This window comes from Thalassomonas sp. RHCl1 (assembly GCF_947387555.1).
Taxonomy (GTDB): domain Bacteria; phylum Pseudomonadota; class Gammaproteobacteria; order Enterobacterales; family Alteromonadaceae; genus Thalassomonas.
Genome location: NZ_CANDNZ010000010.1, coordinates 1 through 57671, shown reverse-complemented (window position 1 = coordinate 57671; position 57671 = coordinate 1). Strand labels below are relative to the sequence as shown.

Genomic DNA, 57671 nt, shown 5'->3' with positions numbered 1-57671 from the left:
GCAAAGCCGATATAGCGGGAGATAAACTGACGATAGCATTCCCGGGGAGATAAGCTGTCATCATTAAAGATTTGCTCGGCGATTTCCCGCCAGGCAATAAAGCCCTGGGCGGCGACGGCGCACAATAATTCATTTTTATCTTTAAAATGATGGTAGGGAGCGGTACGGGAAACCCCGACGCGCTCCGCCAGCTTTCTTAACGACAGGTTCTCTACGCCGTCGCTGTGGATCATTTCGGTGGCGGCAAAGATCAGGGTGCTTTGCAGGTTACCGTGATGATAGCTGGATTTGGTCTTATCAGATGTTGTTTTCATGCGGGCAATCTAACAGTCAAGCCCGGGCATGTCAAAGTATAGCCGGTGGTGGTTACCGTTTTCTGATTTAAAAAATTGTTTTATTTAAGGAAGGTTAGCGCCACTTTCTCAGAGCGGTAATCTTAAGGTTGTTATAGGTTTTTTTTCGATGGCAGGGCGACATTGGAAAAAATCAATCCGGCGACCAGCGACATAAAGATCAAAAAGGTTTGTGAGCCGATTTTGTGAGGTGTTGGTGTGGCGTTTAGCATCACCTGGCCTGGCGCCAGGTGATGAGCAACTATTTTTTATGTTTACAAGGTCTTTTTCGATGGCAGGGCGACATTGGAAAAAATCAATCCGGCGACCAGCGACATAAAGATCAAAAAGGTTTGTGAGCCGATTTTGTGAGGTGTTGGTGTGGCGTTTAGCATCACCTGGCCTGGCGCCAGGTGATGAGCAACTATTTTTTATGTTTACAAGGTCTTTTTCGATGGCAGGGCGACATTGGAAAAAATCAATCCGGCGACCAGCGACATAAAGATCAAAAAGGTTTGTGAGCCGATATCGGTGGCGTTTAGCATCACCTGGCCGGAGACCAGACTGTTCAAGCCGATATAAACCTTGCTGCCGGGTACCAGTACTACCAGGCCGAGAATTTTGACTATGCTCGACGGTAAATGGGTGATGCGGGAAAACAGGTTACTGTAGATGCCCAGAATAAAGGCGCCGGCAAAAGCCCCCAGGGCGCCGCCTAAATAGAGACCGCCCCAGATACTGGCGCCGAAAGCGACATAACCGGAAATAATGCCCCAGGGCGCATCTTTTTTGCGTGACTTAAACAGGATCACTAAGCTGGCGGATAAGATAGTGACCGCCAGCCAGGCAGTCCATACCGGGGTGGTTTCCGGGCGGACGAACTCTGCCGTGCCCCAGAACAAGTTCCCCAGGGCCATGCCCAATACCGCACCAAAATAAAGCTTAAACAGCGACATGATGGCATCCATGATACGTGCGGTGCCGGAGATCAAATGCCGCGCCGCCAGTTCTGACAGGCCCAGGGTCAGCGCCAGTCCGGGAATAAACACGATAATGCTGGAGAGGATCACCAGCGGCATATTGATACCGGGATCGACCAGGGTGATGGCGGAGGCGAACATAGCGGTAACGATGGCGGAAAGCGGTTCAAGCATTTCCGTGACCCGGCGTGAGCGCTCCGACCATTTGACAAAACCAAAAACGACAAACCCGAGCCAGGTAGACCAGAAGACATCGTTCCAGCTGGTATGCATTAACATGGCAAACGCCCCGCTGGAGGCGCCAAAAGCCAAAAAGGTCAGGAAAGTACCGTAAGGAGAAGGTTTTTCCGCGATTTCATCCAGGCGTAAAGTGGCTTCGCATAAGCTGCGCTGCCCTGAGCTTAATTCATCGACTAATTCATCGGTGCGCGCCAGTGCCCCCAAGTCGAGCTCGCCGGGTTTTACCCTGACCACATGGTTGTATTCCTGGCTGTCTTCATCACCTGATAAGACAAAAGTCAGGGCGGTGGGGGTAATAATAAAGGAAGCCTGTATTTCTAAAAAACCGGCAACATTTTGCAGATGGGCTTCAAGGCGGTAAGCCGGGGTGCCAAATTTATGGAGCGCCTTGCCCAGGCGGATAAGGAAACGGCGTTTTTCAATAAAATCAGCGGATTGAACCATATAAAGAAAACATTCCAATTAAGGGGTCATTAAAGGTGGCTATGTTACTTTATTTTGCGATAAATGGTAGTGATTAATTATAGGAAAAAGCGATAGTAATAAAAGAAAGAAATTACTGTTATCATAGGCAAAACAGTGAAGCAGCAAACTCAGTTGAGGGTTGGAAAAAGATGACGTTATTGATGATATTGGCGGCGGTGTTTGGCGGGGTTGCCCTGATGGTGATTTTGGGGCAGCGTTTTGGTAAACCCATGGAAGCAGAGCAACAGGCCAAATATGCCAAAATTCTCCCGATACTGATATTTGTGATGCTTATTGCCGGGCTAATCAAAGCCCTGGCTTAATGGGTTTAAGGAGCTGAAAATACCTGAGACAAGTTAAAGCTTTGCTGCTTGCTGCTTTCTCCCCTGGGGTTATAGCTGCAATCGTCAATTAAGATTTCTCCGTGATTATCCTGGGTGATGATAGTGGTCGAGCGGGTGCCGTATTCCGGAGAAACAATAAAAATGGCACTGAGCATTTGTTCTATCGCCAGGGGCATGCCGGTATTGGGCAGTTCATGGTTCTCTGCCTCTTGGGGGTTGGTCATCAGCTGGAACAGTTGCTTGATTAAATCAGGCCTGCTTTGCCCTTGATCTTCCCCGATGGCCTTGGCTAATGCAGTCTGTCCCCGGGCCATCTTCGGCCAGATATCATCTAAAGCGCCGTTGCAGATGCTGTGAAAACCCGGGGTTAACAGATGATATTTGTTATTGATGCTGTCATAGCAAAACAGCTTATCTAACGGACCATACACCAAGTTAAAGCCCTGGTAATCCCGGGCATGGCTGCTCAGGGAGGAAAAAAAGTCATTGTCGTCGCCGGACTGGGGGCTAGCCATTCCCGGAAACTTATCCGCCGGGCTGGTGTTTTTATCCAGTTCTGATAAAGCCGTCAAGACCAGCTCGCCACGGGATTTTTGCTCGTCGCCCTTGCTTTTGCCCCCGGTCAGTCCCTGGCGGTAATTGGTCAGGGCAGAAAAATGCCCCTGCGGGGTTAATCCCAGCCAGCTACCGCCCGCCTGTAAATCCTGGCCTGCCAGGATATCAGGCTGTTGCCAGCGAAACATTTGCCGGGTGGGCCTTTGATGAAACTCATCCCGGTTGGCACAGATGATCACCGGATATTTCGGGTGTTGTTTCAGGGCAAAAAATAATATACACATAGGGCGTAATTAGCTGTTTTAATCAAGAGTGAACTAAGTTAGTTTATTTTGTGCTTTACCGGTACTTTATCTGCAGCGGCAAGCAGGTTAAATTTACTTTATTTTGTCGAGCTTTACACGCTTCGGCATCAAGTTTTTGCAGATAAGCTTCTGTAGATAGTTTTTACTGATCACCTGGCCTGAGATGAATGGCCGGGATCGGTGTTAAAGGAGAGAAAATGTTTGATATTCCCCAGTTGGATTTAAAAGGTAAGGTTTCGGATGCCGAGTGGCAAACCCGGGTGGATTTAGCCGCCTGTTACCGCCTGGTGGCCATGCATGGCTGGGACGATCTGATTTATACCCATATTTCGGCGCGCATTCCCGACAGTGAGCATTTGCTGATCAACGCTTTTGGTTTGGCTTTTGATGAGATCACTGCCTCTAACCTGGTGAAAATAGATCTCCAGGGCAATATCATCGACGAGAATTGCCCGTTTGAAATCAATCCGGCGGGTTTTACTATCCACAGCGCCATTCATGAAGTTCGCCACGACGCCATGTGTGTATTGCACCTGCATACCAACGAAACCATAGCGGTGGCCAGTTTAGAGCAGGGGCTGTTGCCTTTGAGTCAGTACGCCATGTTCGCCCTGGCATCAATGAGCTATCACGACTATGAAGGGCTGGCGGTGAATCCGGCGGAAAAATTACGTTTGCAGCAAGATTTAGGTATGAAGAACTTTATGCTGCTACGCAACCACGGTGGTTTAACGGTAGGGAAAACCATAGGTGATGCCTTTATGCATATGTACGATCTCACCCGTGCCTGCCAGATCCAGTTGCAGATCCAGGGCACCGGCCAGCCGGTGGTTTTGGTTGATCAGGAGATTGTCGACGGCATCCGTGCCCAGGCCAATATTGTCCATACCGGTTTGACCGGCGGGCAAAAATCCTGGCCGGCGATGCTGCGCAAGGTTTACCGCGCCGATCCCCATTTTGCCCGCTAAGGCGACCTAGTTGTTTAATTATTATTGATTGGCCTAAGTGCCGGTTGATAGCTAAGGAATATTATGAAAATCACCCAAGTAGAAGTATTTGATATTGAATGCCCGAAACGCGAAGCCTGGAACCCGGTCTTTATCCGCATCACCACAGATGAAGGTCTAACCGGTGTTGGTGAAGCGGGTCTGGCGTACGACTGGGGCCACAGCGCCGCTGCGGCCATGATCAAGGAAATCAGTGAGGCTATTTTGATCGGTTTCAACCCGTTCCAAACCGAGCTGTTATGGTCCAGAATGCTGCGGGAAAGCTTCTGGGGTTTAGGGGGCGGTCCTGTGATTTACGCCGCGATGAGCGCTATAGATACCGCCCTTTGGGACATTAAAGGCAAGGCGCTGGGCGTGCCGGTTTACCAGTTACTCGGCGGCAAGGTCAACGACAAGTTACGCACCTATGCCAGCCAGTTGCAGTTTGACTGGGACAGCCAGGTGAATCGTCTGGTGCAGCCGGAAGATTACGGCCGTGCGGCAGAAAAAGCCATTGCCCAGGGTTATGATGCGGTAAAAGTCGACCCTATTGTTTATGACAAAGACGGCAATTCCCATTTTGACCGTACCAAGCTCTTTACCAAACCTGAGCTGAGATTATTTAAAGACAGGCTGCAGGCGATCCGCGATGCCGTGGGTGAAGATGTCGATATTATCTTTGAATGTCATTCTTTGCTGGGGGCGGCCACGGCAATACAAATGGGACCGATAGTGGAAGAAATCGGCTGCCTGTATTATGAAGAGCCGGTGAACTATCTGAACTCTGCGGTGCATAAAAAAGTGGCGGATAAGGTTAATGTACCGATTGCTGGCGGCGAGCGTTTGTATAACCGCTGGGGCGTACGCCCTTACTTTGAAGATCAGAGTATTGACGTGTTGCAGCCGGATATCGGTTTGTGCGGCGGTTTTACCGAAGCGAAAAAAGTCTGTGATTACGCCGATGTTTATGATGTCCGTATCCAGGCCCATGTCTGCGGCGGTCCGGTAGCAACGGCAGCCTCGCTGCATTTGGAAACTGCTATCCCGAACTTTTTAATTCATGAGCATCATACCTATGCCATTAAAGATTGGAACCGGGAGTTATGTTTGCAGGATCCGCAGCCTAAAGACGGTTTCTTCCAGGTGACTGAGGTGCCGGGGATAGGCATTGAGCTTAATGATGAAGTGGTAAAACGCTCACCTAATGTTGTGATTAAATAGCCTATCGGCAAAATGACTTAAAGCGCATAGCTTCATTAAAGAAAAAGGCGATAAGAGAATCGCTTTTTTCTTTTTAATTTTTGCTCCTTAAAGTTTGATTCGTGTTAATGCCTCGCTAATTTTTCATTTACCGGATATATGTGCTGATGTACAATCCACCTCCAATTTACCGGATAAATTATAAGCAGTATCGGTAAGTCTGTTTAAAAACGCATTCTTGTTCTGTTTCTTCCGGTAGCCGTTAGTTTAAAGCCGGAATTCTATTTTGAAAAAAACTATTGTTGCCCTTTTTATGTTTGCCAGTCAGCTATTGCCCTTGAATGCTTTTGCCGCCGGTAAAGTCAATTATTTGAATGTGGATGAAGATATTGTTTATTTCTCCACTAACGTGACGAAAGCTGCAACCAGCCCCGCGTGTATGGTTGCGAAAAATGCCGAACGCTGGACCATATCCCTTAATACCAAAAATGGCCGGGCCATGTACTCTCTGCTGGCAACGGCGTTGGCGGGGACTTTGGATATTGAAGTCATCAGTGGCCAGGATTGCAGTGTAATTGATGGCTTTGAACGTGCTCGCAGTATCGCTGTAATGCCGGATTTAAGTGCTGCTACCGGTGTTGATGCTTCTGCGGAAACACCGGTTAGCGGCCTGTATTTATACAGCGGTGATGGTCTGTCTAAACTTGGGTCAGTGGTGCAATCTTCAGGCGCTAACATTTTTTATTATTATTCGCCTGACAGTGAAAATGAGTTGGTAAAATATCACTATCTAACGTCGACTTCTCCGGTTAGTTATAGTGGGCTTGACTGTACTGGAGATACCTATATGAGTGTAAATCACACGGGGTATTACCATAAAGTAGTGAACAGATATATCGATGTTCCAAGTACGAAAAAAGTAACGACCAACGCTATGTCTTATCTTGTTCATAGCGGGGAATGTTCGAATCGCAGTCAGGCAGCAACAAATACAGAATATGCGGTAAATTTTTCTTACCACCATCCGCAATGTGGCCAAAGTCCCTGTATCTTAAAAGATAAATAAGCAGATTTAATTCCTGGCTGTTAACCCTTCTCTCCATTTAAAACTATCAAAAGAAAATTATAATGAAAAATAAATTATTTCCCTGTTTACTCGCTTTGTCTTCAACTTTTGTTATCAATGTGTCTGCCTTTGCCGCCGGTAAAGTGAATTATTTAAATGTTGATGAGGATGTTGTCTATTTCTCTACCAATGCAACTGAAGCTGCCAGCAGTCCAGCCTGTATGGTGGCAGAAAATGCCGGGCGCTGGACCATCTCGCTAAGCACTAAAAATGGCCGGGCCATGTATTCTATGTTAGCAACGGCACTAGCGGGTACCTTAGATATAGAAGTTATTAGTGCACAAGATTGCACTGTGATTGATGGATTTGAACGGGCCCGTAGTGTGGCTGTATTGCCGGATTTATCTGTAGCCGTTGGTGAGGAAAGTGTACGAAAAGATCTTTATTTGTATACCGGGGATGGGCTAACGAATATTGGCCGGATAGTGAATATAGACGGTCTTACTAATATTGATTACGTGGCTCCCGACAATAATCGTATTGTGCAAAGGTATAAAATAGTAGCGACTGCTACTCCGCTTTATTATACCGGCAGTGATTGTACGGGAACAGCTTATGTCGCCTTTGGAAATTATACCGCTTACCATACTGACTTAAATGGCGGCCAATATATGAAAACGGGAGGCTCTTCAGTAAGTAACGTTGTCATCAAATCACAGTTGCTTGGAAGTTGCCGGAATAACAATGCGTATACCTTGTCATATGCCGCTTACGCCGTCGATAACAGTTATATTCATCCATTGTGCGGTAACAATGCCTGTTTGTTTAAAGAAGAATAAACAGGCCGGCTTACCATGACCCAGTATATTATTCCTCGGCTATTGGCTGTTATATTGTTGCTCAGCTTTAGTTTTAGCAGTGCAGCCAATAAAACAGCGGTGCCGTTTTTATTCGATTTTATCTTAGATGACTTAGAGAGCGCCTCGATAACAAGCACTAGCATACCGCCCCTGAGTATCGATGGTGCTTATACTATCAGCTGGTCTGGTGTCGAAGGCATGACAATTTACACCCTGGAAGTGCAAACAAGTGATGGTGGTGAGTGGTTGCAGGTTTATTCCGGTTCAGATACTGCTTTCCAGATTGCAGCTCAGGCAGACGGGCAGTATTTCTATCGGGTACAAGCCTGTAGTTCAAGTGAATGTAGCGCTTACCTTGAATTGGATGCGATCAAGGTTGGTATAGATGCCCCTGAAAATGTGCTTGCAACAAGACAGGATGGCGAATATTCCCTTAATTGGGACCATGTTAACGGTGCTGAATATTACCAGATTGAAATCAACGAAAATAATCTTGGCTGGACCGCTCTTTCGACAACGGCCGCTCTTACTCAAAACAGTTTTAGTCACACACCGGAAAATTCACTTGTTGCTTTTTATCGGGTCAAAGCATGTGCCAATGCCAGCTCGGGTGAGGTTTGTTCTGTGTGGTCGGAAAACTCCAATACCGTAGGGCTTATTGCTCCCGCCAGCATCAGTGCGGTTAAAAACGGTGTCGCTATTGATTTAAGTTGGACTCCGGTCGTGGGGAATAGCCGTTATGAGTTGGAAATGAGGGAAGGCAATTCCAGCTGGCAAAATGTCACAGACTCTCATTACCGTCCCTATATTGGCGGAGATTATGACTACCGTAATACCACTTATCCAAAAACCCGGTTTGACAGCCAGCCTCAAGGCAGCAGGCAATTTAGGGTTGCCGCCTGTAATGATGAAGGCTGTACCGAGTTTTCTCCCGCCAGTGAAGTGATAACATTTGCTGATGGACCTGAACGTCCGCAGGCGCCGGTGGCTCAAAAGATAGAAAATACCATTACCCTGGCCTGGTTACCTGTCAGTGGTGCTACTAATTACCATGTTGAGATCAGCACTAACCTGGCGCAATGGTATAACATTACCGGCGTCATTGAGTTTGATCCGGGTAATCCCACCGAAATCAGTCTGGTTTATAGCGCTGCCACAGGCTTGCGGGTGTTTAGAATCATTGCCTGTAATGAAATTGCGTGTTCACCTGTGTCACCTGATTCTAACTGGATAGATGGTTCTAATATCTTTCGCCGGGTGCCTAAGGTGCCCGGACAGCCCAGGGCTTTAATATATGGAGATACGGTTACCGTAACCTGGGAAGGGAGCCCGGGGGCAGACGCTTATCATATCGAAGCTAAATACGGTGATGCCGACTGGCAGAACATTACAGCAATAGCCGGCTCCGGCGACCAGACCCAGTTCTCTTTGGTTGGCTCATATGCTGAAGACAGTTTTTACCGGGTATCCGCCTGTTATGACGGTAACTGTTCTGATTATTCAGATGTCTCGGCTCGAGCGACCCGGGTACCGGATATCCCGGAAACACCGGCTATTTTAGTTGATGGTTTAAAGGTTACTCTTAACTGGTTAGCCGTTGCAGATGCAGAGTCTTATCTGGTACAAAGAAATCTTAATGATGGCGGCTGGTTGCCGCTGGCACAGAGCAGTGATATTTCGTTTACCGATACGCTAACAGACTCTGCCAGTGTCAGCTATCGGTTAAAGGCCTGTGCCGGAAGCGGTGATGATATGGTGTGCTCGGAGGCATCTTTAGAGACGAAGATAATGGTTACTAAGACCCCGGCTGTACCTGAAACACCGACACTTTTGGTGAATAAGTCAGCTGTCAGCCTTAGCTGGTCACCGGTCACAGATGCAATGTCCTATCAAATTCAAAGGAAAATTGATGCGGCGGATTGGGTTGAGCTACCGCTTATTAGCAATACTTCCTTCTCAGAAACCTTGAGTGGTTTTGGCACCGTCAGTTACCGTTTACTCGCCTGTGTAGGGGTTAATGAAGCCAAGGTCTGTTCCGAGCCGTCAGTACAGGTGTCGGCAGAGTTTGTACAGGATACCGTTATCATCATTAACACTAAATTACTGGGAGTGCCGGTCAGGCAATAAGGTAGAAATGACTTGACGCTGTTCTTAATGTGAGCACTACTTGACCAGAGAAAACCGGTAAATAGATGGAAGGCGGTTATTGCACCGCCTTTTTTATTGCTTGAAAGTATTTAAGAGAAGGGCTTATCCTTACTTCCCCTTGATTAACTGGGCTCCTTCCATAATGTAATACCAGGCCAGTCCCATCAGGTTTTCATAGTTATCTACCACGAAACTTAAGGATTGCTGTTGATCTTTGTTGGTGTTTTGTTCCGGCTTGATCGTCCCGCCTTTAGGAATTGTCCAAAGTTCCTGTGTACTCATGATTTTCTGATTGGCAAAAGTAAAATCATTTGCGGTTTTGTGCTGCAGGGCGTCGCCAAAACTAAAGTAGGAAAAACCTTTCGGAGCGATCAGTTCTATCATGGTGGGCACCATATCTAAATGATTACCGGCAACCTGGGTGTCGATTAACCCCGGGGTGATATTTTTTCCATATAAAATAAAGGGCACGGCGGAGATCTCATATAAGCTCGGCTTGGCATGGAAATAGCGGCGGCCGTAGTGATCACCGGTCAGGGCAAAGAGGGAACTGGGCCAGTTCTCTTCTGCCTGGCGGACAAAGTCTCCCACCGCTTTATCGGCAAACCACAAATGGCCCAGTGTATTGGCGTCTATGGAGCCGTCATCGAGCTTTTTGACTTCATCCGGGTAGTCGCGGTTATCCTGGTAGGGATAACCGCGTGCCAAGACATCCATGGAAAAGGGACCGTGATAGGTGGTGGTCATGATCACGCTAAAACTTTTCTTTTGCCTGCTGATTTTTTCCTGCACTAAGTCAAACAACTGATCATCGTCTATACCCCAGATACCGGCGCTGCTTTTACCGCCGGCATGGGCGGCGGTATAGACATTGTCGACTCCCTGGTTTTTCACATAATTGCCGATGTTTTGCCAGGAAGCCAGGCCGCCATAAAAGAAGTTGGTTTGATAACCCAGGTTTTCCATGGTGGTAAAAACAGAAGAGATGCTGGGACCGCCTACGGCGCCGCGCTGGCTGACATTAACGCCGGTAAAGGGGATGCCGGATAAAATCGACGATAACGAATTCATGGTGCTGCTCGATGCCGGCAGAAAGTGCTTAAAATGCAGGCCTTTGTTGCCTAAGGCCTTTACCTGGTCGGTCAGGTGTAAGGGGGCATATTGTTGCTGCAGCGGCCAGGCATCATAACTTTCCATCACCACTAAAAAGATATGCTCGGGCGTGTCGATAACCGCACCACCAGCCTGTTTTTTCAGGTAGTCGGTTAACTGCCCGGAACCGGCATGATCGCCAAAGGTCTGCTGCGCTACGGTTAAGATGTCTTGTTCGCCGGTGAAAGGGTTGTTGTTCCCCTGCTGCTGCAGGGCCCGGTAGTCCTTGAGTGCATACACCAGTGAGCGAGCCGGGGTAATGATGGTTTTATTTAAGAAGGTATCCGGGGTCACTTCCGCCCATTTTCGCATTGCCGGGCGGGTACTGAGGGAGCCCCGGGTGGCCACAGCCAGCAAAATAAAAGCCAGCAGGGCTAAGCCTATTTTTAAGCCGGGGTTGTGCATCTGTTTGATAAAGTTTGGCGCGCTGATATTTTTGTGGATATAACGCAATAAAAACAACGATATCGTTAGCCAGGCAAAATAAATCAGCAGGCTGATGGAAGGGTTGTATTGTCCTATGATAGTAGAAGCTATCGCCGACTGGTCATCGTACAGGGCTTCGATCACGAAATGGTTAAATTGCTCGTTATATTCCTGAAAATAGGTGATGGTGATCACACATAATAATAAATTAACGACAAAGAACAGGGTTGAAAAACTGCAGCGTATTACCGCTATAGTTTTGAAATATCGTAGGGGTAATAACAAGGCCATAGTTAAAAAAGGCAGCACCAAAAATACACCGCTCATGGCTGAGTCAAATTTAAAGCCGGTCATTAATGCGGTAAAAATATCTGAGAGGCTGGTCGAGCCGCTTAACTGGTTACCAAAATAATCAATAAAGAAGAGTCGAAAAGCCATCAGCATAGTAACGGCAAGCAACCAAGTTACGGCGAGTTTCGTAGTTTCATCACAAAAAACAGCCCATTTACATTTAATTGTGGACAATAGGATAACCTCCGAGAAAAGCTGGGGATTTTACCCGTGTTACATTTTTGTTACTAGTTACATTTGTGTTGTTTTTGTGATGAAAATGTTAGAAATTGTTTTTTGTTGATTTGATTATTGTTTGTTTACGTTGTCCTTCGTATTTGTTGGGTTTAAAAAAGCCCTGATACTTGATCAGGGCTTTATCGTTAACCTTTAACCTTTAACCTTTAACCTTTAACCTTTAACCTTTAACCTTTAACAAACAGGTCTGGCGGTTATCGTAAGTGCTAGGCTTTAGCTTGTCTCTCGCTGATGTAGTTATCTATCATAGTTTCAAGGACGTTAAGCGGCAGCTCTCCCCGGCTTAATACCACGTCATGAAATTCCCGGATATCGAACTTGTTGCCTAAGGCCTGTTTGGCTTTTTCCCTTAGCTCGAGGATTTTTAACATGCCGATCTTATAGGCGGTGGCCTGAGACGGCATGACCACATGGCGTTCCACCATTTTTATCACATCGGATTGGGCGTTGGGGGTGTTGCTGGCGTAATATTCTATGCCCTGGGCCCGGGTCCATTTTTTCTCGTGGATGCCGGTGTCTACCACCAGGCGGCAGGCGCGCCATAATTCCATGGCTAAACGGCCAAAGTCCGAATAGGGATCCTGGTAGAAGCCGATTTCCTTAGGCAGATATTCCGAATACAGGCCCCAGCCTTCGCCATAGGCAGTGTAGTCGCCGAATTTACGAAACATCGGCACATCTTCCTGTTCGAGTTTTAAGGCATTTTGCATATGGTGTCCTGGGATGCCCTCGTGAAAAGCCAGGGCTTCCATCTGATAAACCGGCATTGCCGCCATGTCGTACAGGTTGGCATAATAATAACCCGGGCGGGAGCCGTCCGGTGCCGGTTGCTGATAAAAGGCTTTGCCGGCGGATTTTTCCCTGAAGGCTTCGACCTTTTTCACTACTAAGTCGGCTTTGGGTAACTTGATAAACAACTTATCCAGCTCGGTCTTCATGTTGTCGATAATTTCAGTGGCTTCTTTGAGGTAGCGGCTGCGGCCTGCTTCATCATTGGCATAATAAAATTGCGGGTCGTGGCGCATAAAGTCAAAAAACTCATTGAGTGTGCCTTTAAAGCCGACTTTTTTCATGATCACCGACATTTCCTGGTGAATGCGTTTGACCTCGCTTAAACCTATCTGGTGGATTTCACTGGCACTGAGATCTGTGGTGGTAGTATTTTGCAGGGCGCGGTTATAAAAGGCTTCGCCGTCGGGCAGTTTCCAGGCGCCGTCCCGGGTATCGGCCTTGGATTCGAGCTTGACCAGGTAATCGATCAAGGCCTGGTAGCCTGACTGGTAGCTGGTCAGCAGGGCGTTGTTGGCGTCTTTGATAAGTGCGCTTTTCTCTTGCTCGCTGATATCGAGTTTGTTGACTTTACCGGTAAAATCATTCAGTAAAGTGCTCGGGGCGCTGTTGTCAAACGGTGCGCCGGTTAACAGGTTTTTTGAATCGCGGATAACATGGGCAAAAACAAATTTCGGCGGAATGATGCCTTTATGCTCGCGGATGCGCAGTTGTTCCACTAACTGCTTCAACAGTTTTTCGGTGCCGTGCAGGCGGCTGATATAATCCCGGGCCTGCTGGGTGTTGTCTATGCTGTGCATATTAATCATGATGGCGGGCAGCTGGGCATGGATACCGTGCATCTGGTTCACCGGGTAGTTGTGGTGGCGCCATTTAAAATCACTGATATCGTCTTTTAACTCTTGCTCAAGCAACTGGTAGTTGAGCCTGGTTTGGGCATCGAGTTTGTCGGTATCCAGGGCCCGGATGCGCGCTAAATCCTTCTTGGCAAATTCCAGCTCTTTATAGGCATTTTCTTCGGATAAATCATGCCATTTATCATAATTGGTTTTTAAGCCAATGTAGGTTTGATATAAGGGGTTGCGGTTGACCTCTTCCATAAAGATAGCATCGAATAGCTTGTTGGCTTTTTCCGATTCGCTGAGTTTTTCCGCTATATCTTGTGTGTTTTGGGTGACGCTTGCTGTGGCTTTTGTCTGGCTGGTGCTGTCAACTGAACAGCCGCTGAGTATGCCTGCAGAGAGTGCTAAGGCGAGCAAAGATTTGTTAAAAGACATGATGTTCCCCGGTAAAATTTTTCATTGTTATTTTAGTCTTGATTATCTGACTCAGTGTGCCTTGAATTGGCAGGCTTTTTCAATGTTATCAGGGCTGCAGGAGGGAGATTTTGCAGGAAAAGGTGTTTCTTAATGTTTCAGGAGCTGTGAAGCAGGGAGAACCGTTTGCTGTAATAGTTAATGTGCCGGCCATCAGCTGTACTCAGACTGGGCTAATGGCGGCACATGAATTGTCGGCGCCGGGGAAAACCGATGCTTAACTTTCGCTATGACTAAAAGCTATAACTGACCCGGCCGTAGATAAAGCGGCCGTCGATACCATAAGCAGAGAAGCCCGAATAAGGGAATATCTGGTTAAAGGTAGTGCTGCCGATATTGCTGACGGTATCCTGCGGATACTGGTCAAACAGGTTGTTGGCCCCGACCGCCAGTTGCAAGTCATCGGTGAGCTGATAACTGACATCCAGATCCGTGATCCATTTGGCAGCTAAGACTTCATGGTTGTCCGGATCGCTGGAAGCGTCGGTAACTTCACCGTAACGGGTGGCGCGTAAAGTGGCGGTTAAGTCATCCATTGTCCAGGTGGCGGCCAGGTTATATTTATCCTTTGGTGTGCCTTTTTCAAAGCGGGCGATTTCCCGGTCGGAAAACAGCACATAATCATCCCCCAGCGAGTTCAACTCTTCCGGGTTTGCTTTAAGGTGAGTGACTTCGGTGTCGTTGAAGTTCAAAGCGGCACTTAAGGCCAATGCACCATAGTTATTCAGATCAAGATCATAGGTGGCGACTATATCTATACCTTTAGTGGTGGTGTCTATGGCATTGGTAAAGAAGCGGGCGCGCTGGGTGTTGAGTTCACCGGCGGCGATTAAGATGGCTTCGACGGCATCACCGCTGAGGTTTTCCGATAATACGATGCGGTCATCTATGGTGATGCGGTAGGCATCTACGGTTAAGTTGAAGTTGTCCAGCTGATAGACAAAACCTAGTGTGGCATTGACCGACTCCTCCGCTTCTAACTGCTCGGCGCCCAGCGCCCGGGCTGCATTATGGTCAACCGGGAAAATACCGACTTCATTGGGCACGCCGTTTTCAAAAACCGTGGCGACAGATTTATAGCTGGTCTGGGCTAATGACGGGGCTTTAAAGCCTGTGCTGATCGCACCGCGAAATGCCAGGGCATCACTGACTTCATAACGGGCGGCGAGCTTATGGTTAAAGGATGAACCAAAATCGCTGTAGTCTTCATAGCGGGCGGCGTAGGACGTATTGAAGTTATCGGTGAGATCGGTATCAAACTCGACAAACAGGGCGACATTATGGCGGCTGCGGTCCACTTCACTCTCTGGTGCGAATCCGGCCAGTACCTGGGCGCCGCCCGGGCCAACCGGATCGCCGTTTTCATCTAACACGGTAATATAAGAGGCTTCTTCACCGGCTTTTATCTGGTAGTTTTCATGGCGGTATTCCGCCCCCAGGGCAACAAAAACATCGTTGGGCAGGCCAAAGTCAAAGCTGTTGTTGGCGCTGAAATTGACCAGGGTTTGCTCGTAAACCAGGCTGCCGTTATCAAATTCTGTCGGGCTGTCAACTCCCATGGAGGTATTGAGACTGTTTTCGACACCGAAGCTAAAATCATTTTTGCCGTAATTGCTGCTCAGATCCCAGTCCCAGTCATTGTATTCCCCGCGCACCCCCAGAGCCAGCGAGTGATCTTTAACCTCAGTGGCTATATGGGGCAGGAAACCGTCGGGGTAGATTTCTGCTACGTTGCGGCTGTCGTTGGCGCGACGGTAAAAACCGCCGGAGAGGCCGTCGCGTTTACCGTAAGAACCGAAAGAATAGAGTTCGGTTTGCTCATTGAGGTACCAGCCAAAGTTATAAAACAGTGCCAGGTCGTCAATATCTGCCTTGCCGAATTTGTGGTTGTAACGGTCAAAGGTGAATTCCCGCGGATCCAGCTGGTCATTTTCATCCCGGGCATATTGTTCGCGGGGATCAAAGCCTGAGCGGTCGGTGCCCTGGCGGTTGCGGGTTTCAAAGGCCAGATGAATAAACCCCTCATTGCCTAAGCTAGTACCCCAGTCGCCGGCAATTGTGGTAATGCCGCCGTCACTGCGGCTGCGATCGCCATCTGTGACGGGATCCAGGATGGTTCTGCCGTCTTCATCAAGTGTGGTGCCCATGCCGGTTAACTTCGGCGAACCGGCCATTTCGGTTTCATACTGGCCGTAGGTGGCGCTGATGCTGCCGCCTTCCTGGTCTTTTAAAATAATATTGATCACCCCGGCGATGGCGTCTGAGCCATATTGCGCCGCGGCGCCGTCACGCAGGATTTCTATGCTTTTAATTGCCGAGGTCGGGATGGTGTTTAAATCCACCGCGGTAGAGCCGCGGCCGACGGTGCCGTTTAAATTAAGCAGTGCCGAGCTGTGGCGGCGTTTACCGTTAACCAGCACCAGGGTATGGTCCGGCGCCAGGCCGCGAAGTACGGCGGGGCGGGCATGGTCGGTGCCGTCGGCTACGGCGGCATGGGGGTAGTTAAAGCTGGGGATCAGGGAACTTAATACCTGGCTCACTTCCAGCTGGCCCGTGGTGGCCATGTCTTCAATATTGATGACATCAATCGGCACCGTGCTTTCGGAAATGGTACGGTCATTACGACGGGTACCGGTGACGATAATGCGTTCGACATCTGCTTCTGCCTGCTCCTGGGCGGCCAGGGCCGAAGTACTGGTGAAAGCGCCTGCAGCCAAAACTAAAGCAAGGGAGCCGATGGCGGCGTAGCTGGCACTAGTCGCCTGATTATCGCCGACTATGGCCTGGGCCAGGCTGTTTTTCTTTTTATAAAACATGTTATTTCCCGGGGTGATTTATGAGAGAAAGTTAGAATTATCATAAGTTAACGGAAACTGGCAAGCACGCAGGGGTCATATTTCAGCCAGATGTGGAGCCGCTTCCGGCAAAAACTCGACAGCGGTATAGATATTTGTTGCTTGCCTTTATGTTTGTTGTTGATTTTTATGGTGAAATTTTCGAGTTGTCGACAGCTGGATCGGCTTGCTATTGCCAGGGCTGTTTTTTGTTACGATATGTTTCGTAATGTGTGTTCTATAGTTAATTACGAGCAAATAAGAAGCTTTACTCAGGGAGGTGAAGTTTTATCCGTATTGGTCCATCAGCATGCAGGGCTTGATTTCATTCGTTTTAGCTGAATTTCACCCATGAACTATTTGTTTGGATAACAATTTTTATCTTGTCAATCAACAGCTAATTTGAATATCATGAGTTAACTGGTCGGACGTTTAAGCAGGCAGACGGTATTATGATCCTCAAAGTGGCCCATAAAGTAATACTTGGTTTTACCTTTATTTTAATTTCTTTGTTAGTTTCCAGCATCAGCTCGATTGGCATTCTAACCGAAATCGGTGACTCCACCCACCAGGTGGATGAGGTTGCGATCCCGGTTTTAGGGCACAGCAATGCCATGCAAATCCAGTTATTAAAGCAGGCCAAGTTATCAGCATTAATCGCCACTACCTTAACCACCGAAGAGTTAAGCAAGCTCAAGGCCCGCTTTGAATCAGAGGGCAAGCGCCTGGGGGAGCAGTACAAACCTTTGACCGGGATGTTATCTGAGGCGAAAAACAAAAAATTCTTACAGGGCTTTAACACTTATTATCAAAGTTATACCGATTCCGTTGCCAAGATGTTTTCCGCCCGAGAAGGTGAGCTTAACCTCACCATGGAGCTGATGAACCAGCAAAGGGTTTTAGATAACCATTTAAATGAAGCCAGTGCCTTGCTGGTGGATTTGTCTTACCTGGAAGACGAGGAGAAACAACAGCAGATCGACCGAATTATCGGCGCTGCGGGACAAACGGAAGGTTATACCATCAACCTTACCGAAGCGACTAAGCTTATTATCTCACTGGAAAATGGCGAAGAAGTTACCGAGGCGGAAGAAACCATACAGATTGCGATCGGCAATATCACCCAGCAACTGGTTTTTTTGGTTCGTCTTGGCGAAGAATATGATACCGGCGGCTTAATTGAACAGTTTGTTGAGGAGTTCAACAGTTCGAAAGAAAAACTGACCGGGGATAATAACCTGTTTGAGCTCAAAGTTCGTCAGCTGGAGCAAATCGCCTCGCTTAATCAGGCACTGGTGCAATCGGAGCAGGAAATAGAGCAGGCGGTTCAGGCGATAGATGCCCTGTTAGCCTCGGTGGATAAAAACCTGAGTCAGTTGCAGCTGGCGGTGTTTGATAATGTTGAAACCGGACAAAATATTACCCTGTGGATCCTGGTGTTATTGTTTGTGATCGGGGTGGCAATCGCTTATGCCACGGTGCGCGCTATGATAGGGCCGCTACGGGGGATAAACCGGGTGTTGTCCTATATTGCCCAGGGGGATTTGTCGCGACAACTTAAGGTGCGCTCGGATGATGAATTTGGCGAGTTATCAAAAAATGTCAACCGGGTGGTGGCGGACCTGCGTAAACTTATCGCCGATATCGGAGACAATACCCGGGTATTAAATAGCGCCGCCGAGCAAAGCAGCAAAGAAGTGGAAGACGTTACCCGGACCTTGCTCAGACAAAAAGAGACCGTGGTAGAGGTTACTTCGGTGACCGATGAGCTGGGATTAAGCGCCGACGATATTCTGGCAAAAGCCAATAACGCCGAGCAGAAAATGGATAGCGCCCTGCAGCAAAGTGATGAACTTAAAGGCATCGCCAATACCACCAACGAGCATATGGGCACTTTGGTCAATACCCTGGATCTGACCTCAGAAGTGATGCTGGTGCTGCAGCAGGAGTCCACCAACATCAGCAGCATACTGGAGACTATTCGCAGTATTTCCGATCAAACCAATTTACTGGCATTAAATGCCGCGATAGAAGCGGCGCGCGCCGGAGAAGCCGGACGGGGTTTTGCCGTGGTTGCCGATGAAGTGCGTATGCTGGCCAGCCGCACCCAGGAATCGGCGGGAGAAATCGATACCATGATCCAGTCGCTGCAAAAGAAAACCGCCAGCGCGGTGGCAGATATTGCCAATGGTAAGGATGAAGCCAACAAATGCCAGCAGCATACCGACCAGTTACTTAATACTTTGGTGATGATCACCGAAGCCATTGCTGAAATGCATAGCATGAGCAGCGAAATTGCCCAGTCGGCGACCCTGCAAAATGATCTCAGCAACAATATCAACAGCAGCATAGGTGATGTGGTGGAATATAGCCAGCAAAGCAGCGATAAGTCTTCCTCTACCCAGGATTATATCAAGCAAGTGGCAGATTTGGCCGAGAAACTCGATGCTTCGGTGGATGCCTTTAAAGTGTAATAACTTTGCTATTCGCCGGTTGCCCCTTTATACTAGCCGCCGCAAAAATAATGAGGTTTTTTCCATGAAAGTATGTGGTGTTGAATTAAAAGGTAATGATGCAATTGTCTGTATTATGTCATTACAAAACGGGTTATTTGATATTCCGAAAGTCAGGGTGCAAAAGGTCAGTATCGAAGATGCCGCCGATGCCGAGCAAGTGAAAAAATTTCAGTTTACTTTTGCTAAGTTGATGGCCGATTATCATGTTGACAAGGTGGTGATTAAAGGCCGCGCCGTTAAAGGAAAATTTGCCGGCGGTCCGGTGGGTTTTAAACTTGAAGCGGCCATCCAGTTAATTGATGATCTTGAGGTGGAAATTCTTTCCGGCAGCTTTATCAAGACTGCGCTGCAAAAAAGCCAGATAGATATTGATTTTCGCGATACCGGTTTAAGAAACTATCAGGAAACGGCCTTTTCAGCAGTGTTTGCTTATATGTTAGGCCAAGTTTAATACCAGGTTAAAGACACTTATTTCGGTCACTGAATATTTCAGCGATAAACTGAAACTAATAAAAAAGCCCTGTTAAACAGGGCTTTTTTTGTTTTTAGTCGTTAACCAGTAATTACTTACCGGTTAAACCACGACGCTCCAGCAGTGGTTCAACTTTAGGATCTTGTCCGCGGAAGCGGCGATACATCATGGCCGGATCTTCTTTACCCCCGGTTTCCAGTACATGCTTGCGGTACAATTCAGCGGTAGTATGGTCGAAGATACCGTTTTCCTTAAACGCTAACCAGGTATCGGCATCATAGGTGTTTGACCACAGGTAGCCGTAATAACCGGATGAGTAGCCGCCGGCGAAGATATGGGAGAAATAACCGGTGCGGTAACGCGGCGCTATGGTATCGATCAGGCCGATTTTGCTGATGATATCTTTTTCAAACTTGGCGGCGTCCTGTAACTCGGCGGTTTCCAGGGTGTGCCAGTTCATATCCAGCAGGGCAGCGGCCAGATATTCTGTGGTGGCAAAGCCTTGGTTAAATTTACCTGCGGCCTGGATTTTGTCTACCAGCTCCATAGGAATGACTTCACCGGTTTGATAGTGGCGGGCAAAGTTTGACAGTACTTCAGGCTCTGTCATCCAGTTTTCCATGACCTGGGAAGGATATTCAACATAATCCCGCGGCAGGGCAGTGCCGGTTTGCGAGCGGTAATAACCGTCGGAAAGCAGACCCTGGATGGCATGGCCAAATTCGTGGAACAGGGTAGATGCCTGGTCAAAGGTCAGCAGGGTCGGCTTATCGCCTACCGGGCGCGGATAGTTTAAGACGTTATAGATGATTGGCGTCACGTCTTCGCCGTACATGCGGTATTGCTTGCGGAAACTGCTCATCCAGGCGCCGCCGCGCTTGCTTTCACGGACAAAGTGATCTGTCATAAAGATGCCGACATAACTGCCGTCTTTATCGTAGACTTCAAAAGTGCGGACATCTTCATGGTATTTGGGCAGGTCGCTTCTTTCTTTAAAGGTAACGCCCCAAAGTTTCTCGGCGGTAAAGAAGACCCCTTTTAAGGTGGACTCAAGCGAGAAATAAGGCTTAGTTGCCGCAGCGTCCAGATCGTAACGTGCTTTACGGATTTTCTCGGCATAATACCACCAGTCCCAGGCCGCCAGCTCAAAATTGCCGCCTTCGGCGTCGATCATTTTTTGCATATCCGCCGCTTCCAGCTTCGCCTGCTTTAACGCGGCGGGCCAGACTTGATCCAGCAGCTTAAAGACATTTTCCGGTGTTTTCGCGGTAGCATTGTCTAACACGAAGTTTGCATGGGTTTTATAACCGAGCAATTTGGCTTTTTGATATCTCAGGCTGGCAAGCTCGGAGGCAATTTTTTTGTTATCGTATTCATCATCGTTATTGCCGCGCTCGGTATAACCCTTGTAGATGGTTTCCCGCAACTTACGGTTGGTAGAATAAGTTAAAAACGGGTTTTTACTGGGTCTGTGGGTGGTGAACACCCATTTGCCGTCATGGCCCCTTTCGGTAGCGGTCACGGCTGCGGCAGCGATGATATCTTCGGGTAAACCGTCCAGGTCGGCCTTGTTATCGACAACCATCTCAAAACTGTTGGTTTCGTGCAGCAGGTTTTCGCCAAATTTTAGCGATAGTTTGCTGAGTTTTTCGTTTAACTGACGCAGGGTATTTTTATCTGCTTCATTTAAGTTGGCGCCGCCGCGGATAAAGCCTTTATAGGTGGTTTCCAATAAGGTTTTTTGATCGGCTCTAAGGTTTAACTGATCTTTTTGCTGATAAACGGCTTTAACCCGCTGAAAAAGCGCCGGGTTAAGGCTGATATCATCGCCTAGTGCAGATAGTTTAGGGGAGATTTCCTTGTTGATGGCGCGCATTTCAGCATCGGACATAGAGCCGGTTAAGCCGTAAAAGACATTGCTGACTGTGTTTAAAAAGTCACCGGCTTTCTCCATTGCTTCTACTGTGTTTTCGAAGGTCGGGGCAGCGCTGTTGTTGGCGATGGCATTGATTTCATTACGGCTGAGGGTAATGCCGTGCTCAAACGCCGGTAAATAATGGCTTTTCTTAATTTTTTCAAAAGGAGGGATGCCGTATGGTGTAGTAAAGTCACTGAAAAACGGATTGTCCATATTGATATTTTGCTCTGCTGCAAGTGGAGCCTGCACCTGACTGGCGTTGTCTGACTGACAGCCGGCAAGTGCGATAGCCAGGGCTATCGGCGCTAAAACACGAGTTTTCATTAAAATTCCCCGAAATATTATTGTCTTATAAATAACCTAAAATACTTTTCACCTTGTTCACACATAGTTAACAAGACAGCTTAGGCCCGATTCTATGTCAGTCGCGGCCAAGGTACAAGTAAGCAGGGGACGGATGCGTTGAAATGCATACCAGGCAAGGTGAAATAAATAACAGCGCAATATCCGGCGCTGTTATGGAATTGTTTGTTTTAGTGGTAAAAAAATAATCAGCTGCACTTTATGCTTTTCAAATTATGGATAACATGATTTAATCTAGTCAAATAACAAGTCAGACCACTTACCAGTTGGTTGGCACAAAACGTTAAAAGTTAATGGTTGGAGAGATTAAATGCCTGAATATAAAGCGCCTATCCGTGATATTAAGTTTGTTATGCAGGAGTTGTTAGACTGCGAAACCCATTACCAGCATTTAGGCTACCAGGATGCCAGCATTGAAATGATCGATGCCATCCTGGCGGAAGCCAGTAAGTTTACCGAGCAGGTGATTGCACCGCTCAACCAAATCGGCGATGAGCAAGGCTGTACCTGGAAAGACGGTGCGGTGACCACGCCGGATGGTTTTAAAGACGCTTACCAACAATATGTTGATGGCGGTTGGCCGACCTTGTCCCAGTCTGAGGAGTTCGGCGGTCAGGGCTTGCCTCATTCCCTCAATACCACTATCGGTGAGCTGCTTTCCTCTGCCAACCACAGTTTTGCCATGTATCCGGGTTTAAGCCACGGCGCGTTGGCAACACTTGAGGCCCACGGCACCGATGAACAAAAACAAACCTTTATGCCAAATCTGGTAGAAGGGCGCTGGACCGGCACCATGTGTCTGACGGAACCTCACTGCGGTACCGACCTGGGCATGTTGCGCACTAAAGCGGAGCCAAATGACGATGGCAGCTATTCCTTAACCGGTACTAAAATCTTTATTTCTGCCGGTGAGCATGACTTGTCTGAAAATATTATCCATATCGTGATTGCCAGACTGCCCGGTGCACCTGAAGGCAGCAAAGGTATTTCTTTGTTTGTTGTGCCTAAACTGGCGATCAACGAAGACGGCAGTGTCGGCGAGAACAATGGTGTCAGCTGTGGGTCTATCGAGCATAAGATGGGCATTAATGCCAATGCCACTTGTGTCATTAACTTCGACGGCGCCAAAGGTTACTTGATCGGTGCCCCGAACCGCGGATTACACTGCATGTTTACCTTTATGAATGCCGCCCGCCTGGGTGTGGCCAATGAAGGTGTTGCCGCGGCAGAAGCGTCTTTCCAGGGGGCGTTGGCTTATGCCAAAGACCGGCTGCAGATGCGTTCTCTTAGCGGTGTGAAAAACCCTGACGGCCCGGCGGATGCCATTATTGTTCATCCGGATGTGCGCCGTATGTTATTGACGCAAAAGTCCATTGCCGAAGGCGGACGGGCGTTAAACGGTTATTTATCTCAGCTGGTGGATATTTGCCATGCGGAAAAAGATCCTGAAGTCAGGGCGGTAGCCGAGTCAAAACTGGCGCTGTTAACCCCGATTGCCAAAGCCTTCTTAACGGAAACCGGCCTGGAGTGTACCAGTCACGGCGTACAAGTCTTTGGCGGCCACGGCTTCATTAAAGAATGGGGTATGGAGCAGTTGATGCGCGATACCAAGATCAGCTGTTTGTATGAAGGTACTACCGGGGTGCAGGCGTTAGACTTACTGGCGCGTAAAGTCTTAGGCACCCAAGGGGAGATCCTGAAACCTTTTGCTCAGGATATTACTGAGTTTTGTCAGCGAAACGCTACCGATGCCGATATGGCTGAGTTTATCAAGCCTATTATGGCTTACGCTGCCCAATTGCAGGAAATTACTGGAGCTGTCGGTAAGAAAGCCATGGCCAATGCCGATGAAATCGGTGCGGCATCTGTGGACTACCTGATGTTTTCCGGGTATTTCACCCTGGCTTATTTCTGGGGACAAATGGCGGAAAAAGCCCTGGAAAAACTTAAAGCAAGCGATGATGACAAGGACTTCTACCAGGCGAAGATTAAAACTGCCCGTTTCTACTTCCAACGCATCTTACCGCGTGCACAGGGACATGCCAGCTGTTTGGCCAACGGCGCCGACAGCATGATGGCATTAACGGAAGATGAGTTTGCTTTTTAATTTTCGTTAATAATATCTAATGATAAAAAAAGGGAAGCAACAGCTTCCCTTTTTTATGCTTGGCGGTATTGCAGCTGTTATCCTGAAATGGAAAATATAGGATAGGGTTTATTGGCTGACAGTAGCAGAGGATTAGTTTTTTACGATTTCCTGAACTGCCAGCTCAAGCTTGGGATTGGTAATATCTGAGCTGCTGCTGCGATAAATAACTTCCCCCGATCGCTTGATAAAAAAGGTCGTTGGTGTGCCCCTTACCCCATATAAGCTGGCGACCGCCTCACCCCGTACCGCGGTGATAAAGTCATATCCCCGGGCATAAATCTCATCTTGTGGTTTGGCGCCTTCATCCTCGTTAAAGCTGATAGCAAGGATTTCTATCCCGCTTGCCTGGTATTTCTTTTGCAACTCGCTCAGTTTAGGTTGCAACCTCTTACAATAAGGGCACCAGGTTGCCCAAAAGTGCAGGATAACCGGCTTGTTTTTATATTGTTCAAGGGAGATAGCTTTTCCGTCCTGGGTGGTTAATTGCCAGGGCGGAGCAAGTTCGCCAGCCTGGGAAAAAGTTGCCATGGAAAAGGTGAAAATAAGGAAAAGTAGGTTTTTTATCATCTTATGGTTCGGGCTCTGATTGATTCGTATCCAGATTGACCCGGTTTGGTGAAGATAACTTTCAGTCTTATTAATACCGCCTGTTGTTTATTACGAATAAGTTTCAAGGATCATATCTGCCGCCTTTGCTGCGATCATCATGGTTGGCGCGTTGGTATTGCCGCTGATAATGGTGGGCATAATTGAGGCATCAACAACCCTTAGTCCTTGTAAACCATGTACTTTTAATGAAGCATCGACCACGGCCAGCTCATCCTGGCCCATTTTACAGGTGCCCACAGGATGATAAATGGTATTGGCTTTTTGTTGTAAAAAAGCCTTGATATCATCATCACTTTGGCAGTGACTGCCGGGAATGAGTTCCTGGCCGTTATTGTCGCTCAAGGGAGACTGATCCAGGACTTCGCGGGCAATTTTTACCGCTGCCGTCATTTTTTCGAGGTCGTCATGGTCATCGAGCATCTTCAGTTCAATCCTGGGGTGCAGGTAAGCCTTGTTGCCGAATAAACTGACCTTACCGCGGCTTTTTGGTCTTAATAAACACACATGCAGGGCAATGCCGTAGTTAAAGAGCATCTTGCTGTTGCGGCCATGATCATCCATGGCCCCGGGGATAAAATGAAACTGCAGGTCGGGACGGGAGACATTGGGGTGGGATTTGATAAAACCGCCGGATTCGCACACCGAAGAAGTCAATAACCCGCTGCGCTTGGTGATAAATTTCCAGCTTTCCTTGATGGCCCACAAGATGGCTCCGGGCCGGAAAGAGAGCAAGTCATAGCGGTTGTGGCGGTTGACCACCAGGACATCAACATGGTCTTGCAGGTTTTGCCCGACCCCTTCAAGGGCATGTTTGACTTCGATATTATGCTGTTTCAGCTCATTTTCTGGCCCTATGCCGGATAACATCAAGAGTTGCGGCGAGTTAAAGGCCCCGGCGCTTAAAATGACTTCTTTTTCTGCCCTGAGCCGGTAGCGTCTGCCCTTGGATAAATAGCTGAGCCCGGTGATCTGTTTGCCCGATAACTGCAGTTTTTCTACCTGGACATTGGTTAATACCGTCAGGTTTTTCCGTTTCAGGTGGGGGGTGAGGAAGGCGGTAGCGGCGCTGCAGCGGTAGCCGTTTTTTTGCGTGACCTGGTAATACCCTATGCCTTCCTGGCTCGGGCCGTTAAAGTCGGTGTTGAGGGGGAACCCTGCCTGTTGCGCCGCCAGGATAAAATCATCGTTGACCGGCAGCTTTGAACGTGAGTCGGCAACATTGAGCGGTCCGCCGGTGCCGTGATAGTCGTCCTGGCCCCGCTCCTGGTGTTGCATGGCTTTAAAATACGGCAGCACATCGTCATATCCCCAACCGTTGTTACCCAGCTCGGCCCAGTGGTCGTAATCTTGCTTTTGTCCCCGGATATATAACATGGCGTTGATGGAGCTGCTGCCGCCGAGGGTTTTTCCCCTGGGGTTGAAGACCCGGCGCTGGTTTAAAGTAGCTTCGCGTTCGGATTTGTATTGCCAGTTCAAGGCCCGGTTGGTCATCAGGCCAATGACGCCTATGGGCAGGTGGATGCTCCAGTGGTTATCTTTTGGGCCAGCTTCGAGCAGGCAAACCTTGTATTTACCGCAGGCGGATAAGCGCTCGGCTAATACGCACCCGGCTGATCCTGCGCCGACTATGATGAAATCATATGTTTTCACGGTTAATCCCTGGACTGTAGGTGAGGACTCTTGGTTACTTTATAAACAATGAGCGGTTAAAATCAATGGCTTATTGGAGATATCGGCAAATATTTTTATCCGGCGGGCAAATGTGGCTAGCGCAGGGGGAGATAAAAGTCAGCCACCACAAAGGTTTGTGGTGGCTGTTACTAAAGGTTGCTTAGCTTAAAGGCCAAGTACTTGTTTTCCTTGATTGAAAACAATATCAACCGGGATACTGGCAGCTTCTAAACGGGCCAGGTCGCCCGCCAGCACAGGGTTAATAATACCTTGCTCTTTTACCAGCTTATCTACGCCCAGGTAATCGCCGTCACCTTGTATGGTGAGGATCAGCTCTGATAAGGAGTTGATCGCTGCGGTCATTTTCTCCATGTTGACCCGGTACAAGCCCTGCTCGTTGCGGTCAAAAGCTCCTTGTTCTTTAAAGTAATTAAAGCGCACCATATTCGCTTTACCATGGGCGGAGCTGGCGCCAAATCTCACCGAGCGGAAGATACCCGCGAGGAAGGTGGTGTAGTACTCTTCCAGGGTGCCTTCGGTGATGGCACCATTCTCTAACAGTTGTCTGACCATATAAAGGCCGAGGATATCGGCTTTGCCTTCTTCCAATGCCGAGGCATGTTCTTTCAGGGCCTGGCGAACCGTGCCTTTATCATTGACGGTATTTTTAATGCCCAGGCCATGGGCAACCTCGTGGAACATAGTATTGGCGAAGAAAGCGGTAAAGGTCACATTGCTGCGCTGCTCGGGTACTATCAGGGTTTCGGCGATAGGGCCCATAATAGCGTCAAACTTGGCGCGCATGGCATTTTTTAACTGCAGGCGTCGGGTGCCTTTCTCCAGCTGTACCTGCTCGTCGTTGGGCAGGTTGATGGCGATGGTTTTACCGCCGGCATTAGAGTGTCCGGCATAATAAATGACATCATAGGCGTTAAGATCGGCATCCGAGCCCGGCATTTCCTGTTTGTATTTTTTCGAGACAGGTAAACCTTTTTGCAGCGCCGGCAGGTGTGAAGCGAATTTGGCCAGCTTTTCACTCCAGCTTTGATCTTTGATCAAGACGTAGGACTCAAAAGCGGCGCGGTAACCGTACATCTGATCTTCATAGGTTTCAATGGGTCCTATCACGACATCGATAGGATTATTTTTCATGTCCATCCAGGCAAAATCGGATGGCTGGTAGTTGTCGCTGCGCAGCGCCTTGGCCCTCATACGCAGGTAATTGGCAAATTCTTTATCTTCGGCCAGGGTGGCGGCTTCTTCTAAAATAGCCCCTGCGCGGTTAAGTTCGTCGGCATAGGCTTCGGAATAGCTGATGGCAGTAAGTTGGCCCTTGCTATCACGGCGGATCAAAGAGTACAGGCCTTTTTCATCTTTTAAACCGGCACTTTCCAGTTCGCTCTTGCTGATATCCTGAGGATAAAATTGTGCGCCCAGGGCTTTTTCTGCGGTATTGGCCATAAAAGGTTTGTCGCCGTTGAGGCGATCCCAGGGGCCATAATTGATTTGTGCAAAGCGGCGGGTTTTTTCATCTTTGATGCCGGCAAGGAAGGCTTCCTTGTCTTGTCCGTAAGCCTGCTGCCAGAAAAGCTCATCCATGATTTTAGAGGCGTCAATTAACAAAGACAGCATCTGCTTCTGGTTGGCAGATAAGTGGCTGAGATCGGCTTCCAGGGTAACGGTCTTGTAGATATCCAGTTTATTCTGATACTCGGGTAATAAGCTGGCACTTTTTTGTTGTTGTGGGGTGATGTTGTCACTACAGGCGCTTAAAAGCCCTACCGCGGCAACAACTACCGCCGCAACTTTTGAAAATTTCATTTGAATCATCCTGTTAAAAATACCCGGTAGAGACTAGAAAAAAACCGGGGCCAGTGCAAGCCTATCGTGGAGAAAGAGGAATTTTAGGCATAAAAAAACCGGCAGAAGCCGGTTTTTTAAATGCTTTCATAAAAACATTAAAGCGCTTTGATAGCTGCGTTAAGACGACTTTTGCTACGTGCTGCTTTGTTTTTGTGAATAAGACCTTTGCTTGCGTAACGATCAAGGATCGGAGTAGCAGCGGCAAATTCTTTTGTTGCTGTTTCTTTGTCACCGGCTTCGATTGCTGCGGTTACTTTTTTAACTAAAGTGCGCATCATAGAGCGACGACTTGCATTGTGTTGACGGCGCTTTTCTGATTGTACCGCGCGTTTCTTAGCGGACTTTGAGTTAGCCAAGGTGAACTCCTAAAATATGAATAAATATAGCCTAAATTTAAGGCGGAGAAATATGCCTTTTTTTTGGTGTTTTGTCAAATCTTTTCACGTATAAAATTGCATAAGTCATTTAGCCGCCACTTTCTGTTGACTCGGCGGAAGGGCGTAGCATAATGCATGTTTTTCTAGCCGACCTGTGACAGTTCCCCATTTTAGCAGATATAAGGCGGCGATGTTAACCGCAGTTTCTGTTTTGCAGGCAAGTTACCTGACATTTTCATCATATTTCACGCTAACTAACCGGCGTTAAATGAGTTATTTGCAGAATAATAAGATAGGACGAGTTTTGAGTAAAAAATTGATCAAATCCGGACTTATTGTCAGTTTTATGACATTAATTTCCCGGGTGCTGGGTTTAGTACGGGATGTGGTCACGGCCAATATTATGGGCACGGGGGCCAGTGCCGATGTTTTTTTCTTTGCCAATAAAATCCCTAATTTTTTACGCCGTTTATTTGCCGAAGGAGCTTTTGCCCAGGCATTTGTGCCTGTGCTGAGTGAATATCAGGCTAAAGATGAACAAGAGGGCACAAACGAAACCCGCAAACTTATTGCCCAGGTCTCGGGGACTTTGGGGGTTTTAGTTACCCTGGTAACCTTGGTTGGGGTTATTGCTTCTCCCCTGGTAGTGATCCTCTTTATGCCCGGCTGGTTCAGCGAATGGCTCAGCGGTGGCGCTGATGCCGGTAAGTTTGATTTGGCTTCTGTTTTATTAAAGATCACTTTTCCCTATTTGTGGTTTGTCAGCCTGACCGCCCTTGCCGGCGCTGTGCTCAATACCCTGGGGAAATTTGCGGTATCTGCCTTTACCCCTGTCCTGCTTAATGTCTGTATAATCACCATGGCGATTTTTCTTAGCCCGCATGTGGAGAATGCTGCTTATGCCCTGGCCTGGGGCGTCTTTGCCGGCGGTTTGGTGCAGTTTCTTTTTCAGTTGCCGTTTTTGTACAAGGCCGGGGTTTTGGTAAAACCGCAATGGGCCTGGCGCTCAAAAGGGGTGACTAAAATTCGCAAACTGATCGTGCCGGCTTTGTTCGGTGTCTCTGTGACCCAGATTAATTTGCTGCTTGATACCGTTATTGCCAGTTTTTTAATCACTGGTTCGGTCAGCTGGCTCTATTATGCCGATCGTTTGCTGGAATTTCCGTTGGGCTTATTTGGAATTGGTATTGCTACCGTGATCTTACCCAGTTTGTCCGGCTTGCATGCGCGCAAAAACGAACGGGAATTCAGCGATACCCTGGACTGGTCGATTAAGGTGGTCAGCCTGTTTGGCTGGCCGGCCCTGGCTGGGCTGATGGTGCTGGCGCAACCTATCATCATGATCCTGTTCATGCGTGGGGAGTTTACCCAGGTGGATGTTGAGCAGGTCTCCTTTGCCTTGTTTGCTTATTTGTCGGGTTTGCTCAGCTTTATGTATATCAAGGTATTGGCCCCCGGGTATTATGCCCGTCAGGATACCAGAACGCCGGTGAAAATTGGTATTATTGCCATGGTCGCCAATATGGCCTTTAACCTTATATTGGCGCCTTTTTTAGGTTATGTCGGTTTGGCACTGGCCACCACGTTATCGGCGACCCTTAATGCCTTTTTGCTCTATCAGGGATTAAGGCGCCAGTCGGTATATCATTTGTCTGCCAAGTCGGGCTTTTTTATTTTGCGCCTGATGCTGGCGGCCGGTGTGATGGCCGGTGTGGTTTATTATTTATCTCCGGGTTTTGATGCCTGGCTGGCCATGGATTTCTATCAGCAAGTATTAAAACTGCTGTTTTGTATCCTTGCCGGTATGGCCAGTTATTTTATCGCGATTGTCGTTTTGGGCGTACGTTTTAAAGATTTTAAGGTACAGGCTCTGGCAAAATCGTCACCCGGTTGTGAATAAATGCATTAAATGACGTTCATATGCTGATTCTTGTTGCTGACTAATATATAATTCGTCGGTTTTTTATTCTTCTTATACTTTCGGGTATATAACAGGGCTTAAGGTTTCACGGCTAGATGCAGTTAGTTCGGGGGTTACACAATATTCAGCCAGAGGATCATGGTTGCGTATTGACGATAGGTAATTTTGATGGTGTCCACTTGGGGCACCGGCGGGTGATCAGTGCGCTGGTGGAAAAAGCCAGGGCGCTTAATTGTGCCTCGGCGGTGATGGTGTTTGAACCCCAGCCGAGAGAGCTTTTCGCGCCGCAAACGGCACCGGCTAGGCTCAGCCGTTTAATCGATAAATACCTGTTATTGCAAGAGCTTGGTGTAGAACGTTTAATTTGTGTGAATTTTAACCGTAAATTTGCCAACCTGAGCGCGGAAGATTTTATCGAACAGTTGCTGGTTAAACGACTGGGCATAAAACACCTGATTATCGGCGATGATTTTCATTTTGGTAAAAACCGGGCCGGAAATTTTGACATGTTATGCCGTGCCGGCCGGGAATTTGGTTTTGGTGTTTCCGATACCGCCAGTTATAAACTGGCTGATTGCCGCATCAGCAGCACAGAAATTCGCCAGGCACTGGAGCGGGATGATTTTGCAGAAGCCCGCCGTATGCTGGGGCGCCCTTATTCTATTTTCGGTCGTGTCTTTCACGGTGATAAACGGGGGCGCCAGTTAGGTTACCCGACCGCCAATGTCTTGCTTAAACGCCGGGTTTCCCCTGTATGCGGTGTTTATGTGGTGCAGGTAAAAACGGCTTTTGGCATCTATTACGGTGTTGCCAATATTGGCTCCAGGCCAACGGTTTCCGGCATAAGACAGCAACTGGAAGTCCATATTTTTGATTTTAACGCTGATTTGTACGGACAAAGCATAGAAGTGGTGATGTTACATAAACTCAGAAATGAGATGAAGTTTACTTCCCTGAGTGAATTAACCACGCAAATCAGCAAAGATAGTGTGCAAGCGCGTACTTTTTTGAACAATTTAGATACTGAATCGGTTAACGGATACGTTAACACCCATGATAACGGATAATGATTTAAATGAGCGATTATAAACATACCCTGAATCTGCCAGATACTCCTTTCCCGATGAAAGGCAACATGGCAAACCGCGAACCTCAAATGCTTAAGGACTGGGCAGGAAAAGACCTGTACGGCAAGATCCGCGCCGCTAAAAAGGGAAAGAAATCATTCATTTTGCATGATGGTCCTCCATATGCAAATGGTGATATCCATTTGGGGCATTCAGTAAACAAGATCCTCAAAGATATTATTGTTAAGTCCAAGACCCTTTCCGACTTTAATTCTCCTTTTGTTCCGGGTTGGGATTGTCACGGTCTGCCGATCGAATTAATGGTGGAAAAGAAGGTCGGCAAACCCGGCCATAAGGTAACACCGGCTCAGTTTAGGGAAAAGTGTCGCGAATATGCCATCAAGCAGGTCAACGGCCAGCGGGAAGACTTTAAACGTTTAGGTGTTTTTGCCGATTGGGAAAAGCCTTACCTGACCATGGATTTCGATACCGAAGCCAATATTATCCGAGCCTTGGGCAAGATTGCTGAAAATGGTCACCTGCAGCAAGGGTTCAAACCTGTGCACTGGTGTACCGATTGTGGTTCTGCACTGGCGGAAGCGGAAGTAGAGTATAAAGATAAGCAGTCTCCGGCCATTGACGTTAAATTTACTCTGGTTGATGAAAGTGTTGCCGATAAATTCTCACATCCGGAAGGCCATGTCGGTGAAGGTGAAATTGGTATAGTGATCTGGACCACCACTCCTTGGACTTTACCGGCTAACCGCGCTGTTTCAGTGCATCCTGCGGTGGAGTACACCCTGGTACAGTGTGAAACCGAGCAAGGCAAACAGCGCCTGATCCTGGCATCGGATCTGGTACAGTCCTGCATGGACAGATTTGGTATCGATAAATACCATGCCTTAGGCTTTTGTCTGGGTAAAGAGCTGGACCGCGCCGAGCTGAAACATCCGTTTTATGATTTTAATGTCCCGGTTATTTGCGGTGAGCACGTTACCACAGATTCGGGTACAGGCTGTGTTCACACTGCGCCGGGACACGGTGTCGACGATTTCGTAGTTGGTAAGGAATATGACCTTGAAGTGGCCAACCCTGTAGGCGCCAATGGTGTTTATCTTGAAGATACCCCGTTATTCGCCGGGCAGCACGTATTTAAGGCCAATGACAGCGTCATCGAAGCGTTAAAAGAGCATAATGCCTTATTGCATCACCATGCCTATGAGCACTCTTATCCTCATTGCTGGCGCCATAAAACGCCGATTATTTTCCGTGCCACGCCGCAGTGGTTTATCTCCATGGACAACAAAGCTTTACGCCAGGCGTCTTTAAATGAAATTAAAGACACCCAGTGGATCCCTGACTGGGGCCAAAGCCGCATCGAATCTATGGTTGAAGGACGTCCTGACTGGTGTATCTCCCGCCAGCGTACCTGGGGGGTGCCGATTGCTCTGTTTATCCATAAGGATACCGGTGCTTTACATCCGCGCAGTATCGAGTTGATTGAAACTGTAGCGCAAAAAGTGGAACAGAAGGGGATACAGGCCTGGTTTGATTTAGAAGCCAGTGAACTTATCGGTGACGATGCTGGTGAATACATTAAAGTGCCGGATACGTTAGATGTTTGGTTCGATTCAGGTACTACCCATTACTCTGTGGTCGATGCCCGCGAAGAGTTTGACGGCCAGGCGGATCTCTATCTGGAAGGCTCAGATCAGCACAGGGGTTGGTTTATGTCTTCCATGATGTCATCTGTTGCCATGACCGGCAAAGCACCTTACAAGCAGGTGTTAACTCACGGTTTTACCGTGGATGTTAACGGTCACAAGATGTCGAAATCTCTGGGTAATGTGATCACCCCGGCGCAAATCACCAATAAACTTGGTGCGGATATCCTGCGCTTATGGGTGGCGTCGGTGAACTATACCCAGGAAATTACCGTTTCCGACGAGATTTTCAAGCGTCAGGCAGATGCTTATCGCCGGATCCGTAATACCTCGCGCTTCCTGCTGGCTAATATCAATGGTTTTGATCCCAAACAGCATTCGGTTGCCTTTGAAGATATGGTGGCACTGGATCGCTGGGTTGTGGATAAAGCGGCTCAACTGCAAGATGAAATTGTCGCTGCCTACAATGAGTATGAATTCCATCAGGTGGTCCATAAGTTAATGAACTTCTGTACTACAGAGCTGGGTGGTTTCTACCTGGATATCATCAAAGATCGTCAGTATACCGCGAAAGATAACAGTGTTGCCCGTCGTTCTTGTCAGACGGCCATGTATCTGATTGCCGAAGCTATGACCCGCTGGATGGCGCCTGTGCTGTCCTTTACCGCGCAGGAAATCTGGCAGGCACTGCCGCAAGCTGCTGACGGCGAGCGTGATGAGTTCGTTTTCACCGGCGTCTGGTTTGATGGCCTGGCTAAATTACCTCAGGATGTGAAGTTAAATAACGATTACTGGAACGAGCTGTTACTGGTACGCAGCGAAGTCAATAAAGCGCTTGAACTGGCCCGTAAAGACAAAATTGTCGGTAAGGCCCTGGAAGCTGAAGTGAAACTTTATGCAACCACAGACTTAGCCGATAAGATTAAGATGCTGGGTGAAGAACTGCGTTTTGTCCTCATCACCTCAAAAGCCAGTGTCGAGCAGGTTGACAGTGCACCGGAAAATGCCGTTGCCACCGAAATTGAAGGTTTATGGCTGAGTGTTACTCCGTCAAACGGCAGCAAATGTGAGCGTTGCTGGCATTATACTGATGATGTTGGCAGCAATGAGCAGTATAATGATCTTTGTGGCCGCTGTATTACCAACGTTGAAGGCGATGGTGAAGTGCGGGAATTTGCTTAAGGGTGAATGAGTAGTTTTATGAAAGTGAATCTTGCCGATTCAGGCATTCGCTGGATCTGGTTAACATTAGTGTTCCTGGTCATTGACCAGGTCACTAAATACTGGGTAGCCGGCAGTATGGATTTATATCAGTCCATTAAAGTGACGGCGTTTTTTAACATCACTTATGTCCATAACCTGGGGGCAGCCTTTAGCTTTCTTGCTGATCAGGCCGGGTGGCAGCGCTGGTTTTTTGCTGCCATTGCCACGGTTGCCAGTGTGATCTTTGTGATCTGGCTGGCGAAAACCCCAAAAGAAAATAAGTCTTTAAGCATCGCTTTTGCGTTAATGTTAAGCGGCGCCCTGGGCAACTTATTTGATCGGGTATTGCTTGGTTATGTGATTGACTTCTTAGATTTTTATGTCGGAAGTTATCACTGGCCTGCCTTTAATGTTGCTGATTCTGCCATTTTTGTCGGTGCGGTATTAATGGTGCTGGACTCCTTTAAAGGCTCAGACAAAGAAAATGTCGCCGGTAGTATCAATAAGTAATTTTAGTAAAGCGGATAAAATTTAATGACTCAAGTTGTTGAAAAAGACTCGATTTTAGTGGTGCATATCACCATGAAGCTGGCTGACGGCTCTGCGGCGGACAGTACTAAGGTCAATAACAAACCGGCAAAGATCATCATGGGAGATGAAAGCATCTCTCCTGCTTTTGAAGCCCAGTTATTGGGGCTTGCCGTTGGTGAAAGTAAAGAGTTTACCCTGCAGGCGAAAGATGCCTTTGGTGAAGTGAACCCGGATAATATCCATTATATGGATATCAGTAAATTCAGCGAAGAGGCTCCGGCGAAAGTCGGCAATATTATTACCTTTACCCAGCCGGGAAATGTGGAGCTCCCCGGGATGATCCGTGAAGTTTCCGGCTCTTCGGTGACCATAGATTTTAATCACCCGTTAGCCGGACAAGAGGTGACTTTTGTCATTGATCTTGTTGAAATTCAATAGCGAGGTAATTGATGGAAATTATTTTAGCTAATCCACGCGGCTTTTGTGCCGGTGTTGACCGCGCCATCAGTATCGTTGACCGGGCGCTGGATCTGTTTGATGCCCCTATTTATGTGCGCCATGAAGTGGTGCATAACAAGTTTGTCGTTAACGGCCTTAAAGAAAGAGGCGCGATTTTCGTTGATGAACTCAATGAAGTTCCGGACGACAGTACGGTTATTTTCAGCGCCCACGGGGTTTCAAAAGCGGTTCGCAACGAGGCTAAACGCCGCGGATTGAAAGTTTTTGATGCTACTTGTCCACTGGTGACTAAGGTGCATATGGAAGTCTCCAGGACCAGCCGGAAAAATATCGAGTGTGTTTTGATCGGTCATGCCGGGCACCCGGAAGTCGAAGGGACTATGGGCCAGTATGAAAGCGAGCAGGGAGGGATCTACCTGGTAGAATCCGCTGAAGATGTGCAAAACCTGAAGGTGAAAAATCCGGATGAATTGTATTTCTGCAGCCAGACTACCTTATCGGTTGATGATACCAGTGATGTGATTGATGCCTTGCAGGCAAAATTTCCGGCAATTAAAGGGCCGCGAAAAGATGATATCTGTTATGCCACTCAAAACCGCCAGGATGCGGTCAGGTCCATTGCCGGACAGGTTGATTTGTTGCTGGTGGTAGGTGCGAAAAACAGCTCTAACTCCAACCGTTTGCGGGAGCTGGCGGATAAAATGGGCACTACATCCTATTTGATTGATACTGCAGATGATATTGATGTCAATTGGCTGTCTTCAGCTGCTAAGGTCGGGGTGACCGCAGGTGCCTCTGCACCTGATATTTTGGTGCAACAAGTGATCGATGCACTAAAAGGCTATGGTGGTCATGAGGTTATCGAACATCCAGGCCGGGAAGAAAACATCGTATTTGCGGTTCCTGCCGAATTAAGCTAGGCTTACCCCATAAGGGGTAGGCAAAAATTTGTACAATTCAACTTTTTTCCAAAAAAAGTTTCAGCCTATACTTTACTAATAAACCTGCTGCCGGTCCGCCGTGGAAGTCGCGCCGGCAGTACTATAAAAGGTATGGGTTAATGCTGTTCACTTTCGTGATTTTTAACACATATAGCGATATTTTCGGGTATTCGGTGTTTGCCGGATTTACCTCCTTTCTGCTTTTTATTCTATTCTTTATTATAACCTGGCGGGATCCGGGTTCAGCAAAGGTAAGGTATAAGGATGCGCTATGACTGCTAAACCTAAGATTTCCAAACATGGCGGTATGACCTTCATTGAAGTGCTGATTGCCTTATTCATCCTGGTGACCGGTATTATCGGTGCCATTGCCACCCAGGCCAGTGCTAAAAAAGGCAGTTTTGATGCCATGCAAAGATCCCTGGCCTCTTCTCTGGCCCAAGACATTATAGAGCGTATGCGCAACAACCAGTCTTCGGGATTATTCCTGGAAAATTATGAGGGCACCTATGGCACCGGCAGTGCGGCTCCTGCTAGCAGATGTAACTCAACGGCAAGTTTGTGTACTCCTTTGGAAATGGTGGCAAATGATCTCTATGAGTGGGAGCAGACCTTATTAGGCTCGGAAGTTAAAAGCGGCACAAACAATCTTGGTGGCCTGCTTGGTGCTACCGGCTGTATTTCTCATAACAATAATAACGTCACTGTGGTGGTCAGTTGGGAAGGGCGCTTTGAATCAACAGATGCAGGTGCAGCCAATAGTACTTTTGCAGCTGCTTGTGGCAGTAGCAATAAGAAAAGGCGGCAAATAGTCATTCAGGCTTTTATTTTCTAGGGGTTTTTATGGTTAAAAAGCAACAAGGATTCAGCCTGATTGAGTTATTTATTTCACTGGCAACCGGCCTGGTGTTATTTGCCGGGGTATTGAGTGTTTTTGTCGGGATCCGGGCAACGACTTCAGAAACCACTACTTATGGTGAATTGCAGGAAAATGGCCGTTTTGCGATAAATTTACTCACCGATGATTTGCTCAGGCAAGGGTTTTGGGGGGAGTTGCCGGAGAGTTTATCTACCGGGCTGTTAGTCTCTTCGCCGGCGGCCGTCGCCGGTGACTGTGTGGGGGACGGTGTTAACAATGCCAGTTTCCCGCTGGCTGTCGGACACTTCAGGGCATTATGGGGAACATCCCTGATAAGTGCGGCCACTATGGGTTGTATCAACGATGCCAAAACGGGCTCCGATTTGTTGCAAATTAAGCGGGTTGTTTCAGCTCCAGTGGCAGCGGCGAATGTCAGTGCTGATCGCTATTATCTGATCGCCAATGCCAACTCCGGGGCTATTTTTGCCGGAGATGCGGCTATCCCTACCATTAATGATGCCCAAATCTGGGAGTACCAACATCATATTTATTATATCAGTGAATATAGCCAGGGCGGAAATACCGTGCCAGCACTTATGCAGGGACAGCTCAGAAACGGTACTCTGCCGCCGGTTTTTTTTAACCAGGTCATTGATGGTATCGAGATGATACGCTTTATGTATGGAGTGGACAGTGATAATGACGGCATTGTTAATGCCTTTATTGCCGCAGGCAATATGCTTGATACCTATTGGGACAATGAATCGGATATCCGCATACTGGCAGTGAAAATTTTTGTGCTGGCCCGCAGTATTTTACCGGATGCCAGCTACGAAAACCTCAATACCTATTACTTGGGGGATTTAGCGGTGAACTTTATTAACGGCGGTAATGGTGATAACTATCGGCGTATGTTATTCAGCTCGACGATAACATTGCCTAATGCGAGGGTAGACACATGGCCTTAAAAAAACAGCAAGGGGTGGTATTAATTGTCTCCCTGGTGTTCCTGATTGCGCTGACAGCGGTTGCTGCAGCATTAATGCAAAATACCTCGGTAGATATTAAGATGTCAGGCGCGAGTCAGTTAAAAGTGGTTGCCACCCAGGAAGCTATCAGCTCACTGGATGAAGTCATTTTTAATCAGGTGACACAAACCGACGGCATTAATGATTTTGCTTATCCCTTGGGAGTTTTTCCGCTAAACCCTGCAGTGACCGCCGATAATACCACGGCTCAAATCTCTGTCGCCAACACTAACAACTTAGTGGTTGATTGCCCCCATTCTCAATCGGCGTCTTCGGCGCAGGTATTAAAATGCAATGTTTTAAGGATACAGATAAACAGATTATACGGGCGCAATAACAACAGTGCCGTGCAGATAAATTCTGGTGTTGCCCAGGAAGTCCTGCCGTAAGCCGACATAGTGTAAAACACAGTGTCGGTTTTTTAATAGTTGCTGGTTGCGCTTAGTAATATAAAGGTATATTCGCCTGATTTTTATTCCGTGATGTTAATCCTAGCGTGGGGAAAGTGTGATGAAAAAATGGATGTTATCGGCTTTAGTGTATTTGTTTTGTGTTCACTCTTATGGTGAAGACATTGAACTCTATATTGGCGATCAGTCACAAAGAGTTGGTAAAAAACCTCAGGTGCTGATTATTTTTGATAATTCCGGCAGTATGAATACCATAGAAAATGTCAAATCCCCTTATGATCCCAATACCACTTACCCTGCGATTGGCGGATATAATAGTCTGTCGGATGATTTTATTTATTTTGAAAAACAGGACGGGCCGGATGCCGGCACACCTGTGCCGGATAGCCCGAGTGAAACTCGCCGTTTTCTCTCGGCCATTAACAGTTGCGATACTGCCAGGGAAAAACTGGCCACTGTGGGTCGTTATACCGGTTATATCAGGGAATATAGTTTTCAGGGGCAAAATGGTAGCTGGCAGGAATTGCCGGATAATAACGGTGCCAACATTAAGATTCTTGACTGTTTTGACGATATCCAGCTGTTAGATCCGGATAATGCCGGCGTTGAAAAAAATGGCGGAAGCATCGAAGCCTTACCTGACGGTTATCCGGTAGATGGCTTAGGGACGAAGCAAAATCCGGTGTATTATACCGCTGATGTCAATGCTTCCAATACGGCATTTGGTGCAGGCTCGGTGGTGACTTTGTACACTGATAATTATTTACGCTGGAGTCAGAGTGAGATCATAGATAATGTTGATTTGACCCGTTTAGAAATTGCCAAGGACACCGTGACTGATTTGATCGAGTCAGCGCCTTCGGTGGATTTTGGCTTACAAATCTTTAACTATAATTTTCCCGGAGAAAATACCCGGGATGGCGGCCGTATTGTTATGGGCATCCAGGAAATGACCGCCACTGTAAGACAAAATTTGGTTGATCTGATTGATGTTGAAATTGACGGTGAAACCAACACGCCTTTGTGTGAAAGTTTATATGAGGTGTCCCGTTATTTAGGGGGCAAGTCGGTTGATTTTGGCGATAATGATTCTAATAATGGTGCGACTTATAAAGGCAATACTCCTCCCAGAGACACTTCTATTGAGAGTTCCGGCAACTATATCAGCCCTTATCGCGGCTGCAGCAATGAAGTCTTTGTGATATTAATTACCGATGGTGAGCCTACTGAGGACAGGGCCGCTGACGGTAATATCAGTGGTTTACCCGGTATCGGCGGGCTGTTTCAAAACAATTATTTACCGTCGCTGGCGCAGTGGATGCACAATAACGATGTTAATGACAGCATGGACGGCGAGCAAATATCGACATTATTTACCGTAGGTTTTGGTAAAGATGCCGAAAGTGCTGAAGAGCTGCTCAGTAGAGCAGCAGAATTGGGAGGTGGCCAGTATTATCCTGCGACGGACCCCAATGATTTGTTAGCCTCGCTGCAATCTGCTTTGCTGGAAATTCTAAGCATCAATACCAGCTTTACCGCTCCTTCAGTTGCTTCCAATAATTTTGATCGTACCGAAACCCTGGATTCTGTTTATTATGCGATGTTTTTACCTGATCAGGGGCCTCGCTGGCAGGGCAACCTGAAAAAATTGAAGGTGACGGCTTCAGGTCTGGTTGACCGGGAAGGTAAAGTAGCGATAAGCAGTAATGGCAATATACTGACAACGGCAAAAACCTTTTGGAGCACATCGGCAAAAGCGGATGGTGAGGATGTTGAAGCTGGTGGCGTGGCTGAAATGTTGAGAGCAAAAACCGATCGGGTGATTTACAGTGATCTCGGCAGCTCCGGGGCTTTAGTGCCTTTTAACCGCAGCAACAGTGAAAATCACTTTGGCGGCAGTGCAAATTTAGCTGTTGTGCTTAATGTCGATGAGCAGGATATTGATGACACCATCAACTGGTCCAAGGGCATGGATGTTGATGACAGCGATCTTGATGGGGTAACAAGTGATATCCGGTTTGATGTTTTTGCCGACCCGCTTCATTCTAAACCTTTGGTTGTCAATTATGGCGGCTCCAGCACTAATCAGGATGTCAGGATCTTGTTAGGCACTAATGCCGGCGTATTGCACATGTTTGATGATAACGGTGACAGCGTTGATGAAAGCTGGGCATTTATGCCGAAAGAGTTTTTTCCTAATATTAAGCCTTTGCGGGAAAATAATGCTTCAAGCGGTAAAGTTTATGGTATCGACGGCTCACCCGTTGTTTATCTGCTTGATAAAAATGGTGATGGTTCCATCAGTAGCAGTAATGGCGATAAGGCCTGGGTTTTCTTTGGCCTGCGCCGTGGCGGCTCTTCATACTACGGTTTGGATATTACCTTGCCCGATGCCCCTAAACTATTATGGCACCTTGATGCCGGCAGTGCCGGTTTTAATGAGCTGGGACAGTCCTGGTCGCAACCTCAGCTGGGCTATTCAAAACTTAATACCTCTTCAGGTGTTCCACAGCCGGTGTTGATTTTTGGCGGTGGTTATGCCATTTCCAAAGATAATAGCGGCGTTGGTGGCAGTGACAGTGTCGGTCGTGCCATTTATATGGTGGATGCGAAGACGGGCACTTTAAAGTGGAGTTTGACGCCGGCTGCAAGCAGTGGGGTCAATACCCAGTTTACCGGGATTGCAGACAGCATACCGGCGGCTATCGGCACCCTCGACAGCGATGGTGACGGTTTGATCGACCGCTTATATGCCGGCGATAGTGGCGGCAATCTTTGGCGGGTCGACATGCCGGAAGGAGCCCCCAACAGCTCGGAAAACCCCTGGACTGTGTTTAAACTGGCGCAACTAGGGGGAGAGACAAATTCAACAGACAGACGCTTCTTTAGCCAGCCGGCAATTGTCAGGGCTTTTATTGAAGAAACCAAATCTTCCTCGGTTACGGATGAACAGAGCAATACCACGACCGTGATTAGCCGCCAGGAAACACCTTACGAAGCAATATTAATCGGCAGTGGTGATCGTTCGACACCATCATCAGGGGATACCGAGGATAAATTTTTTATGATCAAAGATCCCGATATTTTTACCCAGTCTTTTGTCGCGGAAGATGTTCCCGCCCCGTATACCATTGAAAGTTTATACGATTATACCGACGACCCGTTCGGGCAAACCCTGACCAGCCAGGAAAGAGAATCACTGGCGCTGGCGGTAAGTCAAAAATCAGGCTGGTTTATTGACTTTGCCGGGTTGGGAGAAAAAAGCATGTCGGCGGCTACGGCCATTGCCGGTGTCGCCTATTTTAACTCTTTTACCCCGGGAAACAGCAGCAGTAGTAGCTGTGAGTTAAATGCCGGTAACGGTTTGCTATATGCGGTAGACCTGTCGCTTGGCACTAAGATTTACGACTGGCGAACCTTAAGCGTTGGTGAAAGGGTGCCGGATACGCCTACTATTATCATTCCCCCTGAAGATGATGATGAAACCCATAGTCGTTTATTGTTTGTCGGTGTCGGTGAAGGCTCTGGAGCCGGCACGCTTACCTTATGTGATGCCAAAGATTGCTGTAATAGCGATTGTGATCCGGAGGAGCCACCTGATGGCATCAGCTTAAAAACCATGCGTACTTATCTTTATGTGGCGGAATCTAAATGATGAATTATAGTGGAAAATATAAAGGCCTGACCTTGATCGAAGTTTTGATCACTATGGCTATTGTCGCCATTCTGGCCGCTGTGGTCTATCCGGCTTATGTTGATGTCACCGGGAGGAGCAATCGCAGTGAAGCCCAGCGGGAGCTGAGCCGGTTGGCATTTTTACAGGAGCAGTTTTTTGCGGATAACCGTACTTATACCGCAGACATGACGGATTTGGGAGCGCCGGCGGATCCTTATATTACCGAGTCAGGAAATTACAGTATAGATGCCATTGTCGGGGCCGGCGGTACGACTTTTGATCTTAAGGCTACCGCGAAGGGCAATCAGGCAGAGATTGATGCCAGTTGTACAACTTTATCCATAGACGAAGCCCTGGTGAAAACCGCCTCTTCGGAAAGCTGTTGGGAGCACTAGTATGATACTTTATAAAAAAATGAGCTTGTTTTTGTCTGTTGCCATTTTTACCGGCACAGCTATGGCAGCAAAAGGGGAGATAAGCGAGCTAAAATGCCATGTGGAATTATTTGGCGGCGAAGAAGTGATACATTTTGTCAATGCCAAAAAAAGTGATGGCCTGAACATGATTAAAAAGCTGACCGGAAAGCGTATAACAGTCACCGGCAGCAGAAAAAAACAAAAAATCTACCAGGTAAGGGAGTGTACGGATTTACATAGCAGTTTCAAAGGTACCCAGGCAAATCAGCTGGATGCTGCTACCGTACGCTGATGGCTCATTTTGATAAACGGTCAGTAAAATAAGTGCTGTTGTTAAATTGCAGCGTTAACTGCAGGTAATTTCGCTGCCGCTGCGGCTTTCGTCTTTGCCGTCATTATCTATGTCTGAAGAGACATAGGCCCTGCCGGAGCTGGCGACAACTATGCCCCGGGATAAATCATTATATCCGTGCGGACAATAGTCAAAGGTGCCTGTGGCTAAGCCGGTTGTTCTCCCTGCCGGGGTATAGGTTAAGGCATCACGGGAATATTGCAGCAGATCACCACTACTTACGGCCCCTTTCACCTTGATAAGCTGTTCATTTAAGGTCGCTTCATATTTTTGGTTGTTGTTGCTGTCGGTAAAGACACTGACCTGGTCTTGCCAGTCGCCGTCACAGGATGAGCTTGCATTTAAAGGGCATACGGTCACATTTTGTCCCAGGTTGATGGCATTGTTACGGGCTACCAGCAGCAAGCGGTGCAACTCAGATATTTCGTTATCAACCCGTAGCTGGGCGGTGAAGCTGCCGAAATTCGGCAGGGCAATAGCCGTTAATATCCCCAGAATAGCCACGGTAAACATTAATTCAAATAATGTGATACCACTTTGTCTATGCATATAAACTCCCGGCGGTTGCTTTATTACTAGGTATAACAGTTAACGGCGCTTGCTGCTAGTTTAAGTGTTTCTCACTTTGGTTGCCATTACCGGTTAATCATAGATAGTGGGGATCGGCTGACGTTTATGCTGGGTTTTGTTATAGATGCTGATGATCAGATCACTTACCTCTTTGGTGACGGCTTTTCCTTCCAGGAAGTCGTCCAACTGCTGGTAGCTCAGGCCCAGCGCATCTTCGTCTTTTTTTCCCGGGGATAATTCTTCCAGGTCGGCGGTAGGTGCTTTATCCACTAAGAGTGCAGGTGCCCCCAAGTGTTTAGCGATTTGCCTCACCTGACGTTTGGATAGCCCAAACAGCGGCGCCAGATCACATGCGCCGTCACCCCATTTGGTGAAAAAGCCGGTAATATTTTCTGCCGAATGATCTGTGCCCAGTACCAGGGCTCCTACCAGGGCGGCGATATGATATTGCATCACCATACGGGTACGGGCCTTGACGTTGCCTTTGGCAAAGTCGACGGCTGCAGGCGAGGCATCGAGTAAGTTGTTATCGCTCAGGGCCTGGACGGCTTCCTGGTGAATACCGTTAACCCCGGCAAGGATATTGGTTGACAGGCTTTGGCTCGGTTGAATAAAACTTAGGGCCAGTTGGGCATCTTCTTCATCCGCCTGAACATCAAACGGCAGGCGCACGGCAATAAACTGATAGTGATTTCCCTGCTCCTCGTTCAGCTCATCTATCGCCAGCTGGGCCAAGCGGCCACAGGTTGATGAATCAACACCGCCGCTGATGCCTAACACCAGGTTTTTTAATCCGGAGTTTACTAACTGCTTTTTGATAAAGTCGACACGGCGCCTGATTTCGAAGTCGATATCAATTTCAGGCAATACTTTCATTTCTGCAATGATCAACTGCTGATCCATGGAGTTTCCTCGTTATACATCATAATGAGCTAAATTTAATGGGGAGTGTACCAAATTAACGGCTAACATGGACAGTACCGCCGTTAATAGTTCACGATTTTAGTGTGATGTTATCACCGTGAAATTGAACTAAGTGAATGAAAATATTGCTGGATTACTAAGCTTGCTCTTCTGGTCGCAAGGATTCAGGGATGTTAAGATTAATTATCAACAGATAACTTTGGAAAAAGGCCATGAAAAAAATAGAAGCGATTATTAAACCTTTTAAAATGGATGATGTCAGGGAAGCGTTGGGGGAAATAGGTATTACCGGTATGACGGTGTCAGAGGTCAAAGGCTTCGGGCGACAAAAGGGGCATACCGAGCTTTATCGTGGTGCTGAATACATGGTGGACTTTTTGCCGAAAGCCAAACTGGAAATTGTTGTCGCGGCGGATGATGTTGAGCGTTGTGTCGAAGCGATTATCCAAACGGCGCAAACGGGAAAAATAGGTGACGGCAAAATTTTTGTCACCGATGTTGACCGGGTGATCCGTATCCGTACCGGTGAAGAAAATGAATCGGCTATCTAGTTGCCGCGACATAGGTATTTTGGCTGGTTAGCTGAAATTGATTGATAAAAAAAGCAACTGATTTGAGCATCAGTTGCTTTGATAAAGAAAAACTGAAACCGGGCTTAGTTGGCGACCAGAGGATTGTCGGGGTAGTTTACCGCTAAGACCTGTTTAGAATTACGCTTAAGATCTTCAAGGTTAAGCTTGTCGTAACATTCAATCATGATCTCCAGTGCCTGCTCGACTTCGTCACTGGGCGAGAAATACTCGACAATATAGCGGCCCCGGTTGGCTGCGGAAGCATAGGCTTCCCTTTTTAAATAAAAGCGGGCAACGGCTAATTCATATTTAGCCAGACGAGATTTGATCCCTATCATACGTTTGCGGGCATCGGCGGCGTATTTACTTTCCGGATACTCACTGAGTACTTTTTTCAGATCATTGAAGGCTTCCCGTGAGGCGGTAGGATCGCGATCCGATCTGTCGATGCCGGCCAAATCCTGAAATAAATTGGCTTCGGTGGCCTGATTGATCAAGGCGCGCATATAATAAACATAATCTATGTTCGGATGAGTAGGGTTAAGTCTAAGGAAGCGGTCGGCTAACGCCACGCCCTGAGCGGCATCGCCGCTTTTATAATAAGCGTAAAGTAAATCCAGCTGCACCTGATGGGAAATAGGGCCAAAAGGAAAACGCGAATCAATGGCGGAAAGAATTTGGATGGCTTTTTGATATAAACCGTTATCTAATGCTTCTCTGGCATCGGCAGACAAGGCCTGCGCCGACTTGTCCGGCACCTTGTCAATATCATTATCATCTGATGATGAACACCCGCCTAGCCCTAGCGCCAGTGCCAATAACATCATTTTAATTGTCAGTTTTTCCATAGACTTCAATATCACTACTTTGTTTTAGTTAAAATAAATATGAAAGCCCCTCATAAAGGGGTAAAATACACAATTGCATTCTAACCCAGCAATCATGCCTTGCACAGTGCTAATTAATTGAGAGTTTAATGGCTGAGATAATTCAACATAAAGAAGTTGTTCCTGAATCGTGTTTGGGAAAACGTTTAGACCAAACATTAGCGGAAATGTTTCCTGATTATTCACGTTCCCGGTTAAAAGAATGGATTTTGGCCGGCCAGGTCACTGTTAACGGGGATGTGATCACCCGGGCGAGGGAAAAAATGTTTGGTGGGGAGCATATTGCCATAAACGCAGAAATTGAAGCGGAAGTGCGTTTTGACCCCCAGGATATCCCGCTTAATATCGTCTATGAAGATGACGATATCCTGGTCATCAATAAACCGGCGGGGCTGGTCGTTCATCCCGGTGCCGGTAACCCGGACGGTACGGTATTAAATGCCTTGCTGCATCATTGCCCTGAGCTGGAAATTGTCCCCCGGGCCGGTATTGTCCACCGCCTGGATAAAGATACCACCGGATTGATGGTGGTGGCGAAAACCATCGCCGCACAAACCAACCTGGTTGAAGCCCTGCAAGCTCGGGAAATTACCCGTGAATATGAGGCCATAGCCAATGGTTTGATGACCGCAGGTGGCGTGGTAGATGAGCCTATAGGGCGTCATGCTACCAAACGCACCCATATGGCGGTCACTTTTTCTGGCCGTCCTTCGGTGACCCATTACCGAGTGCTGGAAAAATACCGTTTGCATACCCGGTTGCGGTTGCGCCTGGAAACCGGGCGTACCCATCAGATTCGTGTGCATATGGCGCATATCACCCATCCTTTGGTAGGGGATCCTGTTTATGGCGGCAGACCCAGACCGCCGAAAAATGCTACCGATGACCTGCGTGAAGTATTAAGAAGCTTTAAGCGCCAGGCGTTGCATGCGGCTATGTTATCTCTTTATCATCCGATCACCGGTGAGCAGATGACCTGGCATGCGGATATCCCGGAAGATTTTGCCTATCTTACCCAGGTATTGCGCGAAGATACCAAACTGAACCAAAGTGAATATTGATAATCCTCATTTTTGTCAGCCCGACTGGCCGGTAGCAAATGTACTGGCCTTTAATACTACCCGGCAGCATCCCCTCGGGGATAAGCCCCCGGTTACTGACTTTGACTGTTTTAATCTGGGGGCACATGTTGGTGATGATATCAATCGGGTAGAGCATAACCGCCAGGCACTTAAGGAATTCTTACCCAAGGACAGTCAAATTCAGTGGCTGGAACAGGTTCACGGCAATAGCGTTGTCGAGGTTCTCCGTCACAGTAAACAGCCGCTGGTAGCCGATGCCGCCATTACCCGTAATCCGGATGTTACCCTGGCGGTGATGACCGCTGACTGTTTGCCTATTCTATTGTCCTGCGGGCAGGGAAAGGAGATTGCGGTGATCCATGGCGGCTGGCGTTCTTTAGTGGCGGGGATCATTTCGAATACTTTGCAAAAAATGCAAAGTCAGAATGCGGAACTTTATGCCTGGTTAGGCCCCTGTATCGGTGAACAGGCATTTGAGGTCGGGGCCGAAGTCAGACAAGCTTTTGTCGGGCAATCAGTTATGTTTGAAGCTGCCTTTAAGCCAACAGGGCAGGGAAAATATCTGGGCAATTTAGCCCTGATAGCCAAATTACAGTTGAACGGCCTAGGCGTAAAGCAGGTATCTGCTATAAATCACTGCACTTATGCTATGGAGCAGCGTTATTATTCTTATCGCCGTAATGCTGTTACCGGAAGAATGGCAGCATTAATTACCCGGTTATAATAACTCCCGCCAATAAAATCTATTCCCCTAGCTGATAGTAATAACTTTTTGTTTCAGATCAAAATGCTGCGTAAGCGGTATTGAAAAGTTAGTTATTCAACCTTATTAATAAAATAACTTCAAATTATCGCCGGCAGTGTTTGATGTGATTTTTTCCGTCAATGGCTTGATAAAACATACTCTCAGGAGATGATTTTATGCGTTTAGATCGTTTTACCCAATCTTTTCAAGTGACCATTTCTGATGCCCAATCACTGGCGCTGGGAAAAGATCATCAATTTATTGAGCCCGTCCATGTGATGATGGCTCTGCTTAATCAAAATGGCAATACCGTGATCCCTTTATGTAAAAGTGCCGGTATTGATATCTATTCATTACGCTCTCAAGTAGAGGCGGTATTAGCTTCACTGGCCCAGGTACAGGGGGTTGGCGGTGAAGTCCAGTTATCATCCTCTTTAGGTAACCTATTAAATTTATGTGATAAGTATGCACAAAAGCTGGGGGATAAATTTATTTCATCAGAAATTTTTATCCTGGCGGCCCTGGAAGACAGAGGAGCACTGGGGCAAATATTAAAATCTCTGGGGGCAACCGAAGAAAGGATTAAATCTGCGATAGAGCATATTCGTGGAGGGCAGAAAGTGGAAGATCAAAATGCTGAAGATGTGCGTCAGGCCCTGTCGAAATTTACCATAGATCTAACCCTGCGAGCAGAAGAAGGTAAACTTGATCCGGTAATTGGCCGTGATGATGAGATTCGCCGTACTATCCAGGTACTGCAGCGGCGTACCAAAAACAACCCTGTGTTAATCGGCCACCCGGGCGTGGGAAAAACTGCGATTGCCGAAGGGCTGGCGCAACGGATAGTGGATCATGAAGTGCCGGAAGGACTCAAAGATAAACGGGTACTGGCGTTAGATATGGGATCGCTGGTAGCGGGGGCCAAGTACCGTGGAGAGTTTGAAGAGCGGTTAAAGGCCGTACTCAACGAACTGGCACAGGAAGAAGGTCAGGTGATCTTATTTATCGATGAACTGCATACTATGGTGGGCGCTGGTAAAACAGACGGTGCCCTGGATGCAGGTAATATGTTAAAGCCAGCCCTGGCCCGTGGTGACCTGCATTGTGTCGGTGCCACCACCCTAGATGAATATCGCCAGTATATTGAAAAAGATGCGGCATTAGAGCGGCGCTTCCAAAAAGTGCTGATTGATGAGCCCAGTGTTGAAGATACCATCGCAATATTACGTGGTCTTAAAGAGCGTTATGAATTACATCACTCGGTAGATATCACCGATCCGGCAATAGTGGCGGCAGCCAGTTTGTCCCACCGTTATATCAGTGATCGTCAGTTACCGGATAAAGCCATTGACTTAATTGATGAAGCGGCCTCTAGCATCCGTTTACAGATAGACTCCAAGCCGGAAGATTTAGACCGGCTGGAGCGGCGTATCATCCAGCTGAAACTGGAGCAAAAAGCGCTGGAGAAAGAGTCGGATGAAGCGACGATAAAACGCCGGGAGCTGTTGTCGGCAGATCTGATGGCCTGCCAGAAAAGCTATGATGAGCTGGACGAAATCTGGAATACCGAAAAAGCCGCACTGCACGGCACCCAGGCAATAAAAGCGGATCTGGAACATGCCAGAATAGAGCTTGAGGCAGCAAGAAGGGCCGGGGATCTGAACCGGATGTCTGAGTTGCAATACGGGCGCTTGCCTGAGTTGGAAAAACAGCTGGATTTGGCCAGCCAGGCGGAAATGCAGGAAATGACTTTGTTGCGCAATAAAGTGACTGAAGTGGAAATTGCCGATGTTTTAAGCCGGGCTACCGGTATTCCTGTGGCTAAAATGCTCGAAGAAGAGCGGGAAAAGCTGTTGAAAATGGAGCAGGAATTACACCGTCAGGTGATAGGTCAGGAAGAAGCCGTGGTTTCCGTGGCCAATGCCATTCGCCGCTCGAGGGCCGGACTGGCGGATCCTAACCAGCCGATAGGTTCATTTTTGTTTCTTGGCCCTACCGGGGTGGGGAAAACCGAGCTTACCAAAGCTCTGGCGACCTTTTTGTTCGATAGTGAAGATGCCCTGGTACGTATCGACATGTCTGAATTTATGGAAAAACATTCAGTCGCCCGTTTGGTGGGGGCGCCTCCTGGTTATGTCGGTTATGAAGAAGGCGGTTATTTAACCGAAGCGGTCAGACGTAAACCTTATTCGGTGATCTTATTGGATGAAGTGGAGAAGGCCCATCATGATGTCTTTAATATTTTACTCCAGGTTTTAGATGACGGCCGCTTAACCGATGGTCAGGGGCGTACGGTCGATTTTAAAAATACCGTGGTGATCATGACCTCTAATATCGGCTCGGATCATATCCAGAGTTTTACTGCTGAAAGCGATTATGAGCAAATGAAAGCCAATGTGATGGCGGATGTCGGCCAACACTTTAAGCCTGAATTTATCAACCGTATTGATGAGTCTGTGGTTTTCCATAGCTTGAGTTCACAGCAGATCAAACAAATTGCCGCCATTCATATTAAAGCCTTGTCTGAGCGGCTGGCTGAGCGGGAATTGCAATTGGCGCTTTCTGATGAAGCTTTGTCTGTTATTGCCGCTGCCGGATTTGACCCTGTTTATGGTGCCCGTCCGTTAAAAAGAGCGATTCAGCAATATATTGAAAACCCGCTGGCACAAAAAATACTTGGTGGGGCATTCCAAAAAGGTGCGACGATCAAACTTGATGTTGTTGAGGGGGAGTTACGCTTTTCATAACACTTTTTGTCAGTTGTCTGAAAGCGGCTAAAGCTGGTTTTTTATAGCGAAGGTTGTTAAGGCAGAAGCTTATTGCTGGCGGCAATATACTTCTGCCTGCTTTTCACTGTTGGCGAGCTGAATGGCTTTCTCTTCCTGGTTAAGTAGCTTGGTTTGACCATCTTTATCGGTAAACTGGACTTTATCATGTTTGGTCAGAGTTTCGATATTTGCCTGGGCGATGGCGCATTTTTCCTGAAAATCGGCAGATATATCTTGTACCTTGGGTTTACTTGCCGTTTGTAATTTGCCGGTATCGTTATTTTTAGGAGCAAAGGTTTCGGTCATGGTCAGTTCGGTATAATTATCGTGGGGAGGCTGATGCTGGCTGAAATGAACGATATTATTTTCATCGACCCAGCGGTAAATTTTAACGCTGGTTGCCAGAGCCTTGATGGGGATTATCAGCAATAAGAAAATTAAGCATAGCGTTCGCATGATTATTTCTCCATCAAACTCTTTTGTGAGCGCCTGCTTCGGGCAAAAAGTGAATATCCTCCTTAAACTTATAACAACAGGCCGTTAAGTTTACAAATTTTCTTACCTTTAAATCGTTTTTCTGCTATCAATTTATCTGTTTTTTGCTTAATAAGTTATGATAAATTAGCTTTTTTATTATTCTTTAACTTACGATAACTTTCATGACAGATAAGCAAGCAAGCGATAGCACACCTACCCGGGGCATTTATTTATTACCTAATTTGCTCACCACCGCGGGCCTCTTTTCCGGGTTTTATGCCGTAGTTTCTTCAATGAACGGTCATTTTGCCAGTGCTGCCGTTGCCATTTTTATTGCTATGATTTTTGACGGGCTAGACGGGCGGGTTGCCCGTATGACCAATACCCAGAGTGAATTTGGCGCCGAATACGACAGTATGGCGGATATGGTTTCTTTCGGTATTGCCCCGGGGTTAGTTGCGTATAACTGGGCGCTTTCGGGGATGGGGAAGTTTGGCTGGCTGGCGGCATTTATCTTTGTTGCCTGTGCCGCACTTCGCTTGGCTCGCTTTAATACTCAGGTAGGAGTTGCCGATAAGCGTTATTTCCAAGGGCTGGCGAGTCCCGCAGCCGCTGGCGTGATTGCGAGTGTCGTTTGGGCCGGAACTGAGTATCAGCTTCAGGGCCAGGACTATGGCATCATTATGGGGGCAATTACCATTATTACTGGATTATTAATGGTGAGTAATTTCAGGTATAACAGTTTCAAAGAAGTGGACTGGAAGGGCAAAGTCCCCTTTGTGGTGGTATTACTGATAGTGCTAATTTTTGTCGTTGTTGCTTCAAGTCCGGCAGAGTTGTTGTTAATGATATTTGTACTTTATGCGGCCTCCGGGCCGGTCACGACTATCCGCAGTGTGAAAAAGCTTAAACTTGAGCATGTTGTGGGCGATGATCATGATGAAGATTTTAAAAATTAACGACTAAATATCTGTGAAGCTGATTAGCCGTGGGCCAGAAGGCTTGCGGTTAATCGGTATATTTCTTGAGTCCGAATAACTTCATTCCAGTCTTTTTCTTCCTGCTTTTAGTTAGCCAGATCACTATTCTCCACTCTTTCATCTTGTGTAGATTAAGTATTTACGCTGCACGAGATTATACCTCTTTGACTCTTCGTTTTTTATCTTTGCACATTTTTTTGTGAGGAAGGTAACATCTAGTGTCAGATTATTTTACATAACTTGTAAAGTAGGTTAACTCATCGTTAATTTTTCAAGGGTTTCTTTTTAATCTGTTGATTAATATGTGTTTTTGCTTTTGGTCTGATTTTTGCTAAATTAACGTCCAGTTAATCACTACATAGATAATAATTATAAATAAGGTTTAATATGTTCAATAAGTTATTTTTAAAAGTATTACTGTCCGTTTCATTAAGTGTTGCCGCGTTATCTTCAGCGAACGCTGCACTAATTACTCAAGATATTTTGTTCGATGATCAGGGGACTTGGGCAAGTATCGGCGAAATTACTGTTGTTACTGCCGAAGCCGATAAGTTCGGTTATATTTCAGAATGGTACGATTTTACTCTTTTAGGGTTTGACCTATTGACTGTTGCTGAGTCTGGCGGCGGTTTATTCGAAGCTGAAATTGATTTAGCTGATTTTAGTGCAGGTTTGCAGTTCTTATCTTTTGATCTGAGTGAAAGTAATCTGGGCACTTATGCTTTTAATGGTATTGTCAGTGCACAATTTAGTTTTTTTGATGCTTTTACTTCAAACGGTCTCGCACTGTTTGGTGAAATCAAATTAGGTGATGCAAATGTTAGTGTTCCAGAGCCTGAAACAGCCTTTTTATTATTAATGGCGGTTGCCGGCCTTATGGCAAGACGTAAGAGCCTGTAACAGTCGCTTATTGAGAAGAGGCCCTGCTTTTGTAGCAGGGCTTTTTTATTGCTGCTAAACCTTCTTTGATGGGCCGCATTATCGGGGGGGGGGGGAGCGCAGGCGCATCCCTCTCTTTGTTTCTTCAACTTTCCTCATCTATTACCTATCGTCATTAACACTTGTTATTTCACATGCGAACTTCAAGCATGACTTTCCTAAGTTTTCATCTGGCTACTGTTGTGCCGGGCTAATTCCTTAGCAACATCCAGGAGTTGATTAACTCTATTAAGCATTTTTCTTGGCTAGAGGAAGTAAACCGGCACATGAGCGTGAATTTAATTTATCTTGCCTGGGGAGTCGTTATTAAGGGCATAGGGAAAAGTAGTGAGGAAGCAGGCATTCAATTTGTCTGTGGTTGGTTTTGCATATTACTTTCCGGCAGGCAAGGGCGTCTTAAGCTCGCTCATGTATTAGTTGCTATAAAAAAGGCTTCTAACATTTGTTAGAAGCCTTGGAGCTTGTTTAAGCTACTGCTGATTGGTATTCAGCAGTATACGAGCTTAATTAGTGCTTTCTCAGCGGGATTAGTTACTTAATTCAAGAACAGTCATGCCTTCTTCGACACCTTCATCATTAAAGTAAGTTACGGTGCCCATATAGGTCATACCCGGTGTTAAGCCACGCGTTAAGATGCTGGTATAGTTAAAGCGATCTGCCATTGCACGGGTGCTTGAAATCACACGAGTTGAACTATCTGCTGAATCTACCATCCATACCGGCATAGTGTAGTTAGTTTCGGCAACATCTAATGCACGGGCGTGTACCCATACAAGATAAACATCACCTATATCACCATCATTTGCCGGAGTTGGGTTGGTTAACAGTACGTTTTCGTTAGAGCTGTCTTCGGTAGTCGATTGCGCTACCGGGCTACAGAGCCATTCGACACAACGGTAAACATAAAGATCTAAATCAGCATTTTCCGCTGCAATCAAGCTTTCACTCAAGTTAAAGCGAACCATCTTAGTGCCTTCAGGTACCAGGTAGACATGTGTGCCTAAACCTGCTTCGTTAAATGAGAAGGTACCGTCGGCATCTTGAGATACTGTATTTGTTGAGCCGAATGGTGCGGTAAGGCCTGCATACTCAATAGACGTTGAGCCGGTGTATAGCATTTTAACCGGGTAGCTGTAACGACCACTGATCATATCGCCGGAGATCAGCTCTGGTACTTCGATCTTAGCGGTAGGAGAGGCTTTTATCGCAATCGGCAGGCGAACAGTGTGACCTACTCCATCATCCCAGGTAATAGAACCGAACTCCCAGTTATTGATATTGGCATTTTCATTCTTGCTGAAGGTTAGAGAGAAGTTGGCTGTACCATCAGATGGAATTGTCAGGACATTACCAACAGTGCCATTGCCTTCAGCATCATAAAGTTTAAGTTCAACATCAATACCAGCTGGAGCATCGATTGTCGCGGTATAAGTGGATGCAAATGAAGCATTCGTCATAGTTCTGAAAATAGTTTCAGCTTCATCCAGCTCTGCAATACCGATAGATGGTAAATTCAGCTGGCTGGCATCTGTTGAGAAACCAGCGGCGGTTAAGGTGTCACAGTCGGTACCGTTACCGGCTACGTATTCCTCTTCGCCTAAGCCACATAAGAAGGCAAGGTAATCATTGAAGTTGGCATCAAACAATAAACCTGGATCCATAGCTTGAACCGGTTGTGCGTGACCGGCACCAAAATCAAATGGATCGGCAGGTGTACTCCCGTCTGATTTGGTAACATCCTGACGCGCAGTCGTCATCAATGCTGATTTGATCTGGGCAGGAGACCAGCTGCTGTTACTTTGCTTGAATAATGCCGCCATACCTGCAATATGTGGGCTGGACATTGAAGTACCATTTAAGTATTTAAATGAGTTGCCGTGAGGCTCAAACATTGGTGCAGCTGTTGTTGCGGCCAGAATATGGTAGCCCGGTGCTGTAATGTCCGGTTTGATAATATCGTAGCTGGCGCTGTTTGGTCCCTGAGAAGAGAAATCTGCCATGGTATTGCCAGTTTGCTCTACTGTAGTGGAAATACCCAATCCCATGCTGATCTCAACAACTTCACCGCCGGTTATTGCACCGTTAAGGGCAACACCATCGGCTTTGCTGATCATCACACCCGGAATATCATAATTCTTGTCGCCGCCTAAAGCGGTAGGTTCACGATCATCGCTGTAAATAACAACTGCTGTAGCGCCGGCTAACTGGGCTCTTTCTACCTTTTCGGTAAAGGCACACTCACCACGGCTAATTAAGGCGATGTTACCGGAAATATCTTCTGCATTATCAAGCGCGGCAGCTGTTTCGTTTTCAAAACAACCTAATAAAGGCTCGGCAATCACAACCTGGCCGTTAACCATGCCGCTATCCTGGAAAGGCTTAGTGATTGCGCCTTCAATTGCTACAAGTAATTCTTCAGGATCACGAGAAGTGACTTTAATGGCATTTGTCGGTACTGTGCCTGAATAGGTCGAGGCACCAACACTGGTTACCCAAGGGGCCGGTGTACCGACAGTTTCAGCGGTATTGTTATCGCCATCGTTACCCGCAGAAACGGATACAAAAACACCAGCCTGGGCAGCACGTAACATAGCCGCAGCAGGAGGAGTCGTTAAATCAGTCCGGCTGCCGCCAATGGAGAAGTTAATGACATCAACACCATCTACAACCGCTTGGTCAATTGCCGCCATGTTGTCACCATAGAAACAACCACGCTCATTATTGCCTTCCGGACTGACATAGTCACTGTTCCAGCAAGTTTTATATACGGCAATACGGGCTCTGGGAGCGATACCGGAAACAGCACCAGCATCAAAACCGCTCACGCTGGCTGCGACACCTTCATTACCGGCGGCGGTACTAGCGGTGTGGCTACCGTGACCGTCAGCATCACGGGGAGATAAAAACTCGCCTAACTCAGTTTGGATCTCATAGACCGATTTAAAGGAATCATTATAATAGCGGGCACCGATCAGCTTGTTTGAACAGCTAAAAGCGGGGTCATCACCTTTATCACAGATACCTTGCCAACCGATAGAGGCCGGATCTGAATATGAGCCGTCATCGGCGAAGCTGGGGTGCTCAGGCCAGATACCGGTATCTAATACCCCGATAATAACATCTTCACCCTTAATATTTTGGGCATGCTGACCGCCTGCTGCTGTTAATCCTAAGAATTCTGGGGTATTAGCAGTTGTTACTGTTTCAAGCTTGTCTTCCCAAACATTCAGGATGTCAGGGTGTGCTTCTAACTGCGCTTTTTGCGCAGGGGTAAGCTTGGCAGTAAAACCATTAAAGGTGTGCTTGAAAGAATGAATAATTTCTACATTGCCAATTGAACCGGCAACTTCAGCCTGTTTCGCTTCCAGGGTTCTGGTGTAGGCCTGCATAGCAGGGGTCATGGCGTTATACTGATTACCAGCGGTTGAAACCAGCTGATTACTCGGTAGCAATTCACCTATTTCCTGGGATTGAGCAATTGCCGGCTGGGCTTTTAATTGTACGATATAGTTCGAGGCCTGGCTTTGAGTATTTTGAACCGGACTTCCGGCTTCGGTTAACCTTGATGTGTCAACAGTGATTTCCTGTGCGCTAACCACAGATGAAACTGATGCCGAGAGTGCGACGGTGATCAGACTCCCTAAAATGGACTTCTTAAATTGCATTGTTCTCTCCAATTATTGTTATTATTCGTAATACATTTTGAGAATTCCTGATGCATTATCTGTGTGTTTTTATGGTGAGATTGTCATTGTTCAATCTCAAACTTTATGAAATACAAATTCATGCAAAAGAATTACGAAAGCTTTGCTTAGCAATATTAATGCCCGTTAATGATGTGATTTGATCTGACAATAACAAGCAGCCTTTATAGCCTACTTATTCCCTATGTAAAATCAATGTAAAAAAACTGTAAGATATCCTGACACTCTGATTTGGCTTTTAAATGAACAGTGGACATTGTTTTTGATGTTTCTTTGTGTTTTATTTGGTCTTTTGTGGTGTTGTTGAAATTTTATTCCGCTGTTTTTCTTTTTTATAACTTTTCGTGTTGATTTAATTTGTCATTTTGGTTGCGTTTGTGTAAAAAAAATTGACGATCCTATGGGCTTTGAAATAAATATATGAAGGTTAATAAGTTTGTTGTGCTAGAAACTAAGGCAAATATATCTATTGTTATAAAGCTGATTGAAGCTAGCATAAGAAAGTCAGAACTGTGTTTGATTGATTTTTAAACGGTTGGCGTCTTTTCATTAAAAAAGTGTTGACCCCGCCATTAAAATCTCTAAAATGCGCATCCACTTCAACGGGGCAGCCTAGCGAAGGGTTTTGATAAGTTTACTTTTACTTTCTAAGTACAGAATAAACAGTTAACGGTTGAAAATGTTTTTTTAGTTTTTAACGAAAAAGGTTGACATCAAAACTGAGAGGCGTATGATGCGCATCTCGCTAAGGGCAAGGCCTGAAGCAACAACGGTTAACGAATGCGATTAATCGTTTCATTTTCTTTCGAAGATGAGTTCTTTAAAAATTAGTTATCATGCAATTTGTGTGGGCACTCACGTTAATGTTGATTTTACATAAGCTACTTCGGTAGCAAAAATAAACTTAATGATGAATGACACACAAAACTATTTATTCATAGTTTTATATGTACAGATTCATTGAGTCAGAGA

42 protein-coding genes and 1 pseudogene (1 of these 43 running past the window's edge) are annotated in these 57671 nt (G+C 47.1%); 27 read left to right on the top strand and 16 right to left on the bottom strand.

All coding sequences use genetic code 11. The features are described 5' to 3' along the window. Both QL234_RS23355 and QL234_RS23350 read right to left on the bottom strand, forming a co-directional pair. Window positions 1–314, bottom strand: the 5' portion of a protein-coding gene (locus QL234_RS23355) for a TetR/AcrR family transcriptional regulator (protein ID WP_281560178.1). The gene continues 313 nt to the left of window position 1, outside the view; 314 of the gene's 627 nt are visible here — the first part of the coding sequence; it begins with the start codon at window positions 312–314; its stop codon lies off the left edge, out of view. Between the two features lie 455 nt (window positions 315–769). Continuing rightward, the gene (locus tag QL234_RS23350; protein WP_281560177.1) at window positions 770–1996 is read right to left on the bottom strand and encodes a threonine/serine exporter family protein; all 1227 of its coding nucleotides are present in this window, start codon (window positions 1994–1996) and stop codon (window positions 770–772) included. Window positions 1997–2166: 170 nt separating this feature from the next. Here QL234_RS23350 and QL234_RS23345 point away from each other — a divergent pair, with 170 nt between their 5' ends. Continuing rightward, on the top strand, window positions 2167–2340 hold the full coding sequence (locus tag QL234_RS23345) for a hypothetical protein (protein WP_281560176.1): 174 nt from the start codon (window positions 2167–2169) through the stop codon (window positions 2338–2340). 5 nt (window positions 2341–2345) lie between these two features. Here QL234_RS23345 and QL234_RS23340 read toward each other — a convergent pair whose 3' ends face one another. Then, on the bottom strand, window positions 2346–3200 hold the full coding sequence (locus QL234_RS23340; RefSeq protein ID WP_281560175.1) for an NRDE family protein: 855 nt from the start codon (window positions 3198–3200) through the stop codon (window positions 2346–2348). A gap of 218 nt (window positions 3201–3418) precedes the next feature. On the opposite strand from QL234_RS23340, the gene QL234_RS23335 reads away from it, so the two are divergent. The 5 genes from QL234_RS23335 to QL234_RS23315 all read left to right on the top strand — a co-directional run bounded on the left by QL234_RS23335 (window position 3419) and on the right by QL234_RS23315 (window position 9460). Further along, window positions 3419–4189, top strand: a complete 771-nt coding sequence (locus tag QL234_RS23335) for a class II aldolase/adducin family protein (protein WP_281560174.1) — start codon at window positions 3419–3421, stop codon at window positions 4187–4189. A 63-nt stretch (window positions 4190–4252) separates the two neighbouring features. Further along, window positions 4253–5428 (top strand): mandelate racemase/muconate lactonizing enzyme family protein, encoded by a 1176-nt coding sequence (locus QL234_RS23330; RefSeq protein ID WP_044830351.1) that lies wholly within the window; start codon window positions 4253–4255, stop codon window positions 5426–5428. 265 nt (window positions 5429–5693) lie between these two features. After that, window positions 5694–6473 (top strand): hypothetical protein, encoded by a 780-nt coding sequence (locus tag QL234_RS23325; protein ID WP_281560173.1) that lies wholly within the window; start codon window positions 5694–5696, stop codon window positions 6471–6473. Window positions 6474–6535: 62 nt separating this feature from the next. Next, window positions 6536–7312 carry a hypothetical protein gene (locus QL234_RS23320; protein ID WP_281560172.1) on the top strand — a complete coding sequence of 259 codons (777 nt, stop codon included), beginning with the start codon at window positions 6536–6538 and terminating at the stop codon, window positions 7310–7312. 15 nt (window positions 7313–7327) lie between these two features. Then, window positions 7328–9460, top strand: coding sequence for a hypothetical protein (locus tag QL234_RS23315; RefSeq protein ID WP_281560171.1), 2133 nt, complete (start codon window positions 7328–7330; stop codon window positions 9458–9460). Window positions 9461–9589: 129 nt separating this feature from the next. On the opposite strand, the gene QL234_RS23310 is transcribed toward QL234_RS23315, so the two are convergent. From QL234_RS23310 to QL234_RS23300, 3 genes are all read right to left on the bottom strand, one after another. Beyond that, entirely contained in the window at window positions 9590–11584 is a 1995-nt protein-coding gene (locus tag QL234_RS23310; RefSeq protein ID WP_281560170.1) for an LTA synthase family protein, read from the bottom strand. A gap of 269 nt (window positions 11585–11853) precedes the next feature. Further along, complete coding sequence (locus QL234_RS23305; protein WP_281560169.1) at window positions 11854–13713, bottom strand: DUF885 domain-containing protein; 1860 nt, start codon at window positions 13711–13713, stop codon at window positions 11854–11856. Between the two features lie 272 nt (window positions 13714–13985). Continuing rightward, entirely contained in the window at window positions 13986–16568 is a 2583-nt protein-coding gene (locus QL234_RS23300) for a TonB-dependent receptor (RefSeq protein ID WP_281560168.1), read from the bottom strand. A gap of 470 nt (window positions 16569–17038) precedes the next feature. On the opposite strand from QL234_RS23300, the gene QL234_RS23295 reads away from it, so the two are divergent. After that, entirely contained in the window at window positions 17039–19060 is a 2022-nt protein-coding gene (locus tag QL234_RS23295) for a methyl-accepting chemotaxis protein (RefSeq protein WP_281560167.1), read from the top strand. Between the two features lie 64 nt (window positions 19061–19124). After that, window positions 19125–19553: a DUF3010 family protein gene (locus QL234_RS23290; RefSeq protein ID WP_281560166.1), complete on the top strand. Its 429-nt coding sequence runs from the start codon at window positions 19125–19127 to the stop codon at window positions 19551–19553. Window positions 19554–19677: 124 nt separating this feature from the next. On the opposite strand, the pseudogene QL234_RS23285 reads toward QL234_RS23290, so the two are convergent. Continuing rightward, a pseudogene (locus QL234_RS23285) lies at window positions 19678–21816 on the bottom strand (M3 family metallopeptidase); the annotation flags it as partial. Between the two features lie 349 nt (window positions 21817–22165). Here QL234_RS23285 and QL234_RS23280 point away from each other — a divergent pair. Beyond that, on the top strand, window positions 22166–23962 hold the full coding sequence (locus tag QL234_RS23280) for an acyl-CoA dehydrogenase C-terminal domain-containing protein (RefSeq protein WP_281560165.1): 1797 nt from the start codon (window positions 22166–22168) through the stop codon (window positions 23960–23962). Between the two features lie 132 nt (window positions 23963–24094). Here QL234_RS23280 and QL234_RS23275 read toward each other — a convergent pair whose 3' ends face one another. The 4 genes from QL234_RS23275 to rpsT all read right to left on the bottom strand — a co-directional run bounded on the left by QL234_RS23275 (window position 24095) and on the right by rpsT (window position 28503). Beyond that, complete coding sequence (locus QL234_RS23275; RefSeq protein ID WP_281560164.1) at window positions 24095–24571, bottom strand: TlpA disulfide reductase family protein; 477 nt, start codon at window positions 24569–24571, stop codon at window positions 24095–24097. A gap of 90 nt (window positions 24572–24661) precedes the next feature. Beyond that, the gene (locus tag QL234_RS23270) at window positions 24662–26263 is read right to left on the bottom strand and encodes a choline dehydrogenase (protein WP_281560163.1); all 1602 of its coding nucleotides are present in this window, start codon (window positions 26261–26263) and stop codon (window positions 24662–24664) included. A 186-nt stretch (window positions 26264–26449) separates the two neighbouring features. Further along, entirely contained in the window at window positions 26450–28114 is a 1665-nt protein-coding gene (locus QL234_RS23265) for a Zn-dependent hydrolase (RefSeq protein ID WP_281560162.1), read from the bottom strand. Window positions 28115–28242: 128 nt separating this feature from the next. After that, window positions 28243–28503: a 30S ribosomal protein S20 gene (gene rpsT / locus QL234_RS23260; RefSeq protein WP_281560161.1), complete on the bottom strand. Its 261-nt coding sequence runs from the start codon at window positions 28501–28503 to the stop codon at window positions 28243–28245. 325 nt (window positions 28504–28828) lie between these two features. Here rpsT and murJ point away from each other — a divergent pair, with 325 nt between their 5' ends. From murJ to QL234_RS23200, 12 genes are all read left to right on the top strand, one after another. Then, window positions 28829–30424 (top strand): murein biosynthesis integral membrane protein MurJ, encoded by a 1596-nt coding sequence (murJ, locus tag QL234_RS23255; RefSeq protein WP_281560160.1) that lies wholly within the window; start codon window positions 28829–28831, stop codon window positions 30422–30424. Between the two features lie 116 nt (window positions 30425–30540). Continuing rightward, window positions 30541–31512, top strand: a complete 972-nt coding sequence (gene ribF / locus QL234_RS23250) for a bifunctional riboflavin kinase/FAD synthetase (RefSeq protein WP_281560159.1) — start codon at window positions 30541–30543, stop codon at window positions 31510–31512. Between the two features lie 8 nt (window positions 31513–31520). Beyond that, window positions 31521–34358, top strand: coding sequence for an isoleucine--tRNA ligase (gene ileS, locus QL234_RS23245; protein ID WP_281560158.1), 2838 nt, complete (start codon window positions 31521–31523; stop codon window positions 34356–34358). 18 nt (window positions 34359–34376) lie between these two features. Then, on the top strand, window positions 34377–34889 hold the full coding sequence (lspA, locus tag QL234_RS23240; protein ID WP_281560157.1) for a signal peptidase II: 513 nt from the start codon (window positions 34377–34379) through the stop codon (window positions 34887–34889). A gap of 24 nt (window positions 34890–34913) precedes the next feature. Further along, window positions 34914–35348 (top strand): FKBP-type peptidyl-prolyl cis-trans isomerase, encoded by a 435-nt coding sequence (gene fkpB, locus QL234_RS23235; protein ID WP_281560156.1) that lies wholly within the window; start codon window positions 34914–34916, stop codon window positions 35346–35348. 11 nt (window positions 35349–35359) lie between these two features. Then, the gene (ispH, locus tag QL234_RS23230) at window positions 35360–36289 is read left to right on the top strand and encodes a 4-hydroxy-3-methylbut-2-enyl diphosphate reductase (RefSeq protein ID WP_044830338.1); all 930 of its coding nucleotides are present in this window, start codon (window positions 35360–35362) and stop codon (window positions 36287–36289) included. A gap of 292 nt (window positions 36290–36581) precedes the next feature. Continuing rightward, window positions 36582–37145, top strand: a complete 564-nt coding sequence (gene pilV / locus QL234_RS23225) for a type IV pilus modification protein PilV (protein WP_281560155.1) — start codon at window positions 36582–36584, stop codon at window positions 37143–37145. An 8-nt stretch (window positions 37146–37153) separates the two neighbouring features. After that, window positions 37154–38137, top strand: a complete 984-nt coding sequence (locus QL234_RS23220; protein WP_281560154.1) for a PilW family protein — start codon at window positions 37154–37156, stop codon at window positions 38135–38137. Beyond that, entirely contained in the window at window positions 38128–38586 is a 459-nt protein-coding gene (locus tag QL234_RS23215) for a pilus assembly PilX N-terminal domain-containing protein (RefSeq protein ID WP_281560153.1), read from the top strand. Before QL234_RS23220 ends, QL234_RS23215 begins: the two co-directional genes overlap by 10 nt. A gap of 121 nt (window positions 38587–38707) precedes the next feature. Then, on the top strand, window positions 38708–42262 hold the full coding sequence (locus tag QL234_RS23210) for a PilC/PilY family type IV pilus protein (RefSeq protein ID WP_281560152.1): 3555 nt from the start codon (window positions 38708–38710) through the stop codon (window positions 42260–42262). After that, the gene (locus tag QL234_RS23205) at window positions 42259–42678 is read left to right on the top strand and encodes a type IV pilin protein (protein WP_281560151.1); all 420 of its coding nucleotides are present in this window, start codon (window positions 42259–42261) and stop codon (window positions 42676–42678) included. Before QL234_RS23210 ends, QL234_RS23205 begins: the two co-directional genes overlap by 4 nt. A 1-nt stretch (window position 42679) precedes the next feature. Next, window positions 42680–42991, top strand: a complete 312-nt coding sequence (locus QL234_RS23200; RefSeq protein WP_281560150.1) for a TapY2 family type IVa secretion system protein — start codon at window positions 42680–42682, stop codon at window positions 42989–42991. 54 nt (window positions 42992–43045) lie between these two features. On the opposite strand, the gene QL234_RS23195 is transcribed toward QL234_RS23200, so the two are convergent. Continuing rightward, window positions 43046–43600: a GspH/FimT family pseudopilin gene (locus QL234_RS23195; RefSeq protein WP_281560149.1), complete on the bottom strand. Its 555-nt coding sequence runs from the start codon at window positions 43598–43600 to the stop codon at window positions 43046–43048. A gap of 93 nt (window positions 43601–43693) precedes the next feature. After that, window positions 43694–44524 (bottom strand): ammonia-dependent NAD(+) synthetase, encoded by an 831-nt coding sequence (nadE, locus tag QL234_RS23190; protein WP_281560148.1) that lies wholly within the window; start codon window positions 44522–44524, stop codon window positions 43694–43696. 233 nt (window positions 44525–44757) lie between these two features. Between nadE and glnB the strand changes: the two genes are divergently transcribed. Next, on the top strand, window positions 44758–45096 hold the full coding sequence (gene glnB, locus QL234_RS23185; RefSeq protein ID WP_044830330.1) for a nitrogen regulatory protein P-II: 339 nt from the start codon (window positions 44758–44760) through the stop codon (window positions 45094–45096). 104 nt (window positions 45097–45200) lie between these two features. Here glnB and QL234_RS23180 read toward each other — a convergent pair whose 3' ends face one another. Then, window positions 45201–45965, bottom strand: coding sequence for an outer membrane protein assembly factor BamD (locus QL234_RS23180; RefSeq protein ID WP_281560147.1), 765 nt, complete (start codon window positions 45963–45965; stop codon window positions 45201–45203). A 128-nt stretch (window positions 45966–46093) separates the two neighbouring features. On the opposite strand from QL234_RS23180, the gene rluD reads away from it, so the two are divergent. The 3 genes from rluD to clpB all read left to right on the top strand — a co-directional run bounded on the left by rluD (window position 46094) and on the right by clpB (window position 50578). Next, window positions 46094–47065 (top strand): 23S rRNA pseudouridine(1911/1915/1917) synthase RluD, encoded by a 972-nt coding sequence (gene rluD, locus QL234_RS23175; protein ID WP_281560146.1) that lies wholly within the window; start codon window positions 46094–46096, stop codon window positions 47063–47065. Further along, complete coding sequence (gene pgeF, locus QL234_RS23170) at window positions 47055–47810, top strand: peptidoglycan editing factor PgeF (protein WP_281560145.1); 756 nt, start codon at window positions 47055–47057, stop codon at window positions 47808–47810. Before rluD ends, pgeF begins: the two co-directional genes overlap by 11 nt. A gap of 197 nt (window positions 47811–48007) precedes the next feature. Then, window positions 48008–50578 (top strand): ATP-dependent chaperone ClpB, encoded by a 2571-nt coding sequence (gene clpB, locus QL234_RS23165; RefSeq protein ID WP_281560144.1) that lies wholly within the window; start codon window positions 48008–48010, stop codon window positions 50576–50578. Window positions 50579–50647: 69 nt separating this feature from the next. Here clpB and QL234_RS23160 read toward each other — a convergent pair whose 3' ends face one another. Then, window positions 50648–51055, bottom strand: coding sequence for a DUF4124 domain-containing protein (locus tag QL234_RS23160; protein WP_281560143.1), 408 nt, complete (start codon window positions 51053–51055; stop codon window positions 50648–50650). A 203-nt stretch (window positions 51056–51258) separates the two neighbouring features. On the opposite strand from QL234_RS23160, the gene pssA reads away from it, so the two are divergent. Together pssA and QL234_RS23150 are read left to right on the top strand one after the other, a co-directional pair. Further along, the gene (gene pssA / locus QL234_RS23155; protein ID WP_044830324.1) at window positions 51259–52035 is read left to right on the top strand and encodes a CDP-diacylglycerol--serine O-phosphatidyltransferase; all 777 of its coding nucleotides are present in this window, start codon (window positions 51259–51261) and stop codon (window positions 52033–52035) included. Between the two features lie 408 nt (window positions 52036–52443). Continuing rightward, window positions 52444–52956 carry a PEP-CTERM sorting domain-containing protein gene (locus QL234_RS23150; RefSeq protein WP_281560142.1) on the top strand — a complete coding sequence of 171 codons (513 nt, stop codon included), beginning with the start codon at window positions 52444–52446 and terminating at the stop codon, window positions 52954–52956. A gap of 566 nt (window positions 52957–53522) precedes the next feature. Here the strand turns inward: QL234_RS23150 and QL234_RS23145 are convergent. After that, the gene (locus QL234_RS23145) at window positions 53523–56660 is read right to left on the bottom strand and encodes a S8 family serine peptidase (protein WP_281560141.1); all 3138 of its coding nucleotides are present in this window, start codon (window positions 56658–56660) and stop codon (window positions 53523–53525) included. Between the last annotated feature and the right edge of the window lie 1011 nt (window positions 56661–57671).

Coding starts and splice junctions, on each gene's coding strand:
- QL234_RS23350 (WP_281560177.1), bottom strand. CDS start 1,996: ATGGTTCAATCCGCTGATTTTATTGAAAAACGCCGTTTCCTTATCCGC.
- QL234_RS23345 (WP_281560176.1), top strand. CDS start 2,167: ATGACGTTATTGATGATATTGGCGGCGGTGTTTGGCGGGGTTGCCCTG.
- QL234_RS23340 (WP_281560175.1), bottom strand. CDS start 3,200: ATGTGTATATTATTTTTTGCCCTGAAACAACACCCGAAATATCCGGTG.
- QL234_RS23335 (WP_281560174.1), top strand. CDS start 3,419: ATGTTTGATATTCCCCAGTTGGATTTAAAAGGTAAGGTTTCGGATGCC.
- QL234_RS23330 (WP_044830351.1), top strand. CDS start 4,253: ATGAAAATCACCCAAGTAGAAGTATTTGATATTGAATGCCCGAAACGC.
- QL234_RS23320 (WP_281560172.1), top strand. CDS start 6,536: ATGAAAAATAAATTATTTCCCTGTTTACTCGCTTTGTCTTCAACTTTT.
- QL234_RS23315 (WP_281560171.1), top strand. CDS start 7,328: ATGACCCAGTATATTATTCCTCGGCTATTGGCTGTTATATTGTTGCTC.
- QL234_RS23305 (WP_281560169.1), bottom strand. CDS start 13,713: ATGTCTTTTAACAAATCTTTGCTCGCCTTAGCACTCTCTGCAGGCATA.
- QL234_RS23300 (WP_281560168.1), bottom strand. CDS start 16,568: ATGTTTTATAAAAAGAAAAACAGCCTGGCCCAGGCCATAGTCGGCGAT.
- QL234_RS23295 (WP_281560167.1), top strand. CDS start 17,039: ATGATCCTCAAAGTGGCCCATAAAGTAATACTTGGTTTTACCTTTATT.
- QL234_RS23290 (WP_281560166.1), top strand. CDS start 19,125: ATGAAAGTATGTGGTGTTGAATTAAAAGGTAATGATGCAATTGTCTGT.
- QL234_RS23280 (WP_281560165.1), top strand. CDS start 22,166: ATGCCTGAATATAAAGCGCCTATCCGTGATATTAAGTTTGTTATGCAG.
- QL234_RS23275 (WP_281560164.1), bottom strand. CDS start 24,571: ATGATAAAAAACCTACTTTTCCTTATTTTCACCTTTTCCATGGCAACT.
- QL234_RS23265 (WP_281560162.1), bottom strand. CDS start 28,114: ATGATTCAAATGAAATTTTCAAAAGTTGCGGCGGTAGTTGTTGCCGCG.
- ribF (WP_281560159.1), top strand. CDS start 30,541: ATGCAGTTAGTTCGGGGGTTACACAATATTCAGCCAGAGGATCATGGT.
- ileS (WP_281560158.1), top strand. CDS start 31,521: ATGAGCGATTATAAACATACCCTGAATCTGCCAGATACTCCTTTCCCG.
- lspA (WP_281560157.1), top strand. CDS start 34,377: ATGAAAGTGAATCTTGCCGATTCAGGCATTCGCTGGATCTGGTTAACA.
- fkpB (WP_281560156.1), top strand. CDS start 34,914: ATGACTCAAGTTGTTGAAAAAGACTCGATTTTAGTGGTGCATATCACC.
- ispH (WP_044830338.1), top strand. CDS start 35,360: ATGGAAATTATTTTAGCTAATCCACGCGGCTTTTGTGCCGGTGTTGAC.
- pilV (WP_281560155.1), top strand. CDS start 36,582: ATGACTGCTAAACCTAAGATTTCCAAACATGGCGGTATGACCTTCATT.
- QL234_RS23220 (WP_281560154.1), top strand. CDS start 37,154: ATGGTTAAAAAGCAACAAGGATTCAGCCTGATTGAGTTATTTATTTCA.
- QL234_RS23215 (WP_281560153.1), top strand. CDS start 38,128: ATGGCCTTAAAAAAACAGCAAGGGGTGGTATTAATTGTCTCCCTGGTG.
- QL234_RS23210 (WP_281560152.1), top strand. CDS start 38,708: ATGAAAAAATGGATGTTATCGGCTTTAGTGTATTTGTTTTGTGTTCAC.
- QL234_RS23205 (WP_281560151.1), top strand. CDS start 42,259: ATGATGAATTATAGTGGAAAATATAAAGGCCTGACCTTGATCGAAGTT.
- QL234_RS23200 (WP_281560150.1), top strand. CDS start 42,680: ATGATACTTTATAAAAAAATGAGCTTGTTTTTGTCTGTTGCCATTTTT.
- QL234_RS23195 (WP_281560149.1), bottom strand. CDS start 43,600: ATGCATAGACAAAGTGGTATCACATTATTTGAATTAATGTTTACCGTG.
- nadE (WP_281560148.1), bottom strand. CDS start 44,524: ATGGATCAGCAGTTGATCATTGCAGAAATGAAAGTATTGCCTGAAATT.
- glnB (WP_044830330.1), top strand. CDS start 44,758: ATGAAAAAAATAGAAGCGATTATTAAACCTTTTAAAATGGATGATGTC.
- QL234_RS23180 (WP_281560147.1), bottom strand. CDS start 45,965: ATGGAAAAACTGACAATTAAAATGATGTTATTGGCACTGGCGCTAGGG.
- rluD (WP_281560146.1), top strand. CDS start 46,094: ATGGCTGAGATAATTCAACATAAAGAAGTTGTTCCTGAATCGTGTTTG.
- clpB (WP_281560144.1), top strand. CDS start 48,008: ATGCGTTTAGATCGTTTTACCCAATCTTTTCAAGTGACCATTTCTGAT.
- QL234_RS23160 (WP_281560143.1), bottom strand. CDS start 51,055: ATGCGAACGCTATGCTTAATTTTCTTATTGCTGATAATCCCCATCAAG.
- pssA (WP_044830324.1), top strand. CDS start 51,259: ATGACAGATAAGCAAGCAAGCGATAGCACACCTACCCGGGGCATTTAT.
- QL234_RS23150 (WP_281560142.1), top strand. CDS start 52,444: ATGTTCAATAAGTTATTTTTAAAAGTATTACTGTCCGTTTCATTAAGT.
- QL234_RS23145 (WP_281560141.1), bottom strand. CDS start 56,660: ATGCAATTTAAGAAGTCCATTTTAGGGAGTCTGATCACCGTCGCACTC.